Below are 57671 nucleotides of genomic sequence, written 5' to 3'. Positions count from 1 at the left end.
AGCCGTATCATCGAGCGGAATGCTGCGCGAGAGCTGTAACTCCGCAGGCCCGTTGGTGCTAATATAGCCTTCTATTACAAGATAGCCAGTCACCGGCACATTTACGGGCGCATCATATTTTTCCTTGCAACAGAACAGCAGGATCGTCAGGCAGCAGAATACAAGCTTTTTCATTTTATAATGTTTAAAACCTGATATTAAAGTTTACAAATGGAATGGCGCTGCCGAAAATGGATAGTTTGTATCCATTAATGAGGCCGTTCTCAGAAACATAATATACCGAATACGGGTTCTTTCTTCCCGTAAGATTGTATACGCCAATCGTCCAGGAGTTATGGGTTTTCTGGTGCACCTTATGGTTACCCTCAATGTTCATCGACAGGTCGGTTCGGAAATAATCAGGAATGCGATAAGCATTGCGATCGGCATACAAAGCCCGCCATGAACCGGCGTAATAAAAACGCCCAATGGGTAATGTAATGGGCCGGCCGGTACTATAGGTAACGTTCATGGAAACACTGAACCGGTGACTAAAGCGGTAGTTGCCCACCATGGTTATATCATACGGTTTGTCGTAATTGGCGGGGTAATATTTGCCGCCATTGATAATTTCCCCTTTGGTTGAATCTTCCATTTTAAGCAGGATCCTCGACCAGGTATAGCTGATCCAGCCATTTAATTTGCCATTTTGTTTTTTAACCAGCAACTCAACACCATAGCCTTTACCCCTGGTGCTCATTACATCGGTTTCAATATGATGATTTAAAACCAGCTGCGCACCGCTTTTATAATCGAGGTAGTTCTTGATATTCTTATAATATACTTCAGCCGAAGTTTCAATGGTATTTGATTTAAAGTTCTTGTAAATACCAAACGATACCTGATCGCCTGTTTGCGGTTTTATATTGGGATCGCTGAGCTTCCAGATATCTGTAGGAGAAATAGCCGTTGTGTTTGACAATACGTGAATATATTGACGCAGTGAATTATACCCTGCTTTTAACGACAGGCTTTGAGTGAGGCTGTAACGTACCGCCAGCCTGTACTCGGGCCCCTGGTAAGTTTTTATGAATTTGTTTTTAGCATAGTTTTTTGTTTGCAGTATGTTGTCTTCGGTAACTGGCAAACCTGGCGAATATTCATTTACGGCTTTTGGTCCCAGGTAGTTAAACATGGAATAACGCAGCCCCGCCTGTAATGAAAGTTCATCGGTAATGTTCCATTTTTCACTTATATAAGCTGCGCTTTCCAGGGCATGCTCCGTTTCCATATCATCTTTCACCACCAGCGATGTTTTAGAATTGGGCTCATAAGTACCGGGGTTAAGGCGATAGCGGATGGAACTAATACCAAAATCAACGGTATGGTTTGCATTGATGTACCAGTTAAAATCGGTTTTGAGATTATACTGGTTGATGTCGAATTTCATTTTGTAGGCAAACAAACTGTCCTTATCGGTACCAATGCCATAATCGTAATGATCGAAGCCGCCGGTAATTACCATGGTAAGCTTGTTTGAGAAGGTATGCTTCCATTTCACTGATATGTTGCGATTGCTGTAACCGTATGTTGTATCGCTGTTGAGGTTAAACTTGTCTTTGCTCAAATATCCTGTAATGTACAGGTTGTTCTTTTTATTGAACTGGTGGCTGATGTTAAGGTTAACATCATAAAATGATGCCTTGCTATGTTCATATTCATCGGGTAAAAACTGGAGCAGCCAATTGGCATAGGTTGTTCTGGCGCCTAAGATAAACGAGGTCTTATCTTTTTTGATGGGGCCTTCGAGGGTAATGCGACTTGTTAATAATCCAACGCCCGCTACACCGGCGAAGTTTTTCTTATTGCCTTCGCGGCTGCTGATATCGAGTACCGATGAAAGCCGGCCGCCATATTTTGATGGGATACTGCTTTTGTATAATTCTACATCTTTTACTACTTCGGGACTGAATGCTGAAAAGAACCCAAAGAAATGCGAAGGGTTGTAAATGGTGGCATCGTTAAAAAGAATGAGGTTTTGATCGCTTGATCCGCCGCGTACATTAAACCCGGTACTGGCTTCGCCTACCGTTTTTACACCGGGCAGCATTAGTACTGCTTTTAAAATATCGGCTTCGCCAAAAGCAGTGGGTACCTGTTTAATAGCTTTTATAGTTAACCGATCGGTGCCCAGTTGCACGCTGCGCACATTGGCCAGCTTTTGTGCCGATACAATCACTTCTTTAAGCGAGGTAACGCGCTCATCCATATCAATATCAAAATTGCCGGTTGCATATACCATTACCTGCCGCTTAGTATCTTTCATGCCAATACCCTGTATGGTAAGCACATGACGCCCTTTGGGCAGGGTGATGGAATAATAACCATATTGATCGGTGGCTGCAGTTACAGCCGGGCTGGCCAATGTAATGATGGCGCCGGCAACCGGTTCACCTGTTTTTACATTTCGCACATAACCGGCCATGGCCACTGAACCGGTACCGGGATTGTTATTACGCACACCTACCTCAAATAATTTATTTTCTATAGAGGCATCTGTTCTTACTTTTTTTCTATCACCATAAAAAGGTGTTGTGCTTGATAGACTATCTAATGTAGTATTGGAAAAAAAGCCCGCGGGTAAATTGGTCTTTATAATAGCGCCCCTGGTAAGAAGCACATAAGTTTGTTTTTCGGGAATGGCGAAATGATATTCAGTATTGGCGAATACCAGCTCAAGTACTTTTTGCAGCGATACATTCGAAACCGAGATACTAACCTGCAGGCTGTCGAATTGAGCGGGGTCGTAATAAAAATGGTAGCCGGTTTGTGTTTCCAGTTCGGTAACCAGGCTATCGATGCGGACATCTTTTAATTCAAGGCTTACCACTTTGGTGCCGGATTGTGCGCTGGCCGTTATACCGGTAATTAAGAAAAAGAGGTTAAGGAATATAAGCAGTAGCAGGTTTCTCATATTACTTGTTTAACAAATCATAATAAACAACAGCTTTTACAATGGCATTTTCGTGGCCCTTGCGAAATTTGATCCTGTTCTTGCGCAGGTATTGTTTAACTTCCTTCGATCTGTCTTTTAATAAAGCCATTAATCCTTTGTAACTTCTAACGGAATAGTAAACGCCACCTTTTTGAATAAAGAACAGATCGAGTGAAATGAATTCGCGTTCAAGTTCATCCTTAACCGTTTCCTCGATCCATTTTGTTCTTTTTATCAAAACGTTCAGATTGCCTTTGTATACTTCATCATAAAACCCGGTGATAAGAGGCGTATTGGAAGTACTGTCTACTGTGATCCTTATGTAGTGATGATTAAGCAGGGTAAACTCCTTCACTTTTTGCGAAACCAGGCCCAGTTTTGAAAAACTGTTGCTGTGCTGAATAACCACCTGGTCTTTCAACAGGTCGTAGATCATGGGTACATTGGCAAACTCCAGTCCGTCGTAAACGATTGTACCTGTTGAAAGTTCTTTTTGTATAAAGTAAGCGTGCCCTTTTATTTTAAATGAATAGCCCTGGTGTTCTATACCATTATATAGCCTGGATTGTTTTTCAATAAAAGGATTGTAAACATCACCGGCATTTACAATTACCGGTAAAGTAGTGGAGATGTTTGCCGGGTTTTGTGCTTCTCCTGGGGTGAAAAAAGCAGCAAAACATAAAACAAGAACGGCATGTTTTAACATGACAGTTGTTTAGTTTTTGGTGATGCTTATACTTAATATATCAGACCGGCCACCAAATGGTTGGTAGTTTTGGTAAACTGTAATCATGACAAGAAAACAGTTACCTGTGTTGCTTTTGGGCCTGGTTAAATTGCCTGGCTCAACGTCTTTTTCCCCAATGAAATATGCGCTGGTTTTACAAGCTTACAAGATAGCCAATGTAGAATATGTATGCCCCGGTTTTAGTAAAAATTAATTTATTATTCATCATTTACCGCCTCATATTATTCTTTTTTAGAATTAGCGAACATAAACAAGGGATGTATTTCGGTTGTTAAACAAGGTTACAGCAATCGGCAATCGGCAATCGGCAATCGGCAATCGGCAATCGGCAATCGGCAATCGGCAATCGGCAATCGGCAATCGGCAATCGGCAATCGGCAATCGGCTGGAATTTTGGCGGCGCAAGGTGGTAAATAAAGTTCAAAATTTGCGAGCCATTCACCATTGACCATTCACCTTTCACGATTTTTTCGACCGGCTGAGTGGTGGATTTTTATTAACCAATTGATTATTAGTGAGATAGTTTTTGAAAATTATCTAATATTTTAACCGGGTGCACGAAACCACCCGTAAAGCAAGTAAATTTGCACGCCGCCATTGGTGCGGTCCCAATCAAAGGAGAAGATTCATGAATAATTTCTTACAGCAGTTGGCTAAGGACCTGGAAGGAGATTTGTATTTCGATAAAACCATGCGGGTTTTGTATGCCACTGATGCTTCGGCTTATCGCGAAATGCCCCTGGCTGTAGCCATTCCACGTAATGTGGATGACATCAAAAAACTGATAAGTTTCGCCCACAAACATAAAACCTCCCTAATACCCCGTACAGCAGGAACTTCGCTTGCCGGTCAGGTAGTAGGGAATGGCATTGTAGTTGATGTTTCCAAAACCTTCACCCAAATACTGGAACTGAATGCAGCCGAAAAATGGGTGCGTGTTCAACCCGGCGTAATTCGCGATGAGTTAAATATGTTCCTGAAGCCGCATGGTTTGTATTTTGGTCCCGAAACCTCCACCGCCAACAGGGCAATGATCGGTGGTATGGTTGGAAACAATTCCTGTGGCTCCAATTCTGTAGTATACCGCAGCACCCGCGAACATTTGCTTGAAGTAAAAGCGTTGTTGAGCGATGGTTCCGAAGCGGTATTTTCATCTATGAACATCGATGACTTTCACCGTAAGTGCGAAGGCACTACGCTGGAAGCCAATATTTATAAAACCGTTCGCAGACTGTTGAGCGATTACAATAACCAGGTTGAGATCAGGAAAGAATTTCCCAAGGCAAGCATCGAGCGCCGCAACACGGGTTATGCTGTAGATGTGATGTTGGAAATGGCGCCTTTCACTGCCGGCGGCCCTGAGTTTAATTTCTGTAGCCTCATTGCCGGTTCTGAAGGAACCCTGGCTTTTCTTACCGAAATAAAATTGAACGTAGTTCCGCTGCCACCCAAAGAAACAGGGTTGCTGTGTGTGCACTTCAATTCTATTGATGAATCGCTGCGCGCCAACCTTATTGCATTGGAATATGGTCCCAGCGCCAGCGAGCTTATAGACCATTATATTCTCGAGTGCACAAAAGATAATATTGAACAAAGTAAGAACCGCTTCTTTGTTCAGGGCGATCCCGGTGCTATACTTGTTGTAGAATTCAGTCGTAGTACCCGCGAAGAAATTATTGAGATAGCTAAAAAAGTAGAAGCTCAAATGCGGGCCGCCGGTTTAGGTTATCACTTCCCGTTACTGTTTGGCGCCGATACTAAAAAAATATGGACGTTACGCAAAGCCGGTCTTGGTTTGTTAAGTAACCTGCCCGGTGATGAAAAAGCCGTACCTGTAATTGAAGATACAGCAGTTGATGTGAATGATCTGCCGGCTTACATTCGCGATTTTAATGAGATCCTGAAAAAGCACGACCTGTACTCTGTGCATTATGCGCATGCCGGTTCTGGCGAAATACATTTGCGGCCCATTATAAATTTAAAGACCGAAGAAGGTAACAAACTTTTCCGCGTTATAGCAGAAGAGATTGCCACCCTGGTTAAAAAATACTCAGGCTCATTAAGTGGTGAGCATGGTGATGGCCGCTTACGTGGTGAGTTCATTCCGCAAATGGTAGGGGAAAAGAACTACCAGTTGCTGAAGCAAATTAAATATACCTGGGACCCTGAAAATATTTTCAACCCCAACAAGATAGTGGATACACCATCCATGAACAGTTTTTTGCGGTACACACCAGGACAAAAAACACCAACATTTAAAACGGTGTTCCGTTATCATAACCAGGATGTGTTGCAGCATGCTGAGCAATGTAACGGTTCGGGCGATTGCCGGAAAACGCATATGTCGGGCGGAACCATGTGTCCTTCATTTATGGCTACCCGTAATGAAAAAGATACAACGCGTGCCCGCGCAAATATCTTACGTGAGTTTTTGACCCGGTCAGATAAAGTGAACCGGTTCGATCATAAAGAGATCTATGAGGTGATGGACCTGTGTTTAAGCTGTAAAGGCTGTAAATCAGAATGTCCGTCGAATGTGGATGTGGCCAAACTGAAAGCAGAATTTCTGCAACAGTATTATGATGCCAACGGTGTTCCTTTCCGCTCAAAGCTTATTGCGAATTTTACCAGCTCAGCCAAACTGGGCGCCATTGCACCAGCACTATACAATTTTGCAGTTAAGAATGCGGTGATTGGAAAACTGATAAAGAAATTCTCTGGTTTTGCGCCCGACCGCTCAATGCCAACGATGTACAAAACCACGTTGCAAAGCTGGTACAAGAAGAATGTAAAACCGGCGCAGGGCAACCGCCGCGTTTACCTGTTCAATGATGAGTTCACTAATTATAACGATACCGAAATAGGCATTAAGGCCATTCTGTTATTGCAGAAGCTTGGGTACGAAGTGGTTATTCCTGAACACATTGAAAGTGGAAGAACCTGGTTATCGAAAGGTTTGTTGCGCAAGGCAAAAGAGATCGTCAATAAGAATATTGCGCTTTTACATCCGCTTATTTCAGATGAAACGCCACTTATAGGTATTGAGCCATCGGCTATTCTTACGTTCCGCGACGAGTATATTGATCTGGCAACTGATGAACAGCTGGAGGCAGCCCGAAAACTGAGCAGGAACGTGTTTACATTTGAGGAGTTCATTGCCCGTGAAATTGAAAAAGGCGCTATTCGTAAAGAACAGTTTACTACTGAAAAGCGAGTAATACAATTGCATGGCCATTGTCAGCAGAAAGCCCTGTCATCAACCACCCATTCGGTAAAAATGATGACGTTGCCGGCTAACTATTCAGTTGAAACCATTCCTTCGGGTTGTTGCGGTATGGCAGGTTCGTTTGGGTTTGAAAAAGAACACTACGATCTGTCGATGAAGATAGGGGAGCTGGTATTGTTCCCAACAGTGCGTAAACAACCTGCGGATGTGATCATTGCGGCTGCCGGTACCAGTTGCCGCCACCAGGTTAAGGATGGAACGGGGGTACATGCCCTGCATCCGGTGGAGATCATGTACAATGCATTGGCTTAGATAATATTAAATGATAAATACGGAACCCCGTCCCGGCTCAGCCGGAAGCGGGGTTTTTTATTTATTAAGGCAGGCTGCTTTTTATACAAAAACCGGCTTTTACACGTTCTGTATATACAACCAATATTTTTATGAAGACCATGTTACGCCGTGCCTCACAATCCCGAGCTTTTGTTTCCCTCTATTATTTTTTTTTAGCCAAAGGAAGACTTGCCAAATTAACAGAATCTCCGGCTGAGAGCCATTAATTGAGTTTTAGGGGTCGTTTAATGTTTCAAATTGATGATTTGATCTTTTAAGCCATCGTTCAATCTTTTAAATCTCCGATTTGAACTATTGAATTGGCGATTCAATCTTTTGAATGATCGTTCATTTTATTAAAACAATGATTTATTGTTTTGAATTGGTCGATTTAATCTTTTAGATCATCGTTCAATCTTTTAAACCGGCGATTTGAACTATTGAATTGGCGATTCAATCTTTTAAGCCATCGTTCAATTGAGTTAAACAACGATTTAATGTTTTGAATTGATCGATTTGATCTTTTAAGTCATCGTTTAATCCATTGGATCGACGGTTTAATGTTTCAAATTGACGATTTGATCTTTTAAGTCATCGTTTAATCCGTTGGATCGACGGTTTAATGTTTTAAATTGGTCGATTTGAACTTCCGAGCCAACGTTCAATCTTTTAAATCGGCGATTTGAACTATTGACTTTGCGACTCAATCTTTTGAATGATCGTTAATTTTACTAAAATGATGATTTGATGTTTTGAATTGATCAGTTTGATCTTTTAGATCATCGTTCAATCCATTTAATCGACGATTTAATGTTTTGGATTGGTCGATTCATCTTTTAAGCCATCGTTCAACCTGTTCTCACCAGCGTCTGCCCCCTCGTCAACTCGATAACCGCGTCAACTTATCAACCGTTCGTGGTGCCAATTGGTCGTTTGTCTAAGAACCCCCTTCATTTTGTTGATTATTAGGTAATTTAGGAATAGAATTCCTGTGGGTATGAATTTCAATAAAAGTAATGTAAGGTTTAGTGTTCTATTCTGGCTGTTTTACTTCCTGTACGAATTTATAGGGCAGGCATCTGTTGCCGATGAATACCATCGTTATTTCATTAATGCCCTGGTAATTGTGCCTATAGCCGGTTTGGCCACCTGGTACACTACACAGGTGCTTATAAAACAATACCTGCTTAAAAAAAGAATTACCGCTTTTCGTATTGGTTTTATTGTAAGCGCCATCGTGTTCACACTTATCCGCCGCTCGTTCAATTATTACTACACTTACCCAACTTATTACCCTAATGGTACTTATATGCCATTTATATTTCCGCCAAAAGTTATTATAGAAGCGGTTAATATATACCTAATAGTGGCCCTGTATACCATGTTCTATTTTTTACGGGCCTGGTACGAACAACAACGGCTGGCTCAGGAGCTGTTGCGCGATAAAGCGTTTGCCCAGCTGGAACTTTTAAAAAGCCAGGTACAGCCGCATTTTATTTTCAATACGCTCAATAATATTTATTCGCTGTCGCTGAAAAACAGTCCGCGTACGTCGGACCTTATTTACCGGCTGTCATCACTGCTGAGTTATATGTTGTACGACAGCCGCCAGGAATTTATTCCGGTGAGCAAGGAAATGGAATACATTCATAATTATATAGAATTGGAAAAGATCAGGTATGGCGAACGGTTAGATGTGTCGGTGAACTGTTTCGATGCGGTTGATAAATTCACCATTCCGCCATTGCTGATATTGCCGTTGGTGGAAAACAGTTTTAAACATGGTGTTAGCAATGATGTAGGCAATAGTTGGATCAGGGTTGATCTTTCGGTAAAAGACGACTGGCTTACCGTTAAAATTGAAAACAGCCGCGTGGCCGACCAGGTGAACGGGCATGCCGTATACAAAGGCATTGGAATGGAAAATGTAAAAAAGCGGCTTGAGATCATTTATCCCGACCGGCACGAATTCAAATGTATGAGTGAAGGCCAGTCGTTTCTAACTATATTGAAACTTAAAAAATGCTGATGTGAAAATACAATGCCTTATTGTTGATGACGAACCACCGGCAAGGGAACTGCTGGCATCCTATATTGAAAAAATGGATGACCTTGAAATAACAGGGCAGTGCGGAAATGCGCTTGAGGCCTTCGCCTTTATTCAAAAAAAGCCGGTGAACATCCTGTTCCTCGATATTCAAATGCCCCGTATGAATGGGCTTGAATTAATAAAATCGCTGCAGGAACGGCCGCGGGTTATTCTTACCACGGCATACCGCGAGTTTGCGGTAGAAGGTTTTGAGCTCGATGTGCTCGATTACCTGGTAAAGCCGGTAACGTTTGAACGGTTCCTGAAATCGATTTCAAAATACCATCAGTATAATGTATTGAAACAACCGGCCGCTGTTGATAATAAAGAAGAAGCCTTTGAGAAAGCCTATATGTATTTTAAGGTGAACAAGGAGCTGGTGAAAATATATCTGAAAGAGATCATTTACATTGAAAGCATAAAGGATTATGTAAAGATCATTACGCCCGGTAAAAGTGTTATCACCTATCAACGTATTGGGTATATGGAAGAGAAACTACCGGAGAACAAATTTGTGCGTATTCATAAATCGTATATCGTATCGGTTGATAAGATCGTAAGCTATAATAATGAAGAAGTGAATGTACAGTCGTTCTCTTTACCAATAGGAAGAAATTACAAACAACAGTTCCTTAGAGTGCTTAGTGTTTGAAGAAGAAGTAGGATGTAAGAAGTAGGCGGTAGGAAATGCAAAAACCGAAGAAAAGGCGCGAGGTACTTCATACCTCTTACATCTTACTTCGGTTTCTTATAAATCAATTGTAAAGTAGCTACGGTATTATTCACATAGTTTAATCAAATCAGTACCATACGTACTGAACTGTATTATTCGTACTTTATTCGCTTTATTATAGTACAGGATCAACGTACCGTAATTTGTTTGATAAGCATCCCAGGTAGCATCTTTTATTTTAGGGTTACCCAGTGTTTTAAATAAACTTCCACGGGCGGCACCAAGTAAAGGCACGCTGAGTTTTCCCTTAAAGCCTTCCGTAATTTCCACATAATCTCTGCTGGTAAAAAATGTAATGCCTTTGTCTTTATAATAAACGGCTTCGCCGCATTTGGCGCTATCGTTAGTAACGCTGGTGAAACAGGGCCATTTCCTTTTGATCTGTCCCGCTATTACATCGGCTTTAAATCCATTTACTTTTCCATCGAGAATGTCTACTTCAAATGCCGGGCAGGCGGCTGTTGTTGTTTTTAACTGGGCCATGGAAACGGTTGCGAGGCTGAGGAACGCAATGAACAAACTGATCTTTTTCATATTATTGATTTTTAAGGGGCGCTACCTGCATTTTCAGGGGCGGTTCGCATACATAAGCAAAATCAATGCTAGAAAATTGGTCCATCCAAAATAACATGCATAATCAATTTATTTTCCTTAAATTAGGCTACTGTTAATTCCCTCTGTTGCGGTAAACGGATCGTGTGTTAGGTAATATCCGGCAACTACCTTCTGTAAAATTGCTTAGCCTATTTAATCTGTATCAGTTCAAAGTCCTTCCCCTCCCTTCCATTTGTTAAGCGTTAGCAATACAGTACTGGTATTAATAAACCTAATATAAGAACTGCTATGAGAAAGTACGTGCAAAAAAGCCATGCGTTTACGCTATTTTTTTTATTATGCTGCTCCCCGTTTTTATTTTCGCAGGTAACTACGGCCACGCTTAGTGGAATTGTAAAAGATCCCAAGGGGGTGCCTTTACCGGCTGCCACCGTGGTCATTGAATGGGCCGATGCCGGTTTTAAACAAACATTACCAACCCGGGGCGATGGCCGGTTCACCGTTCCCAACCTAAGGGTGGGCGGTCCGTACACTATAACGGTATCTTTCGTGAACTTTCAAACATCGGTTACTGATAATGTTTTCCTCGAGCTGGGTCAAAATAACTCGGTCGACATTCAAATGAAAGAGAAGGCCGGTGAGTTAAAGGAGGTGACTATTACCAGCAGGTCGGCAGTCTTTGACAATAAGAAAACCGGCGCCTCTACCAACATCAACAGCCGGGTGATACGTTCGCTGCCAACCATTAGCCGGTCGGCAGATGATTATATACGCTTAACGCCTTCGGCCTCATTTACCTATAACGGGTTATCGTTTGCCGGCCGAAATGGGCAGTACAATAACTTCTCGCTCGACGGGGCGGTGTTCAATAATCCATTTGGGCTCGATGCGCCTACGCCGGGTGGACAAACCGGCGCACAACCCATATCGCTCGATGCTATTGATCAAATACAGGTGAACATTGCGCCATACGATGTAACACAGGCCGGCTTTACCGGTGCTGGTGTTAACACCGTAACCAAATCGGGCAATAACAATTTTTCCGGAACTGTATATGCCTTTTACCGCAATCAATCGCTTACCGGTAAGAAGGTTGAAAAGAATAAGCTGGTATTACCCGATCTGAGTCAGTTACAAACCGGATTTTCGTTGGGCGGTCCCGTTATAAAGAACAAGTTATTTTATTTTGTAAGTTTTGAAACAGAACGGCGGGAAGATCAGGCTTCTTCCTACGTTGCGCAGAACAGTGGCAATGTTGGAAAATCAAATACCAGCCGGGTGTTGGAGTCGGACCTGCAACAGGTAAGCGCTATTTTAAAATCGAAATTCAATTATGAAACAGGGCCTTATCAGCAGTATACATTAGACCAAACAAATTACAAATGGCTGGTAAAGCTCGACTGGAATATTACCGACAATCACCGGCTTTCTTTTACTTACAATGGTTTGGATGCGCATAAAGACAAACCGGCGCATCCCAGCGCCATTGGCCGGCGCGGGCCCGATTTTACAACTTTGCAATTCAGGAACAGCGGTTATGAGATCGTGAATAAACTGCAGTCATTTGGTGCTGAATTAAAATCAACCTTTGGCGCCGATTATGCCAATAAATTAAGAGTAGTATATACCCGGTTCCGCGATAATCGAAATCCATTCTCTTCACCGTTCCCGGTAGTTAACATTACCAAAAATGGTGTGCGTTATATAATTGCAGGGCATGAACCGTTTTCCATCAACAACATACTCAATCAGGATGCTTTTCAGGTAACCAATAACTTCAACATGTTCTTCAACAAACATACGGTTACTGCGGGTGCTTCCTTTGAATCGTTCAAGTTTGCCAACAGCTTTAATTTAACAGGTTACGGCCCCGCTATTTTTTCGGATGCACCATTTGCCGATATAAAGAATTTTATCGACAGCGTACCGGTAGACGGTAAATTCGTTTTTGGCGCTTATCCTTTAAGTGCCGATGTGGCTTATGCCCGCAATCGTGCAATGGCCAATCAGTGGACATGGTATTATTTAACGGTGGGGCAATTGAGTGCTTACATACAGGATGAATGGCAGGTGAATGATAAATTCAGGTTAACATATGGGCTGCGGGCTGATATTCCTTTTTACTTCAACGCCAGCTATCGAAATCCCGGTATTGCTCCCGATGGAACCTTCCTTAATAAATATGATGAAGGCGAGCCAACATTTCCTAATACAGATAACCTGACCTTGTTTGATGAAAATGGCAAATCACTTACCAATGGGCCGGGTAAAGATGTTGATAACACGCGGTTGCCCGAAAAGAAATTATTGCTTTCGCCACGGCTTGGTTTCAACTGGGATGTTATGGGCAATAAAACAGTACAAATTCGTGGTGGTTCGGGATTATTTACCGGCCGGTTTCCTTTTGTTTGGCTGGGAAACCATATAGGTAATCCCTATAGTAGTTTTTACAACGTAACCGCCCGCGATTTTAAATGGCCCCAGGTATGGCGCTCTAATTTGGGTGTTGATTACAAAATACCGTTTGGGACCATTTTTACTGTTGATGTTGCGTATACTAAAGATGTGAATGGTATGATGGTACGAAATTATAAACTGGGCACTCCTACAGGTACATTAAATTCAGGTACTGCCGATAACCGCAAAGTGTACTTGCCTGCCAACCAGGGTGCAGCAAATACATACGCATTTACCAACACCAGTGTGGGTTATCAGTTCAACACTACATTCCAGGCGCAGCAATATTTTGCCGGCGGGTTTTATGCTATGGCAGGGTACAACTTTTTGATTGCAAAAGATGCCAGCTCTATTTCGGCTGAAATATCGAGCGATGCTTTTGATCGCAATCCTATATTGAACAACGCCAATGCGGCGGTTTTGTCGCGGTCGTTGTATGGGAATACGCATCGTGTAGTAGCGGCTTTTTCAAAGAAGTTTTCATATGCTGAACAATGGGCTACTACTATTTCGCTGTTTGGCTCATGGAATTCGGGCAACCGGTTTGCTTATGTATATGGTGGCGATATTAATAACGATGGAACCAATTCAAACGATCTGTTGTATGTGCCAACCGATGCCGAGATCAATACCATGCAGTTTGATCCGTTATTGACAGATGTAAATGGAACGCTTATAAGCGTAGCTGCACAGCGTCAGGGATTGCGGAGTTTTATCGCCAACGATAAATACCTGAGCAAACGGCGTGGGCAGTATACTGAGAAATATGCAGGTCAGAACCCCTGGTTAAGCCAGGTTGATCTTCGTATTTTGCAGGACTTCATTATTAATCCCAAAACCAAGCCTTCAACAATACAGCTAAGCCTCGACTTTGTGAACATTGGTAATTTGTTAAGCAGTGAATGGGGTGTGGTAAAATATGCAACCACCTCGGGTTATTTTCAACCATTGAGTGTGAGTTATGGTAACAATAACCCTGTGTACAGATTCGATCCTTCATTAACGTCTACATTCACTGCCAGTCCCGACCTTCCATCGCGCTGGCAAATGCAGATTGGTTTGAGGTATATTTTTTAGTTAACAAGTTGACGAGTTGACAAGGAAAGGGCATCCACTATCGGATGCCTTTTTTCATTCTAACCCATAATAATCCAATAACGCCAGGCAATGCAAAACAGCTAACTATTAATACGGGAATATAGCCAACCATATTAGAAGCTGAGGTTAATAATTGCATGCCGAGGGCTAAGAGTGACAGCCCAAGGCCGGCCCCTATAAAATATGATGTTGTACATATACCTGCTGCCACGCCTTGCTGATTAACCGGTATATCGCGTATGGCCAGTGATGTTAGGCTGGGGTAGCAAACCGACATACCGCTACCCGTAACACAGGCAATGGATAACAAGATCAGCGGCAGGCTATGGTTAAATAACATGGCTGTCATTAGTAATAAAGAACCGGTTAGCATCAGGCACATACCTACAATACCCGTTTGTAGTACCGTCATTCTTTTAAACAATGCAGGTACCAGATATCGCGATACCAAAAATGAACCTACACTGAAAGGGAAGAGAAGCAAACCGGCCCGGGCGGCGCTGAAGTGCATGTTTTGTTGTAACACCAGCGATAACAGGAACAGGTAACTTAAAAAGAAGGCGCCCAGTAATATGGTTATTATATTACCCGAAATGGTGCCGGTGGTACGGAACATGCTGAAATCAATTAAAGGCTGTTGTTTTGTACGTTCACGGCGTATAAAAATAAACCAGGCTACAATGATCACTGCCATGCAGGAAAGCAGCAGGACGTATTTTTGGGAGAAGTCGGCCAGGTAGTGCACTACATACGAGATCAATACTATGACCAGCGTAAGCAGAATGCTTGAAATCAGATCGGGGAACTTTTGTTTTTTGTCGGGTACATCTTTGTCAATGTAACGGTAAGCCAAGGTCAAAGCTGCGGTGATCACGGGAACATTAATAAAAAAGATCCATTGCCAGCCCAGGTAAGTAGCCACAATACCACCCAGTGCCAGACCGCAACCTGAACCAATGGCCGCAAATGAGCTAAAGATGCTTATCGACCGGTTTCGTTCTGCCGGTTCTGTAAATGTGTTTGTAATAATTGATAAGGCCGAAGGCATTACCATGGCTGCTGCCAAACCTTGCAGCGCCCTGAATGCGGTTAGCATTATAAAATTGCCCGAAAGCCCGGCGCCCAGTGATGTAAACAGGAAAAGCCCCGCACCGGTCATGAATATATTTTTCCGGCCAAGCGTATCACATAGTTTTCCGCCTATTACCAAAAAGCCGCCGTAAAAAAGAACATATACGGTTTGCACCCATTGAATGGTTTCAGCATCTAACTGAAACTCCTTTTGCATTAATGGTATGGCCAAATTGAGAATGGCAATATCAAGCGCCTCAAAAAAGATAGCTGTTGAAGCTACTATTAGTATGATCTGTTTTCTTCGCATCCTGCCCTCAATTGTTCTGCACAAAACTAGAAATATATTTACTTGTACGGTTAATCATTAAAAGTTTAGAACAAATGGTTAATTTTATGCTGTTTGTAAGAACAAACATATAGTTGTGTATGCGTATAAAAACGAAAACAGAACAACTGGCTACCGCGCCGGTGACATTGGATGAAAAAGACTATGCTATACTTCGTTTGCTTGAAAAAAATGCCAAGCTTACCGTGCGGGAAATTGCAGCAGCCATACATTTAAGCGCTACTCCGGTACATGAACGTATAAAACGTATGGAAGCTAATGGTGTAATTAAACAATACGCCACCTTGCTCGATCATAGAAAAATACAAAAGGGCATTATGGTCATTTGTTATATTTCATTGAAAGAGCATAATCGTAAAATTGCAAAGGTGTTTATTGATGCGGTAACGGGTTTTACCGAGGTGCTGGAGTGCTATAATATTTCGGGCGAGTTTGATTTTATGCTAAAGATCGTTTCGGAGAATATGGAAAGCTACCACGACTTTTACTTGCATAAATTAAGTATGATAAAAGGCATCAGCCACACCCAAAGCATTTTTGTAATGGGTATTCTGAAAGACACACATCAGCTATTGTAATTATTCCCGTTACTAACTTTATTTAGTAACGGTTATGGAAAAATTAATTATTGGCGTTTTGGAAAAAATATCTTTTCAAAGCGCTAATTTGCCTTCCGTAAAACTTCACTGTTTTTTGTTTGAATTCTTCTATAAAGATCATCGGCGACTACTCATTATTTAACCAGAAAGCTACTAGGTACAAAAGGGATCATTGTTTTTGCTGTGACTATCTCATAGCCGGAAATTCTATTGTTAACTTTTAATCTTTATCTATGGCGAATGTTTACCTCGCACTTAAAAGGAGTGTATTGTTTGTTTTGCTATTACTTTGCCAGGCTGCTTTTGCCCAGCCTGTTATTAATTCGTTTAGTCCAACCTCGGCCCGGCCCGGTACGCCGGTAACTATCAGTGGTTCGGGGTTTAGTCCTATTGCGGGCTTAAATATTGTTTACTTTGGTCCGGTACGGGCAACAGTGCAATCGGTTAATGCAACTAACCTTAATGTTACTGTGCCTGTTGGCGCTACTTATGCCCCAATAACGGTTACGGTGAACGGACTAACCGCCTATTCGCAACTACCGTTCAATGTTGGGTTTCAGAATTTCAACACAACTTTAGATACCAATGATTTTGGGTCCAGAAAAGATGTGTATGGTGGTTTTAATAATCCACGTTCTATAACATTGGCAGATCTTAATAGAGATGGCCGAACTGATCTTTTTGTTACCAACCAGGTTGGCAATGCAGTTACTGTGATAAGAAATACCAGTGTACCAGGCACAGTGAGTTTTGCGGCCAATAAACATTTTCCCGGCGGCCCCGGTGCTTTTGGCAGTGCAACCGGCGATCTTGATGGTGATGGAAAGCTGGATATAGCTTTTGCAAATTTCGTAAGTACTGGTACCGGTTCTGTTCAGGTTTTAAGAAACAACTCAGTTGGCGATACCATCAGGTTCGATACAACAAGGTATGCTACCGGCGCCGGTTCCACACGTGTTGCCATTGCAGATGTTGACGGCGATGGAAAACCAGATATGGTAGTAGCATCTTCCAATTCAGGCATCGTTTCCATTTTCAGAAATACAACTACAAGTATTGGGGCAGTCAGTTTTGCGCCAAAAGTAGATCTGACCGCATTTAATTCCAACGATATTGCAGTTGCCGATCTGGATGGTGATGGAAAGCCTGAGCTTTTAACTCTTTATAATGGCATATCTAATGGTGGTGTATCTGTTTGGAGGAACTTCAGTGCGCCCGGTATAATTTCATTTGCTGGGAAAACAGATTACCCTACTGGCAGTTATCCCAACTTAATAAAGGTTGGTGATTTGAATGTAGATGGAAAGCAGGACATTGTAGTTGTTAACTACATTAGTTCAAGCATGTCAATTTTCAGGAACAGAAGTACTTTGGGTAATATTATGTTGGAGACCAAACAGGATATTGCAACGGGTAGCAGCCCGAAAAGCGCAGCCATTGGTGATCTTAATGGCGATGGTAGACCTGATATTGCTATTGGTTGCGATACACCAAGGGCAATTTGTTTATACCCCGGTATTTGGAGTGATTCAATTAGGCTGGGCGCCCGGGTTGAATATAAAACAGGAACGCTGCATACTGATGTTGCCATTGGCGATATTGATGGCGATGGGGAAGTAGACCTGGTATTTAATCATAATGTTGGTATATATGCGGTGTCTATATTGAGGAACAAGCAAAATGGCGAATCGCCAATCATTACCAGCTTTACGCCAACAAGCGCAGCAAAGGGCGCCTTTGTAAATATTTTCGGCAAAAATTTAAGCACTACAGGTTCTGTAAAATTTGGTTCGCAATGGAGCGATAGTGTTCATGTAGTGTCTGACAGTGTGGTACAGGCCAGGGTTAATAATGGCGCTACCGGCGATGTTACTCTATACACGCAGTTTGGCTCGGCATCAAAACCCGGCTTTACATTTATTGGCGATACTACGCAAACGCCCGATACTTTGTGCCCGGTAATTACCAGCTTCAGTCCAACAAGCGGTCAACAGGGTACAGCAGTGTATATTTTAGGTTCAAACTTTACTGGCTCTACAGGCGTTCGTTTTGGTGGTGTACCTGCTGATAGTATTGTGATCATGTCAGATACTATGATCAAGGCTATTGTTGATACCGGTGCTACCGGAAGCGTACAGGTGATCTCGCCTTATTGCTCGGCATCAAAACCTGGCTTTACGTATATCGCTGATACTACCAGCATACCCGATACCACTGCGCCGATCATATCAAGCTTCTGGCCAACAAGTGGTACACGTGGCACAACCATTTTCATCTGGGGCTCAAGGTTAACGGGTGCTGTATCAGTTCGTTTTGGCGGTGTGTCGGCAGATAGTATAAGGGTAATGTCAGATACCTTAATAAAAGCAAATGTTAGAACCGGCGCCTCAGGGTATGTTTCGGTATTAACGCCATATGGTTTGGCAACTAAACCAGGCTTTACCTATATCAGCGATACTACCATTAATGATACGTTGTTTGTAAACGCACGTACCGCCAATGCTGATGGGGTAATACAAAAGTTGTTTAAATTGTATCCTAACCCGGCATCAAAGTATGTAACCTGGCAACAACCATTAACCAACCACAAAACGCGGTTGCAGCTGGTTGATATGTTTGGTAGAATAGTGCGACAAGTGGAAGTGGGTAGCAACACACCTCAAACAACCATACAATTGCATGGCTTACTTGGTGGCGTTTATAAGCTGGTTTACATTGATGGAAAGAATAAAGTTACGAGTACATTAATGATAAAATAAACCATACACTTAAAAAATACAAAAGCCTCCCGAATGCATTTGGGAGGCTTTTGCTTTATACAGCCATGTAAAACTATTGTTCATGATCGGTTGATGTAGCCAGCTCTTTTACTGCTGCCATATCTTCCTGTATCAATTTGATCTTTTGCTCAGCAAGTTGATATGAATCTCTGCCGAGAAACACATGTAATGGCGGTGTAGTTTGTTCTGCAATCTCTATCATTACTGCAGCTGCTTTAACCGGGTCGCCAGCTTGTTTATAGTTGATCTCATTCTGGTGAAGTGTTTGAACATCGCGTACCAGTTTGTAATCTGCTATTTCATTTTTAGGAACACCCAGTGAAGCATCGAGGAACTCGGTTCTGAAATACCCTGGTGATACTATTGTTACATGAACACCGAAGGGTTTTGCTTCTGCAGCCAGTGATTCTGAAAATCCATGCATTGCAAATTTAGTAGCAGTATAGCTGCCAAAGCCGGGGAAATTACCGGTGAAACCACCAATAGAAGCGATGTTAAAGATATGACCCGATTTTTGTTTGCGCAGAAAAGGCATTGCTTTTCTGATCACATTTAATACCCCAAAAACATTCACATCAAAATTCTCACGCACCTCTGCGTCTGTTAATTCTTCCAGACTGCCTACCAAACCATAACCTGCATTGTTTACTATTACATCAATGGAACCAAAATGCGATACGGTTTCTTTGATAGCATTTTCAACACTGCTTTCATTTTTCAGATCAACCGCCAGGGGCAGAAATGATTCGCTGCCTGCGTCCACCGCTTTTTTAAGATCGTTTACGTTACGTGAGGTAGCGGCAACGCGATAACCGGATGATAACAATTTTTTTACAAGAGCCAGCCCCAAACCTTTAGAGGCGCCGGTTACAAACCATATTTTATTTTTCATAAAAGTTTTTATTTGATTGTTGTAAGTTTTGTTTCGTTCATGAACTGATGACACAAAGATAGAATGAGTGTGAGTGTTGGTTATTATCGGTTTCAAACAAGTAATTGTATAATTCAAACACTTTGGGGTGAAGGTTAGTTTGTTTGATTAATGTAAGTAGGGAGTTGACAAGTTAACAAGTTGGCAGGTTGACCGGGAAGTTGAAAAGTTGATATAGTTGATGGAGTTGATAGAGGAGTTGTTCAGTTAGCGAGTTGTTCAGTTATTCAGTTGTGAAGAGCAGCGTACTAAAACAAAAAGGCCCCGCCAAAGGCGGGACCGACTATTGTATTTATACTTTTTAACTTATTGTATTTCCTTTATCAACTTTTCAACTTCACACACATCATTAGTTCCGATAAGCCGAAGGCGTCATACTGGTTTGTTTTTTGAAAAAATGATTAAAATGCGCCGGCTCCTCGAAACCTAAACTATACCCAATCTCTGAAATATTCCAGTTGGTATGTTTAAGTAATGTTTTCGCTTCGCTGGTAAGCCTTTCAAAGATATGTTCAGTAGTGGTTTTGCCAGTTGTTAATCGTATGGCGCGGTTGAGGTGGTTTACATGCACTGCTAACTGATCGGCAAAATCGCGGGCCGAACGTAAAGTGAATCGTTGATTGGGCGATTCAATAGGGAACTGCCGTTCAAGCAACTCCGTAAACACTGCTGTAATACGTGCATTCGCATCAATGTGTTGATACAGGGTTTCTGTAGGTTGCATTTTCAAAGCATAATGGATCATTTCCATTATGTAGTTGCGAATAAGATCATATTTGAAAACATAATCACCCTTTATTTCGTCGATCATCTTCTCAAATATCTGCGCCACAAATTTATCCTGCGTTTTATTTAATACGTAGCTGGGTTTGTTGCCTGCAATGAACATGGGCAGGTCTTTAATACCACCACGAATTTTTTCTGTAAAAAACGCTTCCTTAAAAATGCAAAAAAGCCCCTTGGGATCTTCGGTGAGCGGTTCGAATGTATACGGTACATTCGGATTGAAAAAGATGAGGGTTGAACCTGTCACCTCCAGACTTTTATCGGCATAGTGGTATGCATAGGGGCCCTGCATAAGGGCTATCTTATAATAATCACGGCGGGCATAAGCTACGGGCGTTTTGCCCTGTCCCACACAGTCTTCTACCCTGAATACATTAAAATGACCTATATCCTGTTTCAGGTTATCGGGTAACCAGTTCATTTTCTGGCGGTAAAAATCTTCCAGCGTCTCTGTTTTGCCCATATATTAAATTTAAGCAAATTGTATGTATTCACAAGCTCACTTTTACTGCTTCACCTTATAAAATTACAACAACCGCAAAGCCAATACTTTACACGAATCAAACAAAAACTTGCAAAATTCAAACAATTGCAAACGGGTTATTCTGCCATATCGCAATAATAGGCGTGGGTGCTGTCTTTTGAAAACAAAAGGATGAGGTCATGATTGGGGTCATCAGGGTTCCATTTACGTGCCCTTTTATAACCTGCACCCAGGTTTTTGGGTTCAAACCATGTTGGCCTTGGACTATAATTAGGAATTTCATCAATTACTGTTGCGCTATCTTTATCACCCTCATACCAGTTGCCCGTTTCTTCGGCTTTAAGTTTGTTGTAAGCAATAATACGTGCCAGCTCCTTGGGGCAGGTGATAAATTCAAGCCAAATACAACAGTCAATTCTGGGTATATACGCATCCTGGCTATTGATGACCGTTACGCAGTTTGTTTCGGGTTTGCCAAGCACGGCCGTATACATTTCCATTCCGGTGCGTTTGAACGGATTGTCAATTTTGGTAGTCTTTATTTTTTTGTAAGCTTTTTGGGCAAACAAAAAGCTGGTATAAAGACCGGCAGGTATGGCCAGCAGGAAAAAGACCAGGGATATATATATAGGCCTTCTACGCTTTTTTACAATGCCAACAAAGAGTAAAACAATAAATAGAAAAAACAACCCTGTGGTTAAAAGAAAGAAGAGTATCATACATTAGTTTTTGATCGACCTGATCACTTCCCCAAGATATTTATTTTCATCAATTGTTTTAACGCCCAGGCGTACAACGATCAGTTTTTTAGAAGGAATTATGAAAACGTTCTGACCGCCAAAACCGTCGGCAAAGTACATATCAGCCGGGGCATCGGGAAACCAGCGTTTTGATGGGTCTTTGTCATCGGCACCATTCAGCCAGATCTGGTATCCGTAGCGTTTTTGTTGGTTGGCGGTTGCGGGTTGAATGCTTTGCTGCACCCAGTTTTCGGGTAACAACTGCTCACCATTCCAAACGCCGTTGTTATAATAGAGTAATCCAAAGCGTGCAAAATCGCGGGCGGTAGCATAACTATAAGAAGACCCAACATAGGTACCGGAGGCATCGGGCTCAAGCAACAGCGAATACATATTTATTTTATGAAATAATGCCTTATAGGGAAAGGCCGAATAAACGGAGTCGCCCACCGTTTGGCGAATAATACGGCTTAGAATATTGGCGTTGCCGCTTGAATAGTAGAACAGACTGCCCGGTTGATACTTTAAAGGTAATTTAGCGGTAAATGCGCCCATGTCGCTTTGCTTAAACAACATATTGGTAGCTTCGCTGGGTGCGCCGTAATCTTCGGTCCAGTCGAGCCCCGTTGTTTGCTGTAACAATTCTTTCAGGGTGATCTTTTCTTTATCGGTGCCCTTCCATTCAGGCACGGGGGCCGGCGCATCGGGATTTAATTTGCCGGCTTTTACCAGTACGCCTATAACGGCGGCGGTCAAACTTTTACTCATCGACCAGCCAATTAATCGCGAATTCTTATCAAAACCGGGTGCATAGCGCTCGCCAGCAATTTTTCCATCATACACCACCAGGAAGGCACGCGTATAAGCCGGCTGTCCTTTTTTGCTGGTTGCCTGCATGGCATTATCAATAGCGCGATTCAATTGAAGGGTATCAATTGCTGCCGGTGGGGCATCTGTGATCATTTCACCATATGGCCAGGCAATAGTATCCCTGTTTTGTAATGGCGGCTGGGGTATAGCAAAATGTTGTTTCCTGATCTCCGCTTCAGAAAGATCATTTACCAGCGTACATCCAATACCTGTTCTGTAAATAGCTTTGCTTTTGGCCAGTCCCAATACCGAAGCGGTAACAGAACTGTCGGTTGTATTAATATCATAGCTGGCGTATGACACCGGGAAGAACGATAACTCCTGTTTAATTACACTATCGGGATTGCGATGTTGCAGAAAGACAGCGGAGGCCAGATTCTTTGCGCCAAAACCGCTGATTATCGGAAACGCCCGCCAGCAATACCAAACGCCATAAGCCAGGGTTACAGCCAGCATCAACAGAACAATACGAAGCACCTTTTTATACACCCGCATGTAGGAAGGTTTTAATGTGTAAATAAAATTCGCACATTAAAGGCTATTAATTGTAAGAATTTCCGATTAAGTTTATCCGTCTTCCCAAGTTTTCCCCGCATATTGCCGGTATTGGTAAAGTCTTTATTTTTATTGCCCAAATGATCTGCTGCTGATGATGAAAAAAGTATGTCTGCTTATTACCCTGTTGATATTGAGACAGATCGTATGCGCTCAAAATACCATTGGTATTCCTAATATTACCAACTACTTTAAACAGGAATACAATGCCGGTCGCCAAAACTGGGGCATTGCGCAGGATAGCTACGGTATCATGTATTTTGCCAATAACAATGGGCTGCTGAGTTTTGATGGTACCTTCTGGCGCACCTATCCAATTCCCAACGCTACCATTGTACGTTCGGTGGCTATTGATAAAAGCAATAGGATTTATATTGGCGGCCAACAGGAATTTGGTTATTTCTCACCCAATAATCGCGGCGAACTGGAGTATACTTCCCTGCGGAAACAGCTACAAAAGACCGATAACGACTTTGCCGATGTATGGGCTATTAAGATCGTTCAGCAACACGTTTTCTTCCACTCAAACAAAAGAATATTCGAATATACGAATGGCGTATTGAGGTCGTATGCTAGTGTTTACTGGGGCTTTTTAGGTTATGCCAATGAACAATTGCTGGCATATGAATACCAAAAGGGATTGTTATACTATAAGGATGGAACATGGGTGCCGCGAATAAAGGTTGGCGCCTTGCCCCAGGGCATACAATTAAAAGCGGTAGTAGATCTTGGTAACGATAGCCTGATGCTAACATCCGTTGCGCATGGATTATTTATTTTGAAAAAGGATACCGTAACAGCTTTTACAAGCCCCGATATTAAAGACATTGCCGCTAAAAACATTTTCGGCGCCTGTCTGCTGTCGCCCGATAAAATTGCACTGAACACCAATATAGGTGGTTGTATTGTTATTGACAGAAAGGGGAATTTTATACAACGCCTTACAAAAAGCGAAGGCATTCAGAATAACAATGTATTGAGCCTGTTTGTAGACAGGGATAAAAACCTTTGGCTTGGCCTCGATAATGGTATTGACCTCGTTTCTTACAGCAATGCTATCAAGAATATTTTTCCCGAACCCATCGACCGCAATACCGGCTACACATCTATTATTCATAATAATCGGCTGTACCTGGGCGTAGCTACCGGTTTGTACAAAGCCGATCTGGCCGGCGGTGATAATGACATCAGCTATACCAAAAGTTCATTTTCACTGGTTGAAAATTCAAAGGGCCAGGTATGGAATGTGTCGGAGGTGAACGGGCAGTTACTGATGGGGCATAGCCAATCGGCATTTATAGTCAATGATAACAAAGCCAGCTTACTTGATAAACGCACCGGCTTCTGGATCTTTGTTCCTTTATACGACAGCGTTCCCTCTTCGGTGATCATTGCCGGCACCTATAATGGGATTAATTTTTATAACTATAGCAACGGGCGCATCACCTCTTCAAACGACCAGGTAACTTTTGAATCGGCCCGTTATGTGGTAAAGAATAAAAATATCATATGGGCAATACATCCATACAAAGGCTTGTACATGGTTTCTTTCAATGAAAAGAAACAACCGGTTGTTACCAATTATCCCGATAAGAAAAAGATCCTTTCGCAAAACCACAACCACCTGTATAGAGTTGCCGGCAGAATGGTACTCACTACCGATAATGGCATTTTTGAGTTTGATGATGCCAGCAATGATTTTGTTCCTTCGGTTTATTTTAAAAAAATCTTTGGTGATACACCTATCGATTATTTAAAAGACGATAAGTTTGGCAACATTTGGTTTTGCAGCCGTAAAAGGGTAGGGGTTGCCGAACCCCGCAACGGGAATTACAATATCACGTACCTGCCTGAGCTCGATGATAAGATCATGAGCAATGGATTTGAGAATATCAACATCATTGATAGTAACAACGTATTAATAGCTGCCGAAAAAGGTTTCTTCCATATAAATTATGCACGGTATAAAAAAAGCAGGTATAAGCTTACCACGCTTATAAGAAAGGTACAGGTTGATGCCAAAATGGAAGACGTGATCTATGGCGGTTACGATCAGCCGGTTATTCCCGATATTGCGTACGCCGCCAACTCATTACATTTTGAATGCAGTGCCATTGCCTACGGCCAGCAAACAACCACGTATAGTTATTTTTTAAAAGGGTTCGATAAAGACTGGAGCGCCTGGGGCCGCAAAACCGATAAGGAGTATACCAATTTACCACCCGGCAAATATGTTTTTCAGGCAAAGAGCCGCAACTATCTTGATAACGAATCGCCGGTTGCCAGTTTTACTTTTACCATTTTACCGCCCTGGTATCGTACCTGGTGGGCATACCTGCTGTATGCTGTGTTACTGTTCGCTATTTTGTACTGGTTCTATAAAAATCAACAACACAAGTACCGCAAACGTGAGGCGCTTAAATTACTACAGCAACAACAACGTTATGCCGAAGAGCAAAAGCAGTTGCAAATAATGCACGAATTGCAAATGGGCAAAAGGGAAAAAGAGATCATTGAATTAAAGAATGAAAAGCTTCAGGCCGATATAGAACATAAAAATTCTCAGCTGGCCTCCACAGCCATGAACCTGGTGCGTAAAATGGAGATCTTTTCAAAAGTGAAGGACGACCTGAATACCTTTAAAAACAATGAAGAGCTGAAGCCGGCATCAAAAGAACTGCAAAAGATCATTCGCCTTATCGACAGCGAGTTGGATGTTACCCAGGAATGGGAGCAATTCACCGATCACTTCGACCAGGTACACTCCAATTTTTTGAAAAAGCTAAAGGAACAATATCCCGACCTTTCCCCCACCGAATTAAAAATGGCCGCCTACCTGCGGCTGAATTTAACCAGTAAGGAAATTGCCCACCTGATGAGCATTTCAATAAGGGGTGTAGAAACCGGCCGGTACCGCCTGCGCAAAAAACTGGGGCTAACAAGTAATGAAACCAGCCTGTACGACTTTCTGATATCTATTTCGGGATAAAAGGTCACCCAAACGGTTAAAGTGTCAAAGTGCGAACGCTGATGGCGTTCGCACTTTTTTTGCGTAGAACAATATCACGGGTTAAGCTTCAATTCGTTGATAATCATTGATAATGTTTTTCCATGTAGAGGTTTTGACGTAGTGCTAAACTTGGCTTGAGGGCTAGTTTGTTTGCATATTTGCGCTGTATACGTCAATAACGATTGTCTTGGGTTACACCGTCATGCCTGTTTATTACCCCCCTTTGCATACGCCCAAACAGATAGTGCACCACAAGCCACAAGTAGACGTAGAAATAAAAGAAGTTTTTAATACGGGACATCATCAATAAAATATATCAGCAACAGCATGGACAATTGTTTTCGCAGAGGTATTTGGTTGGCAGTATTTGTAATAGTAACGGCGCACACCAATGGACAGGGATTTTTAAAAGCTAGTGGAAAAACCATCGTAAATGAAAAAGGACAAACCGTGTTATTACGATGTATGGGTTTGGGTGGATGGTTATTACAGGAAGGTTATATGTTTCATTTAGGCAATATCGGAACACAGCATCGCATTCGCGAAAGCATAGCCGATGTAGTAGGTGAAGAAAGAACAAAACAGTTTTATAAGGACTGGATAGCAAACCATACAACAAAGGCCGACATAGATTCAATGGCCGCATGGGGATTTAATTCAATCAGGTTGCCCCTGCATTATAACCTGTTCACCCTGCCGGTTGAAGAAGAGCCGGTAGCAGGTAAACAAACCTGGCTTGATAAAGGATTTGCTATTACCGACAGCGTGTTAAGCTGGTGCCGTAGCAAAGGCATTTACCTGATACTCGACATGCATGCAGCGCCGGGTGGGCAGGGAAATGATTGTAACATCAGCGATCGAAATCCCGGTAAACCATCTTTGTGGGACAGCGAAGCAAACGAGCAAAAGCTAATTGCCTTATGGAGCCAGTTGGCAAGGCGTTATGCAAATGAACCTTACATTGGTGGATATGATATAATTAACGAACCCAATTGGGGATTTACCGATAGTGCCGATAAACGCGGAACGGCAGAAAAGATGAATGTGCCATTAAAACAATTGTTGGTTGATTTAACGAATGCTATCAGGGCTGTTGATACAAAACACATGATCATCATTGAAGGCAATGGCTTTGGTAATAATTACAATGGCATTTTACCACCCTGGGATAATAACCTGGTGTTGAGTTTTCACAAGTATGGCAACTTTAACTATAAAGCCAATATTCAAAACTATTTGAACTTCCGCGATACCTATAACATACCGGTATGGTTAGGTGAATCGGGTGAAAATTCAAATACCTGGTTTACTGAATGTATTAGTCTTGTAGAAGAAAATGGTATTGGCTGGGCCTGGTGGCCATTGAAAAAGATGGGTATAAACAATCCGTTGGAGATAAATGTGCCCGAAGGATATGATCAATTGTTGAATTATTGGCGCGGCAAAGGCGCAAAACCCGATAGCACAACTGCCGGGCGCGTGTTACAGCAGATGATCAGTAATGTTAAGATCCAGAATAATAAACTGCACCGCGATGTGCTCGATGCTATGTTTCGCCAGGTGCAGGCAGGAACAACGCTGCCGTATGCACAACATATAATAGGAAAGGGCACAACGCTGTTGCCGGCGGTTGAGTTCGATTTGGGTAAACAGGGCGCGGCTTATTATGATAAAGATTCGGCAAGTTATCATTTTACACCAGGTGTGCATACCCAGGGAAATAAAGGTTACGCATACCGCAACGATGGGGTTGATATTATGCGCAATGATTCAGGTGTATGTGTGTTCAGTATTGAAGATGGTGAGTGGTTGCAATATACAATACACGCGAAGTCGGCTGGTAAATATAAAATAGGATTTAAAACAGCAGCAGAAAAAGCGATAAGCCAGTTGTCGTTACAGGTAAATGAAAACTGGCAGGTAAGTAAACTAACGTTACCGGTTACAGGTGGTGATGCAAATTTTACTACCACATGGGTACAGCATATTGCATTACCAGCAGGGATAACCCGGTTAAAGGTATTGGCCGATAAAGGCGGGTTTAACCTGCAAAGCATTTCATTTATCAAAGAATAAAATAAATATACTATGGATTACTATTAACGATTTTTTATCAAACCATTAAATGAAAAAAATGCAAAGTAACCTGGTTACACTCAAAGCAGGTCTTTTGACCTTAACTGTTGGTTTGCTGTTGACTGGTTGTAAGAAAGCAACCATCGATACCAACGAACAGCAACAACAGGAAGCATCCGGCGCAACGGCGCATACGGAAGCGATAAACAGTACCTTTTCGGTTAACTGGAACGGCTATGCCGATGGCGTGTATACGAGCTCGCAGGCGGCGGCTGATTTTGGAAATATCAGTGGCTGGAACGACAGCCGCACCTGGATCTCAGGTGGTACCTGCCGCATTAAGTTGTTGGCAAATGCATTATCAGGCGCTGGTGGGGTAATTGGTAACGTCGACATTTCTGATGGCAGCGCTTATGAACTGGATTATGATGTACGTTTTCACAGTCAGTTCGATTTCAGCCGCGGTGGTAAAATTGGCTTTGGCTTTTTGGTGGGTGATGGCAACACCGGTGGCGATCCAGGTTGGGATGGTAATGGTGGCAGCTTACGTTTGATGTGGTATCAAACAGATGCGGGCCGTGTATTCTTTCAACCCTATGTTTATTATAGAGACCAGCCCGGTGAGTATGGCAACTCCTTTGGTAAATCATATCCATCGAGTGGTAGCCTCAATAAAGGGCAAACATACCATGTGCACATGTACATAAAGAGCAATACGGGAAGCAACACAGATGGCCGTGCAGAAATTGTGATCGATGGAACAACTGTATTGGATCAGGCAATCCGTTGGACGACCAACGATTCAAAACGCCTTATCAAACAATTAAGCTTCCATACATTCCGTGGTGGCAGCCAAACATACTGGCAGTCATCAACCGACGGGTATATTTATTACGATAACTTATCGGTACATAAAATTAGTAGTTAGTCGTTTCTCGTTTCTCATACAGCAATTGCTATCCTCTGTAAAAACACCACAAATGAAAAAGGACCGGTTGCCGCCGGTCCCTTTTTCGTATAATAGTGTCCCTGTTAATAAGGAAGTTTCTTGGAGAACAATTCTATTACGCCTTTGGCGCCGGCCTGGCCAAACTTTTTAACAGCTGATTCGCCTTTCCACACGTTTATAGATTTTATATCGTTGGGGTTGAGTTTGGTAACTTCTTCATAGGATATAAAACGACCATCGTAAATATAGAGCGCTTCTATAGGAATGTTTTTTGCAGCCGAGCTGTCAATTGGCCGTTCTATTTTTACCTCGTCAGCCATCCGTATAGACAGGTCGGGTTGCAAAGCGGTACCAGTTGGATTTTTAATTGTTATTTTATCTGCAATAAACTTTACGGTATCAGCACCGATCGACATCTCTGGTTTCGGTTCTTCCTTGTCAACTTTCTTAATTGCTACAGGCGACGCCTTTTTCTTCGCCGGGGTTGGTGTAGTGTCATTCTGCAAAACCTGGGCAGGCGCATCAATAATTGCGGTTGGCTTTTCAACCGGCATGGCTTTGCTCTCGGTGGTTGAAACCGACAATGCAGCAATGGCCATTGCAGAAATTGGCAATACCAATGCCCTCCGCAGGTAACTGAACTTTGTTCGGTGGGTTGTTGATAACATAATTAATCGACGTTTAATAGATGAATAATAGAATGAGTGAGTTGGGTTCAGGAAATGATTTCCGTAATGCGCCTGTAACAGAAGCCGCGCAAATTCTTCTACATCATTATTACCAATCGCTTCTTTGTCGGCAATGAATTCATGAATGGCCTTAAGCTCTTTCTGAATGATCCAGTTGAAAGGGTTCATCCAGAAAATGGCGTTTACAACCTGGGTAAAAAGAATATCCAATGTATGTTTTTGATGAATATGCGTGATCTCGTGTTTAAAGATCTTTTGTCCATAGGTTGAGTCCATGGAAATGCTTTCCTTCCAGAAAAGGTTATTAAGAAAAGAGAAAGGCGCATGTTCCAGATCGGTATAAATAAAGTTGATTCCGTCCATGTCTAAAACTGCAGCGTTTCGCTTCAGTTTATAAACCTTAAAAATATTGAGCATGAACATAGCTAACAAGGCTATGCTTACGCCAATAACAGCATAGTTAATAATGCTAAGCCAGGGAGTGGCAGTTGAATGGGAATTGTTGAGCTGTATTGAGAAAGACGAGATATTTTCATATGTAACCGGTGTAGTTTCTTTTTCGATGGTAAACCAGGTAAAATTGAACAGCGGAATTATAAGACTGCTAATAATGCTAAGCAAAAGATAGAACCGGTTGTAGTAATTAAAACTTTTGTTTCGTAAGGCCAGCCAGTAGTAGCCTGTAAACACCCCTGAAATAAAAATTGATTTCAGAATATACAGGAGAATGGTATTACTATTCATTGCCCTTCTTTTTAAGTTGTTTCAAAAGGAATTCCAGGTCTTCGATAGACATTTCTTTTTTATCAACCAGGAAAGATACCACCTTGGTGTACGAACCCTGGAAATAGCTTTCCGTTAGTGCTTTGATGCCGCTGGCACTGTATTCTTCTTTTGTAATTAAGGGATGGTAGAAGTTATTGCGGTTAGGGTTTTTTATGCCAACGAATTTCTTCTCAACAAGTATCTTCAGCAAAGTGCCAACCGTATTGTAATGAGGTTTGGTATCGGCCAGGTGTTCCAGAATATCTTTCATAAAACCACCTTCACCCAAACTCCAAAGTGTTTGCATGATCTGCTCTTCGGCAGCAGTAAGTTTTTTCATGATTATTGTTTTGCCTAAATCTTTAGGCAATATTATGCCTAAAGATTTAGGCAGACAAATATTTCTTGTAAAATCTTTTCATGTTGAAGATCAATGCACTTAAGGAACGTGCAAGCCTGAGCGAGTTTGCTCTGAGTGGGTGGAAGCGTTGAAGGGCTTATTCCGGCCCTTCAGTGGCATTAATTTTTGTTACGATATGTGGAGGTAAAGGATAGTAATTTTCAACAGGCAGCAGTTCCCGTGCCTGTTCTGTTTTCGTTTCAGAAAGAAGTTGGTAGATGTGTTTACAATTGGCAGTAATATCTTCAATATCGGTTATCCATTCACTTACGTATTTCTCAACGGCAATGCCCGATATGCCAATCTGAATAGAGCGATAAGGTAATTCCTGCAGGTTGATATCTTTCTCGGGGTCCCACTGAATACGCACCGGCGATCTTTTTAATTCCTGTTGCCAGTCGGCATTGGTAGCGTGCAGGTGGAGGTAATGTTTGGCAAGACAGGAATTTTCAAGCGCCCATGTAAGCCCATCGCGTTTTATTTTTATTGCCAGAATGCATTCCTGGTCTGCTTTGGTTGCCCAACCAGAGCGGTACATCATCCATAGGAATGATGGCTTTATCCAGGTCATTCGCTCCATTTTAAAAGGCGTTGCCGCAAATGTTTTTTTTCGGGCGGCAGCAAGCCCGATGCTATTGTTGTAAGCCTGGTATACAGTAATTGTATTATCGTCGTATTGTGCGCGGATGATTCTCTTGCTCATTCTAATTGTCAAATTTACTGTTCTTGATTAACTTTATTACATCAAATACCTAACTACATCCCCGGTGCTAAAGATCTGTACGATCTTTGCTCATGGCTTCATCTTTTGCGGAGGCATGCATGGATTTTTCCCGCTCCTTTTTTTAATCACCTTCAATTAAAATAAAGTTTCATATTGTCGGGTTGATATTCCTGTGGGCCGCTATATTGTACTTTGGTTTGTATGCATGGCACCACCCAGATTTTATATTACCTGTTGCTAGCTTACTACCTTTTGTTATTTGTACAATTATTACCATCGCCACCAAACCGGTAAAGGGGCTTTATACCCGGCTTTTGGCAAAGTAAAAGCATGTTTACTTTGCATTTTGAACATTTATTATACGTTTTTGAACGATAAGTATACCTCTTTTACATGTGTTTCAATCGCAGGAAAGCCTTACTTTGCTATGGCCATTAAGGCTTCTTGCATATGAAAAAAAGAATTTCCCTCATGTGTTATTTAGCATTGGTATGCTTATTCCTTTGCTTACGATCAAATGCACAAAACAGTAAATTTCCTTTTCAAAACCATACACTATCGTTCGAAGAGCGGGTGAATGACCTGGTGAGCAGAATGACGCTGGAAGAAAAAGTGTCGCAGATGCTCAATTCTTCCCCGGCAATTCCCCGGCTCGATGTGCCTGCATACGACTGGTGGAACGAAACCCTGCATGGCGTGGCAAGAACGCCTTACCCCGTTACCGTTTTTCCACAGGCAATAGGTATGGCGGCCACTTTCGATACAGGCGCCCTTTTTAAAATGGCCGATTTTTCAGCCCTCGAAGGCCGGGTAATATTTAATAAATCGCTTGCAGCCAGTAAAGGAACTGCACGTTACTTAGGACTTACTTACTGGACGCCTAACATAAATATCTTTCGCGATCCGCGTTGGGGCAGGGGGCAGGAAACCTATGGAGAAGATCCTTATCTCACCGCCATGCTGGGTGATGCGTTTGTACGCGGCCTGCAAGGTAATGATCCTAAATACCTGAAAGCCGCAGCCTGTGCAAAACATTATGCTGTGCATAGCGGGCCCGAACCATTGCGCCATGTGTTCAATGCCGATGTAAGCGCTTATGATCTGTGGGATACATATCTTCCCGCTTTTAAAAAGCTGGTGGTAGATTCAAAAGTAATAGGCGTCATGTGCGCATATAACGCCTTTAGAACACAACCTTGTTGTGCAAGCGACCTGTTAATGACAGATATCTTACGTAACCAATGGAGCTTTAGCGGTTATGTAACATCCGATTGCTGGGCCATAGACGACTTCTTTAAAAATCATAAAACCCATCCCGATGCGGCATCTGCATCAGCCGATGCTGTGTTTCATGGCACCGACCTCGATTGTGGAACAGATGCCTACAAGGCATTGGTACAAGCTGTAAAAGATAATAAGATCACCGAACAACAGATAGATGTATCGGTAAAGCGATTGTTCCTTGTAAGGTTCAAACTCGGTATGTTCGATCCGCCATCGCTGGTGAAATATGCACAAACACCCGATTCGGAACTGGATGCGCCGGCGCATGGTAAACATGCCTTGCAAATGGCCCGGGAGTCGATCGTACTTTTAAAGAATAAGAACAATGTGCTGCCGCTTTCAAAAAATCTGAAGAAGATCGTAGTATTGGGTCCCAATGCCGATAATGTACTTGCCCAGCTGGGTAATTATAACGGTATACCTTCAAAGCTAACTACTATATTGCAGGGAATAAAAAATAAGGTAAGCGCATCAACGCAGGTGGTATATGAAAAGGCGGTGAATTTTACCAATAACAATGTGCTTTCATTTACCGATATCAGCAATGAATGTTCTTTTGAAGGGAAGAAGGGCATTAAGGCAAGCTACTATAATAACAAGGACCTTACCGGTGAACCCGCGGCAACTGTTTATGAACAACAGATAGATCATGAGTGGCAGGAAGGCGAGAATGTGGTTGCAAATCTTCGCGCCAATAATTTTTCAGCTCGCTATATTACCGATTATAAACCTACCGGCAATGGCAGTATTACGTTTGAACTGAATGCCGACGATGGCGCCAGGTTTATCGTAAATGGTAAAACGGTATTCGATTCCTGGACAAGAAGACAAAGGAGTATTGCCACCTATACGCTTACAACACAAAAGGATTCTGTATACCATCTTGTACTTGAGTTTTGGCAGGGCGAAGGCAAAGCAACGCTTAAAATGAACACTGGTAATTTTGTAACTACCGATTTCAATGCACTGGCAAAGAAGCATAGTGATGCAGATGCATTCATATTTGCCGGGGGCATATCGCCGCAGTTAGAAGGTGAAGAAATGAAAGTGAGCGACCCCGGTTTTAAAGGAGGCGACCGTACAACCATTATGCTGCCGGCTATACAAACAGAGTTAATGAAAACATTGCAAGGCACAGGTAAACCTGTAATTTTTGTTATGATGACCGGAAGTGCTATTGCAACGCCGTGGGAATCGGAAAATATTGCTGCTATTATGAATGCCTGGTATGGCGGACAAGCCGGTGGCATTGCCATTGCAGATGTGTTGTTTGGCGATTATAATCCATCGGGCCGTTTACCTGTTACGTTCTATAAAAGTGATAGCGATCTAACTTCATTTGAAGATTATTCAATGAAGAATCGTACCTATCGTTATTTCACCGGAAAGCCATTGTATGGTTTTGGTTACGGGCTTAGTTATACAACCTTCCGTTATGATCAATTACAGGCTCCGGTTACAGCAGCCAGTGGAAAAAGTATTGCTGTTTCTGTACGGGTTACCAACACCGGCAAAAAGGAAGGCGACGAAGTAGTGCAGTTGTATTTAGTAAATAAGAATACAGCTATTTCAACGCCGTTAAGAGCGTTGAAAGGATTTAATAGAATTGCATTAAAGCCGGGAGAAAGTAAGCTGGTGAAGTTTACGTTATCGCCGGAAGATCTGACTTATGTAGATGCCAACGGAAAACGGTTGGCGCTGAATGGAAAATTGCAAATATGTGTAGGCGGAAATCAGCCAGATGAGCCAAATCCTATGAGTGGTAATGTGGTAAAGAAAGAAGTAACAATTAAATAGCTTGCAAATAAAACCCCGCCTGATGATGCGGGGTTTTTCTTTTTTGGCAAAAAAATCGAAGTATTAATATTTATAATGTGTTAATTGCCATTTTTGCTGCTTTTTCTTGAGTAAATTATGTATTCTTACCAATGTTTATAGGGAAAAACGGCTTTGAAATGCGTTTTTTATGGTGTTAGAAATTAAAGTTACCTCCGGAATTTTGCCATTTCAATTAACTATGTATTTTAGCGACCTGTTTCCTAAAAAGGCAAAAATTTTAGCATTCTTCGAAATAATCACATAAAAAAACATAGCAATTCTTATGGCCAAAGAAACCATTGTAAAAGAAAATCCAGTGACAGACGCATTAAAGAAACTTAAAGAAGAAGAACTAGAGTTGATGGCAAAATTGAAACCACTTCAGGAAGCTATCGGCGCCCTTGAAAAAATTCTTGACAAATCATCAAAGAAAGCCAAACCAGCTAAAGAAGCTGCTAGCGAAACTGCTGTTGCTGAAGAAGCAACTGAAGAAGCTGCTGAGCTTGAAAAAGCTGAGTAAACATTGTTTACGATGTTACAATAAAACAGGGTTGCCGTTAAGCAACCCTGATTTATTTATATGAGGCTTTTGAATAATTATTTTGTAATAGTAGTATTAGGCTTGTAGTTCGCATACCATTTGCCTAATTCGGTAAGGTTACCATTTACATCTATCAGTGCAGATGACCACATTTGCGGGCTTGTAGGGTCACCAGAGAACCAGGAGTATCTTTTTACATAATCCAGTTCTTCTAATTTAGGTAACAGTCGCTGCATAAAGGCAAGTACCTGGTCGGGTTTGTATGGGTTGGCATCCATTGTGGTTGCATTCCAGTCGGCCGGGGCAAACTCGGTGATCCAGATGGGAAGTTTGTATTTATTATATATATCCTTTAATGTATTGAGATAAACATTCTCATCGAGGTTTGCATACATGTGAACGCAAATGAAGTCAACCCGTTTATTTTGTACTTTGCAACTATCCATAAAGTCGTAGAACCATTGGCGGGTAGGCCAGTCGGCAGCGGGACTGCCTAAAGGCAAACCGATGCTTTCGAGTTGCGGCCATAACTTCAGCGCCTGCGAAACGGTTGTGTTCGATTGATCTGCGCGGTTAGGTTCATTAAAGCCAAGCACATATTTTATTTTGCCCTGCTCTTTAAGCTGTTTAGCTGTATTGATATTGGCTTGTGTTACATTCGCCTGCCCCCAGAACATGGGAACAAACTCGCAGTTTTTAGGAGAAGCATCATGCAAAGTATTTCCCCAGGTATAGTACCAGTGTGCTTTCAACGCAACGATATCATCGTTCCAGGCGCCATATTGCATATTGGTTGAGAAATCTGCACCTTTTTTACCAGAGGTTGGCGTGTCGTTTTTGTCGGTAGAATCGGAGTCTTTCGAACAGGCGCCCAGGGAAAGTATAAGTGCCAGGGCGTACATTAAATAATAACGGATCATAATGGATTTTTACAGGCTAGCGGATTATTAAAAATATTGATGATCGTTAGCTGCAAGATTGGTGCCATAAGCAAAAAAAAACAACCCCGGCGAATACCGCCGGGGCTTACCAATCAATCGAGTTGTATTTCAATTGTTTTGCTATCGACATCGATGAAGAACCAATTATCAAGGTCTGTTGATGGAATACTTAATAGTATGTCTAAATTCCGGGCATATCTGCTTAATGCTTTGGGGCCAAATTTTAAAATCAGTATGTAAGAGGTTTGTCCATCATAACCAACATAAGCTTTCAGTTTAGTCTGCCTGTTGTCATTGATAAATTTTTGAGAATAGTGGCTGTCTGGTTCAGATAACAATATACCATCGCACCAAAGTCCATTAAGTTTTTTATCGGCAAGATGGGCAAGTGCTTCAGAAACTTTGTGTTCAAGTGCTTCGCAAAAGTTTTGGTCTAACATGTTTGTAAAGATGGTCTTTTGTTTTATTTTAGAGACTATAATAATTGAATTTATGAAAATCTCCCAGCCATTCAATAAGCTAACACTAAAAGAATATTTCTTTTATATTGATAACCACAAAAAATATACTGATTTCAATACGCTTGGACTTTATCGATCTATTACTGAGAATAAAAAGCTCTCCCTTGCTGAAAGGATTGAAGTTAGAGAATATGCTTATACGAAATTTAAAAAGTTCTTTGAGTTTCTACAACTGAAAGACCCCGTTACTTATTACGATATTATTACTTTGGGCCAGGAACTTACAAAAGCAGATGAAAGCCAGATGTGGAAAGATATCAAACATAATCAGCAAAAGATCCTCGCCGAAAAAAGCATCAAACACCGGAACTTCGGCATTTATTCAAAGCATGACTGTGGACGTAATGATTGTAATCTTAATGGCTTAATGCTTAAAAAAAGATCCTACTTTGCCTATTCACATATGTGTTTTAAGTCAGACAAGAACGAACATGCCAGTAAGCATAAATCAATTCAAAGGAAGGCAGATAGAAAAAAGGCTAAGCAGATCATTAAGAAGGAATTGGATGAATGAATAATTCTTAACTTTAATTATCATCTACTTGTCATACAACCCTGTTTATCTCCCGAAAACTTTAAGGCGACTATAAATGGATCAATAAGAGCTGTTCGATTAACACTCCATCGGTAAACCAAATGATACTCATCCCGATTGTTGTACATTCCTTTTCTATAACCAGTTACTGTTAGTCCATCGCCATCTAAACCGCTATAACCATTGTATTTTTTCAGTCCCCAAAAATCTGCTCTTGTTAAGGCATTCTGTATCTCATTCCAGTTTTGAATTGTTAACTTCTTGTCATATTCATTAATGATCTTGCAGGTAGTTGCCCAATCCTGTTGATATAATATAAAATGAAAATTTATGCTGTCTCCTTTAATACTTATCGTAACATCTGTAGTATAAGGACAAAACGATTTATGATAGTTAAACCTGTATGCCTCATCAACTCCCAACGATGGTAATGTCGGTTGCCTGATGCAGCTATCCCTGACTTTACTCATTTCGTCTATTTTTATATAAGATTCGAGTTCGGAATCAAGGTTTGTAAAGAACGAAGTGTCGTTTTTTATGTAGCCTTTCAGGGTTTTATAGTTGGTGTCTGTTGTGTCGATCGTTGATGAAGATTCTGCAAACCTGAGATATTTGGCCAGAACTGAATCTTTATATGAAGCGCCAGATTTAGGGTGTGTATGATTATTGCAGGAGAATAAGAGCGGTAGCAGGAATAGAATAATAAAAGTTTTCAATTTCATAATCTTGATTGATGGGTTAAGGCTGATTGTATATCGCTGTGGGGTAGTTTTTATTGTATAAGAAATGTGAAGAAAGGAAATGGTAGTGTAGTAATACACACTTATAGCCCCAAACGTCACGGTTATGCCCGGGAACTGCACAGTTATCAATTATGCCATTCAGTTAGGTTTTTGAGATTAGTTTCTGTTTATATTTGGTGCAAGCTCAACGATAAAAAGAAATATTCAAATGAGTAATTTTTTGTTAACAGTTTTCCTGATAGTATTATTCACAAATTGCAGTGCACAGGCTGATCTTCCCTCCTGTATAAAAACATTTAAAGCCTCCCTAAAAGATATAGAAGAAGGAAAAAAAATTGAGTTTGCAAAAATCGACTGTGTGCAATGGGACACGGTATTGTTTGTAGGGCTTGCATTTGACCGAGAAATTGTTGAAACGAAAACTGGAGTAAGCCTGCCGCCTGAAGTTAATTATGACTGGATGGCTGATGGGGAAGGTTCAAAATGGTGGATCCTGTTTTTAAAAGACAAGAAAGTAATGGCCCGGTTCTTCATAAACAGAAACGATCTTGATTTTCTTAAATTATCTTATGCTCTTGAACCTACAAACTGGAGCTATTTTATGTTAGACCGCAAAAAAGCGATCCTGATGACCTACCATACCGGTGAATATTTTAGCGTCAACCATGAAAAAGTAATAGATGTTAAATTAGTTGAAAACTGATTAAACATATAACAATTCTGCTTCAAATATACTTATGCCCCCTGTACGCCAGATTCAATTGTTGGAATTCCAATAACGCATATTCGATTAATAATGCGAGAGAGTAAGTGTTGTTTGTACTCAATTGATGCTGGCAGACCGGGACAAATACGATTCTTTATAAAGAACAGCCGTGCTGATGGCTTAAATGACTGAAAATCAATTTTTTCTATTAAAGGGGTGCTTATTCACAATTGAAAAGAATGTAATTATTTTTTAATTGAAAGAACTTCTAATTGAAAAAATTCCTCATTCTTTTTAATTGGAAGCGCATTTGATTGAAAAAACTGCACATTCTTTTTAATTGAATGAGCACGCAATTGAAAAAACTGTACAATCTTTTTAATTGAAAGCTTATCCAATTGAAGCTACTGTTCTTCTTTTTCAATTGAAAGAACTTCTAATTGAAAAAACAATTCCTCTTTTTTAATTAAGAGAACCTCCAATTGAACAAACAGTTTCTTCTTTTCAATGCAAAAGACGTGTAATTGAATTATTCCCGCTTTTTTTTCAATTAAACCTCGCCCTAAATTCCAACGGACGGGCAATAAAAAAGACCAGGGCCAGCTTACGGAAAAGAAGAATATTAAATCTTTCAGGATCGTAAGACCGTAAGGGACATCAACTTCTTCTTATTCAGATTCGCTTAAATCAATGAGTAAACAAACAATCCCCTAATTTTGTGACTTGATCCAAGAATTGGATGAGTAGTAGTTGAAACAAAAAACCCATACAAAACCAAGTCTTATACGGGTCTAATGCTTTTCGTTACTTTCAAAATAAACGTGAGAGTGGTCTCGTCCAGAATCGAACTGGAATATCAAGTTCCGGAGACTTGCGTACTATCCATTGTACTACGAGACCAGTTTTGAAGAACTTTACGCTCGGCTTCCCGGCGGGCGGCAAATTTACAGGAAAATTGCCAAATCTCATCAGTATTGATAATTAATGCGATATTAACTAAAAAAGCCGGCTTAAAAGGTCTGAAGAGGTTACTTTTTGAATTTACTGGGCTTATGCTGCTCTTTTTCTGTTACAACACTATGCAACGCTTTATGTGTAAATCCGGCCGGGGTAGCGTTTAACTCTATTACACAGCCATAACTGATCTTAAAAGCCCCAAAGCTGTCAACCAGCGGCGTATTGGTAATATGCGCCAGAATGCTTCTTATAACACCGCCATGCGTTACAATGGCCACCGGTTTAGGCCCTTCAGCAATCCTGGTAAAACATTCGGTTACCCGTTTGTGCATTTGTATATAACTCTCACCGCCGGGTGTGCTCACATTTACAAAATCTTTCATCCATGGATCAATAACCTCGGCGGGAATAGCATCCCAGTGTATGCCTTCCCATTCGCCACAAGCCAGTTCCATAAGGCTGGGCTCAAGGGAGATCTCCTGCGTTGGAAATAAATGACTGGCCAACTTGTGACAGCGTATGAGCGGACTGCTATGCACTTGTTCAATTGCAGGCAACACATTTTTTATGAGTGCCGCTTCTTCATGAAAAGAATCAGTAACATCAATATCCAGCTGCCCGTAACACAGGCCCTTTTCAATGAGTGGTGTAGTATGTCGAATAAGATAAATGGACATGTGTGCAAATTTCAATCATAATCAAATAACATACCGCCAAATAATGATCATTCCCAAATAAAAGCACAATTCACTTACCTGCTGAATGGCGCCCAGGCAATCGCCGGTATAGCCACCGATCCATTTTTTAAAATACTTGGCCAGGCTGAAGGCTGCATAGACCACCGGTATCACTGCCAGTATAAACTGCCAGCTCATAAAAGCAAATGGCAGAAGGGCGGTAAGTGTGGGTACTACTAAAAACAATATCGATGGTTTACGGCTGGCAACAGGTTTCGATTTGCTGCCATCAGGATCGGTTACATAATCAAAATAACGCATCACCAACACCGGCATCAACCGGCTAACCCCATGGGCTGCAAACAATGTTAGTATGAAGTAGCGATAGTTATAGAAAATATTAATTGACGGACTATGCAGATCGGGCATGAATTTCGGCAGCTCTTTTAATAAGAGGAATTTGCACAATAGTATCGACATCATGCCTATTACACCATACGAACCAAGCCTGCTGTCTTTCATGATCATCAGGATCTTTTCTTTTGTCCAACCACCGCCAAAAGCGTCGCACACATCGGCAAAGCCGTCTTCATGAAACGCGCCGGTAGTTAATATGCCTGCAATAATGGAAGCTGCTATGGCAATGTCTTCACTAATGTATTTGTTGAAGATCAGAAAGGTTAATGCGCTTATGCCGGCGACCATCCAGCCGATCAATGGAAAGTATTTTACCGATCGCTCCAGGTAATCTGGTGAGTGGTCGGTAAAACGCGGTACGGGTAACCGCGTTAAGAACATCATGGCGGTGAAAAATATGCGGAGTTCTTTTTTCATTGTCTATTCTTTGTTACTTACACCGGCGCTTTCAAAACTGGCCATTTCATTGAGGACGTTTACGGCAGATTGTATCATGGGCATAGCCAAGGCAGCGCCTGTTCCTTCACCCAACCGCATCGATAATTGCAGCAATGGCGATACGCCGAGGTGTTTTAATATTTTTTCATGTCCCGCCTCATGACTGGTATGCGCAAAAATGCAATGATCTATGAGGGTTGTCCAGCCAGATACCAATGATTTATGTTTCTCGGCAGTATAAATGGCATTGGCCACTAACAAAGCGGCTGTGGTAATAAAGCCATCCACCACAACGATCATTTTTTGTTTTACTGCCTCCAGGTAAGCGCCAGCCATCATGGCAATTTCAAATCCACCAACCCGCGATAACAGATCAATAGGTTGCTGTCCCAGTTTACCAAGCGTATGTTTTTCATAAACCTGTTGCAGGGTGTTAACCTTTGTTTCCAGCTGTTCATTGTTCAGCCCGGCGCCCCGGCCTGTAAATTCTACAACGGGTAGCCCGGTTACAGCACTCATGATGAGTGTGGCTGAAGAGGTATTGCCAATACCCATTTCGCCAAAGCCTATACAGTTGCAACCAGAGGCAGCGATCTGGTTAACGATCGCTCTTCCTTTCTCTATGGCCTGAATGGCTTCATACACGCTCATGGCCGGTTCGGTAACATAGTTTTTTGTACCATGCCCTATCTTGGCATTTATAAGATCGATGGAATTGGGATCAAAATCAAAATTTACACCTGCGTCTACCACGCGTAAGGTTAGCTGATGTTGCCTGCAAAATACATTGATGGCCGCGCCGCCATGCAAAAAGTTCAGCACCATTTGCGCGGTTACTTCCTGCGGATATGCATTTACCAAACCGGTTTTGGCAATACCGTGGTCGCCGGCAAACACAACTATGTGTGGGTTTTGAATAACAGGTTTTGTTGTTTGTTGTATCAACCCTATCTGCAACGCAATTTCTTCTAACCGGCCTAAGGCGCCTAGCGGTTTGGTTTTATGGTCGATGATATGCTGTAACTGTTGTTGTAAGTTTGAGGACATGTATGCAATATGATGAATTTTTACAGAAGATCACAAAAGTAAAACCCATATTCCGAAGGCTGATCCATAGGGTTGCAGGTATCCTGTGTATTTTGCGGTGCCTGATACGTTCGATAAACTATTTCGCCCCTGGTAAAAGGAATGGGGTGTTTAAAAATAGGGCCGTCAAAAACAAAGGAATGGTATTCGCCGTTCTCGCCACAAACATCAACATTAGCGGGCAGGTCGCGTACAAATGATTCATCTATGAGCCGGCCACAAAAACTTTTATCAAGAAATTTCGTATTCACACAAACGATGATGGCCTTAAAACCCAGTTGTAGAAATTCCTGCATTAGTTGTGGGGTAGGAATTTTCCATAAGGGAAATGCACATTGTATATCAACTGTGGCCAGTTTTTCTTCGCGATAACGCTTCAGGTCTTCCAGAAAGATGTCACCAAAAACGGCTGTGTTGTAACCGTTGTTCTTTAGTGCGGTCACCTTGTTCATCATAGCCTGCTCATATTCCCGCATGCCTGGTTGTTCGGGCAGCTCTATGGTTTGCAAGGGCAAACCAATTGATGCGGCCTGTGCTTCGAGCAATGAACGTCGTACCCCATGCATCGATATGCGGTCATGCGCAGCATTTACACTGGTAAGCAAACAATCAACCTGGTAGCGTTTATCCTTTTGTATATAATGCAGGCATAGCGATGAATCCTTTCCGCCGCTCCAGTTCATGTAAGCCACACCCCCCGACCCTCTGAAGGGGGCCATTTGAGACTCGCTATTAATTTCTGATGTCATAATTGTTGATCCTTTTTCTCATTAAAGAGCTTTCATGTTCGCCAATTAGCGAGGCCTGAGTTTTATGAGTATTGCCGATTCACGATTGCCGATTGCCGGGCCCTTTCACGTTTCACGTTTGCCGTTTCACGATACGCGAGGCCATGAGTTTCGGACTTCATTGCCGATTGCCGATTCACGATTGCCGTTTCACAGCTCCTCTTTAGGGGTTATGGGCTCTTTATTATCATAGGAATTCCGCTTACCATAAAAATTACCTTATCGGCTTTCTGCGCAATATATTGGTTCATCCAGCCTTGCAGATCGGTGAACTTTCTTCCTATTTCTGTTTCGGCATGCATACCCATACCCAGTTCGTTACTGATGATGATATAGGTATTTTCTGTTGTATTCAGGTTGTCGATCTCCTGTTTGCCTTGCAGCAAACTGGCGTCAATGTCGTATTTGTTATCGGTAAAGAAATTGGTAAGCCACAAGGTAACGCAATCCACTACCACTACTTTGCCCGTTAAAGGCAGGCCGCTGATCTTCTTTTCTTCTTCAATGCTGGTCCACCGTTCATCGCGCTCAGCCTGGTGGCGTTGTATGCGTTTTTCAAAATCATCGTCCCAATGGCGGGCGGTGGCCAGGTATACGGGGTTATTGCTTAACTGCAGCGCCAGTTGTTGCGCATACCGGCTTTTGCCGCTTCGCGCTCCTCCTGTAATGAAAATAAGTCTATTGTTTAAAGCTCGCCCTCCACCGGAGGGGGCTGGGGGGAGGCCTTCATCTGGTACCATTAACATTAAATTTTTCCTTAAATAAAATATACCGTTGTTTTAGTTCGAGCAGGCAGTTACGGCAAAGGCAATCGGTATAACGCTCTTCAATAAATGATTTTTCTTCAGGCGTGAAGGTAATACCATAACACTGGCAATGCATTATATCGCCCACTTTACATTCAAATGGCGCCTGGCAGCGCGGACAGGTTTTTTGCTCATGCTTACACATAGGCAAGTGATGATTGATGAAGCGGTTTGTATTTATGTTGCAAATGTTCGGGAACGGTAAATATGTTCGGGTTAAATAACGCAGCTAACAATTCAATACCATCTGTTAAAGTGCTGGCGCTGGGTTGGGTGAACAGATCGTAGTCTGCCATAAACACGGCATTGTTACGTACTGCGGTCAACTGCGCCCATTCTTTTTTATCGGTAAGTAAATGAACTTCTTCAGCAGTTCGTGAAATGGTAAAGCCGCAGGGCGCTATCACCAATACTTCGGGATCGTATTTTACGATCTTTTCCCAGGGCGTTACAATACTGTCGCCGGCGGGGTTCGAAAGCATATCTATACCACCGGCATATGCCACCTGGTAAGGTATCCAATGCCCGCAATTGTAAACCGGCGCCAGCCATTCCATGATCATTACCCGTTTGGGTGGCGCTTTATGCAGTCGTAAACCATCTATAATGGCATCAATTCTTTTTTGTAAACCCGCCAGGTAGGTATAGGCCGCTTCTTCATTGCCCATAGCAGAGGCTATGGTTATGGCGGTGTTGAAAACATCGTGCAGGGTGTTAGGCGTAAGTGCTATAAGCTCAGGTTGTTTTTCCAGTTTGGCTACAGCTGCCGATGTGCAGGCCGTATCTATTTGGCAAACTTCGCACACATCCTGTGTGAAAATAATATCGGGCGAAATGTTTTGAAGCAGGTCCTCATCAACATAATACAAACTTTTTCCCTGTGCCTTGGAGGCGGAAAATATTTTATCTATTTCCATGCTGCTGTACGTATTGCCTTCCAGTACACAACGCACTACTTTTTGTTTTTCGGCCAACGCCTGTGGCGGGCATTCAAACGTAATGCCCTGCAATAAATGTTGCAGGTTCATATCGTAGATCATTTGTGTGGCGGCGGGTAGAAAAGAGCATGTCATGGGAAATAAGGATGTAATAACTTGATAAAAAGATAAATTATTTAACAACAGTTACAGGTTACATGTTTCAGGTTTCAGGGTTCTATTGTACACCCTTGTAACCTGTAACATGTAACCTGTAACTTAATACTATTATACCGCAGGCTTTAATACAGTATATTTTTTCTGTAAAATCTCAAACGCACTAAACAGCAAAACACTAAAGAATGCAGTGCCGCCCAGGAAACGTAATTCGTATGGAATGGCAGTGATCAACCGTTGCTGATAAACAGTGAACGACAAAGTGTTTTCTGCCAGGCAGCCACCAATATCGCTTACCAGCCAGTGAATGAGTGTAGATACAACCACGGCAATGGCAATATTTTTAACATTGATATCGCGTATGATCAGTTTTCCGGCAATGGTCATCAGTGCAAAGGCTAAATAGGTCCATACCCAGCCACTGTATAATAGACCGCTGCGGTATTCTGATCCTGAAAAGAACAGGTTCATCACTATTATGTCACTAATGAACAACGTCAGTAATGGAAAAGCGAATGGTTTTAAATTGCCATTGAAATAAGCGCCGCCAAATAATGCCATAGCACCAATGGGCGTAAATACGGTAAGGGGGCCCCAGCCGGTGAACGAGGCTATACGCAAAATGGCCATTGCCACAATGATGAGCAGCAGTACCGCATTGCGTGGGTTCATCTTCAGAACTGACATAGTGTGTTGTTTTTGTAATTATAAATTTACAGGTTTATACGGAAGCCGGCATTAACATTAAATCCCGGCGTTTTATATCCATATACCTCGGTATAATCGGTGTCTGTTAAATTTTTTCCATCTGCAAATATCCGCAGCCTATCGCCAAACAATTTATATTCAGCATAAGCGCTTACTAACGTATAAGCTTTTAAATTAACCTGGCTTTGCGCATAGGTAAAAGGATCAAAGTAAAGATCTGTTCTTTTACCCAGGCTTTGTGCCGATAATGAAAGATACAGATGTTTGGTTGCCTGGTAGCCAATAGTTCCTGTAATGGTATGTTTGGGCCGTCGCACCAGGTTGTAAAAGCTGGTGTCTTTACCGTTACGCGATTGGTGCAGGTCGCCTGTAACAAACATATAGGATGCCTTGATCGTTAAACCATCAACAGGCTTTACACTTGCTTCCAGTTCAACACCTTTATCTTTTTGTTGGTCAATATTAACACTGCGGGTACCAACATAAGCGATCAGGTTTTTAATATCACGGTAAAACCCGGTAGCTGTTACCTGCAGTTTATTATCAATGGCAGCAAACTGTGCGCCCACTTCAAAGTTGTTCGATGTTTCAGGCTTCAGATCGGGATTGCTGCCAAAATTAACAGGACCAAAAAGATCGTTTACAGTTGGCGCTCTAAACCCGCTCGACACGTTTGCAAATATTTTATAATTATCGTCAATCAAATAGGAGGCGCTTACATTATATGTAAAACGCTCACCAAACTCTGAATGGTGATTATACCGGCCACCTACTTCAAGGCTAACACCTTGCAGGTCCTGTATAAACAACGACAGGTACGGACTTACAATAGTTGTTTGCGGGTTCTTTTTTTCGAGCGTGGTATCGAGCAGGCGATAGGTTTGGTAGTTTACGCCGGTGAGAAATTTTACTTTACTTATAAGATCATGCACCAGGTAAATTTCTCCGCTGTTAAACTGTCCCCTGTAAAAGGTAGTGCCCCATTGGTCAACAACTTTTCTTTTGCTGTAAGAATAACCATAGTTGGCTGTGATGGTGCCATTGGGCAAAGAATAAGTGGCAATGGCACCACTATTGTTTAACATGGAAGTGAACACATTTTTCCCATCAGTAAAAGCATCGGCATCGAACTGACCATCATAAAAACTATAACGATAGTAGGGTGATATTTTAAGGTGCTTTCCGGCATTTAAAGTAAGGTTACCCTGAAAGTTATGGCGGGTAAAGCCGTCTTTATCGAACCCTGCTTTCTTTGTTGTATCCAGCGCATCTGAAATACCGTCGGTATGCTCGTAGTTATAATTAACGTTGTAGTCTACAATTTTTGTATGACCGTTAACACCTGCATTGCCGTTAAATGTATTGAATGAGCCATAAGTAGCACCGCCGTTGAAACCTATTTTTTTATTGCCTGGCTTACGGCTGATGATATTGATAACGCCGGCAATGGCATCGGAACCGTATAAAGTGCTTTGGCTACCTTTTAAGATCTCAATATGATCAATTTGATCAACCGGAAACAACCGCAGATCAACAGCACCGCCAAAACCAGCGGGGTCGTTTACGGGGATGCCATCTAATAAGATCAATGTATATTTATTGGCAGCACCACGTAAAAAAACTGATTTGTCTTTAGCCGGATTGCTATTGGCGCCATTTATAAGAAGACCCGTTTGTTCGGTAAGTATTTGTGATAAACTCTTTCCGTAGCTCTTTTCAATTTGCTCGTGATTTACAACAGTAACTACTTTACCGGTTTGGCTTAATTTAACGGGGTACTTGGTAGCCGTAACAACCACTTCATCAAGATGTTTTGTTTTGGTAGAATCCTGCGCCTGGGTTTGCATGGCTGCAAATAATACCGGAATAGGGAGTAATTTTCTGATCATGCTCATAGTTTGTTATTGATTAACTATGAACCTTCGGAACAATGAAATATAAACAGAAATGAAATTTGTCCAGGATAAGAAAGACTTATTTCATCCCGGCTTTTCACCCGAAAGCTCGTTGATGTAAAAATTGCAACTGGCAGGTCTTCTGGCTCGTTCTCTGTTGAATGCCTTCCCATTCGCCCTGGCGAACAGTGGTATGGAGTTTCAACAGTCGTGAGGTTTGCCTTTAGTTAGGCTGATGAAATGGCGGGTACTCGTTTCATCCGCCAACTGGCGGACCATTTCACGTTTCACGTCGTAGAACTTACAGCTACGGGGATAGCACCGGACTTTCACCGGTTTCCCTTTTAACTCCGATTATAAAGTCGAAGACCAATTACGTGGCAAAAATAGGGGCTAAGGGTGGTTTATAAAAATGAGTAAGTATTTGATTGTAAATCAACTTATTGATTGCTTCCAAACCGGTACCTGAATGAAATGCCCCCATAATAATTAACACCCGGTGCCGTATTGAAATACCGGCTTCCGGTGGCGTTGATATCATTGCCCAGGCTATAGGTTACGTCGAACACATTATCAACGCCGGCAAACACATCCATTATAAGGGTTTTACCAAGCGAAGTACGCCAGCCCGTTCTTCCACCCGCCAGGTTGTAAGAGGTGGCCATATCGGTATTGGCATCGTTCAATGCAGTAGGGTCGCTATAAAACCACGTAAGGTTTATATACCAGCCGGGGCGGGTAGTTACATCAACTCCGGCAGCCATGGTATGTTCGGCAATGCCGGGCAGGGTGTTGCCTGAGTAATCGGTAGTTACCACTTTAAAATCATGATAACGGAATTTGTTATAGGTATGGCTGGCCCACAAACGTGCATTACTTACAAAGCGGTGGCTGTTAGGTAGCAGCTGATAGCTGGCCTGCGATTCAATACCCCGTTGACGGGTGCTGCCGGCATTGTCAAAATAATCGGCCCCGCTGGCATCACGCCGTTGTACAATGGCATTTTTAAGCTGATAATAAAATGCATTCACTTCTACGTACAGGCGTTGTTGTAACCAGTTGCTTTTAAAACCGGCTTCATAGTTAACGCCATGCTCAGCCTGTAAGCTGGTATTGATAATACTTGTTGATGGTAATATTTCTGCCGTACCGGGTGGCGAAAAACCACGCGATACACTGCCATACAACAATAAACCTGGTAATATTTTTTTTGAAATGGCTACCCGCGGCGCCCATTCACTGTTAAAAGTGGCAGTAAGCTTTCCGGTTTCTGCACCGGTGAGGCGGGTAATGGTGATAGATGATTTATTAATGCTCACACCTGCGCTTACCGACCAGTTGCCAGGCAAATGAAGATCGGATTGTACAAAGCCCGAATAAATATAGTTATCAATATCATCATCGGTTTGCACAACATTGGGCTGGCCACCTGCATTACCAAAGGTTTTGGTGTTAAAGAACCCACGTTGCCCTTCGCCACCGAATGAAACCTGTAAACTGCTTTGCTGCCATTGTTTATTATAATTGAATACGGTGCGGCCGCCAAAATGGGGCTCCGTTCTTCTTTCATAATTGCGAATGGTTGGGTTTTTTATGTTGCTAAAAGCGCCATATACTACCGATGTATTCTGCAGGTTTTCTGAAAAACGGTATTGGTGGTTGATGCCGGCTAAAAATGTTTTCTGGTAAATAGCTGCCTGGGCATCTTCGGCGCTGGGAAATGCGCCTGCTGCGGGGCGCGACGCGCGTGCATTGGCATTGTATTGGGCAGGGGTTAATCCACCCGGTGTTTGATAATACAGGTCGCCATATAGCACCGAGGCCGACAGTTGTTGTTTGTCATTTGCTTTTATACGGGTTTCCCAGGTGGCCACATCGCGCCGCATATTGGTATGATAGCGGTAGCCATCGCTTGTTTGATGGGTGTACCCGAAAGTATTGCTATGCTCGTTATTACCTAGTATAACCTGTGCATTGATGTTTTGTGAATTAAAGCTGCCAGTACTGTATTGCAGGTTTATGCCTGGCTGTAATTCATCGGGCTGGCTGTTTATAAGTACGGCCCCGCCGGTGCCCGCGCCATACAAACTGCTGGCCGGCCCCTTCAGTACTTCAATAGAATTAATATTAAAATAGCTGAGTTGGTTGAGGTAGGTATTGCCGCCCGGGTCAGTAAAGGGTATGCCGTTCCAGTACACTTTTACATTACGAACACCAAATGGCGAGCGCAGGGTGCTGCCGCGTATATTTAACCGGTAGCTGCCGGGCGAACGTTCTTCCATATGCACGCCGGGCGTAGCATTTAAGGCAGGAAGTATATTGGTATTGTTATACCGCTCCAATTGGGCGGTGTTTATTACATTGATGGCGGCCGATACTTCTTTTAGCTGCCTGTTTTGATCGTAAGCTTTCACAATTACCGTTTGTAATACCGGGGTGGTATCGCGCGGCAGATTGGTTTGTGCACAAACAGGAGCCATTGCTAAAACTGCTAATGAAATAAGAAGCCAGGTTTTCATCATTATTGCGTCAATTATCCCTAAAGGTAAATGCAAATATTATTTTAACTTTCATTAATGAAGTCTTCTTCGCGGTTAAATTTATTCGATCTAACCATGATCGTGGTAAGCCTGGTAATAGGCATGGGTATTTTCCGTACGCCGGTAAATGTTGCAAAACAGGCCGGCTCGGCAGATATGTTTTTCCTGGCCTGGATCGCCGGCGGCCTTATAGCATTATGTGGGGCATTAACCTATGCCGAAATTGGGTCGCGTTACCCGGTTACGGGCGGGTATTATAAAATATTCTCCTATTGTTATCACCCTTCCATTGCATTTGCCATCAATTGCATTATTCTGGTTTCCAATGCGGCCTCCCTGGCCGGGGTGGCATTAATAGGGTCAGAATATTTGGCCAACGTATTATTTAAGGACAGCGAGAACATCAATTCTATAAAACTTACTATTTCAACCATTGCCGTCATCAGTTTTTACGGTGTTAACCTGCTGGGGTTGAAGATGAGCGCCCGTACCCAGAATGTACTTACAATAATAAAAATAAGCGTGGTGGTGTTTTTGATTGGCGCTTTGTTCACCGGCGACTATGCTACCCCGTTGACCACCGAGGCCGCGCCTAAGGCCGATTTCATGACTACCATCAAGGCCTTTGGCGCCTGTTTGGTGGCCGTTAGTTTCACGTATGGCGGCTACCAACAAACGATAAATTTTGGAGGTGAGGTGCAGAATCCGTCAAAAATTTTACCAAAAGGGATATTTTTTGGCATAGCTATCATAATGTTGCTGTATCTTACGATTAATTACACCTATTACAAAGTGATAGGTTTTAGTAACCTGAAAGGAGCACAATCCATTGCTGCCATCTTAGCCGGTAAATTGTTTGGGGAAAAGGGATTTACTATTTTATCGGTATTTCTATTCCTTTCTGTGCTGGCCTATGTAAATGTTTTGTTGATGAGTAACCCGCGTGTTATGTATGCAATGAGTGATGAAGGCGTATTACCTGCAGTATTTAAAAAAGTGACCATAAAAAGAAACGTAATTGTGGTATCGCTCAGTGCATTTGCGGCGCTATGCCTTATTACCCTGTTTTATGGCAAAACCTTTGATGAAATTCTCGATCACACTATATTTTTAGATTCTATTGGCATGGCCACTTCAACAGCTACTATTTTTATTTTACGAAAAAGAGGCGTTGGGGAGGATGTAAAAGATAGTTATCGCATGAAGCTGTATCCCCTGCTGCCGTTGGTGTTTATTGCCGCATACATTTTTTTAGCAACCAGTATAGCAATAAATACACCTAAAGCGGCGTGGGTAAGCGCTTTGGTATTTGCTGTATTTTTTATACTGTATTTTGTTTTACGCCTTTTCAGGAAATCTCCTCAACCAAACTAACGTCACATGAACGAACTGTCGTATATTTTAAATGAATTAGGTGAAGATCGTGACCAGTATTTTCGTGCAATTGCTCCCCCTATTATGCAAACCAGCAATTTTGCTTTTAAGAAGGTGGATGAGCTGCGTAAGGTGTTTGAGGATGAATTCAGTAATTATTTATACAGTCGTGGTTTAAACCCAACCGTTGATATTCTTCGCCAAAAGCTGGCAGCCCTCGATGAAGCGGAAGATTGCCTGGTTTTCAACAGCGGTGCATCTGCTATTTTTGCTTCGGTTTTTTCGAATGTGCAATCAGGTGATCATATTGTATCGGTTCGAAGCCCCTATGCCTGGGCGCAAAAAATGTTCGATAATGTGCTGCCCCGGTTTGGTATAAGTACTACTTATGTTGACGGTACCAAAATAGAGAATTTCGAGCGCGCCATTCTTCCCAATACAAAGGTCATTTACCTGGAGTCGCCCAATAGCTGGGAGTTTGTTTTGCAGGACCTGCAGGCGGTGGCAGAACTGGCCAAAGCTGAAAATATTACAACTATTTGCGATAACAGCTACTGCACCCCGTTGTATCAAAAACCCATTTCACTGGGTATAGATATGGTGTTGCAATCGGCTACCAAGTTTATTGGCGGCCATAGCGATGTGGTGGCCGGGGTTCTATCGGGAACCCGCCAAATGATGAAAAAGATCTTCGACAGTGAGCTGCTTAATATGGGTAATGGCATTACGCCTTTTAATGCCTGGCTGCTCATCCGCGGCCTGCGTACCCTGCCCATTCGGTTAGAACGTATTACCGCTACCACTACTAAAGTGGTTAACTACCTTAAAAACCACCCACAGGTAGAGGAAGTGATCTTTCCCTTTGACTCCTCCTTTCCGCAGTACGACCTTGCCCGTAAACAAATGACCGGCGCCTGCGGACTGGTAACCATCGTAATGAAGGCAGAAAAAATGCAACAGATTGTAACCTTCTGCGAATCTTTGCGACACATACTTATGGCTGTAAGCTGGGGTGGTCATGAAAGCCTGGCCATTCCCCGTTGCGCTTCCATTTTACCGGAGAATTTCGATGCAGGCAACAGGGAGCATAAAATGATCCGTTTTTATGTAGGCCTCGAAGAGCCGGATTACCTGATCGCCGATTTTGAACAGGCTTTTGCCTCGTCTGCCGAAGCCTGAGGATCGAAGGGTGCCGCCAAACCGTATGTTAAGGAGCAATTTCCTGATATACGGCATTTTCGTGTACCTACCTTTCGGCCTTTGTTGTTATTCACTATTTTAACTGACCGCTTATCAAAAACCGGTTCTTTCGCTTTTCATTACAATTACTTTTGGCATATGAAAATAAGTAAGCCTCTATTCATAATTTCACTTCTTAGCGGCTGCATTGTATTTAATGCATCGGCCCAGGACAAATGGGACCTGCGCCGCTGTGTTGAATATGCTTTGGCCCATAACATTTCTGTACTACAAACCGATGTACAGGCACGGGTGGCCGAAGTGAACGAAAAGCAAACAAGATGGTCGCAGTACCCAAATGCCGATTTTAGCACTAATACTGGTTTACAATGGGGCCGGTCAATTGACCCTACCACCAACCAGTTTACCAGTAACCAGCTGTTATACCAGGGATATAGCCTCAATGCGGGTATAACGGTGTTTAACTGGCATCGCATTCGCAATAATATCATTGCCGCCGATCTTAATTCCGATGCTGCCAAAATGGATGTAGATAAGATCAAAAATGATATTTCCCTTACAGTAGCCACTTATTATTTGCAGGTGCTGTTAGCTTACCAACAGATCATTATAGCCGAACAACAGATGAAACTAACGCTGAGCCAGTTAGATGTTGTGCGGAAAAAGGTGAACGCAGGCGCTGTGCCCGAACTGGATGCTCTTACAATTGAAGGACAATACGCTACGGACAGCGCAAATTACATTACAGCCAGGGCAACTGCCGATCAAAATTTGTTGCAATTAAAACAGGTGTTGAATATCGATGCCGGTCAGTTCTTTGATATAGCACTGCCACCTGTTGAACAAATACCAGTTGAGCCCATACTGCAATTACAACCCGAAACGGTATTTCAAATAGCCATTCAAAACCAGCCGGCGCAAAAAGCGAATTTGTTAAGAATAAAGTCGCTGGAAGCTTCTCTACGATCGAGCCGGGCTGCTATGTACCCAACTATATCAGTAGGCGGTTCGCTGGGTACCAACTTTTCAAGCGCCGATAAAAAAGTGACCGGCGTTACTGTTACGGGTCTCAAGGCTAATGGCGACCTGGTTACAGTAGGGGGTACTCAATACCCGGTGTTTACACCTGATGGGTATGTTACCCAGTCCAAAAAAACATTCAGCGAACGTTGGGATGGCTGGGGCCTGCAAATGAACAACAACTTCAGGCAAAGCCTGGGCTTTAGCATTTCGGTGCCTATCAATAGCAGCGGCCAGGCTAAATTTAACTATCAGCGGTCGAAGCTCGATCTTAAAAATGCAGAACTTACCAGATCGCTGGCCGACCAAACGTTGAAGAACGATATTTATAAAGCTTATTATAATGCATCGGCTGCCCTTGAAAAATTTCATGCAGCCCAGAAAACATATGAGATAAACAAAAAGGCATTTGAATTTGCTAAAAAAAGAGATGAACTTGGATTGTTAAATTCATTTGATTATCTGACCATCCAAAACAATATGAATCGCTCCCAATACGATATGACCTCTGCACAATTCGATTATGTGTTTAAGATGAAAGTGCTGGAATTTTACAAAGGGCAGGGTATTAAATTATAAATGTAAAATAGTTCATGAGATTCTAAACCGCGACAACCATTCATTATGAAGAAGAAAAAATTATTGTGGATCACCCTGGCCCTTGTGATTGTGGTAATAGCATTAGTTGGCCTTAAAAGCGCCGGCGTTATAGGAAAAGACGAAGGCTTAAAGGTGGCCACTGAAAAGGTGGAGCTGCGTACTATTACCGAAACTGTAAATGCAAGCGGTAAAGTGTACCCGGAAATAGAAGTTAAAGTAAGTCCCGATATCTCTGGTGAAATAGTAGATCTGCAGGTAAAGGAAGGCGATAGTGTTCGCCGGGGGCAGGTGCTGGCAAAAATTTATGCCGATATTTATTCAAGCCAGCGCACTCAGGCTGCTGCTGAAGTTGACCGCCAACAGGCGATGGTTGATAACAGCAGGGCGCAACTGGCAAGTTTGGAAAGCGCCCTTAAATTGGCAGAAGCAACTTACAACAGGCAGAAGAAACTGGTAGCTGAAAAAGTTATTTCTACTGCCGAATTTGAACAGGCGCAAAACTCCTATCAAACAGCACAGGCAAATTTAAATGCCGCCAAACAAAATATTCGTAGTGGCGAGGCCGGTATTGCCGGTTCTCGCGCCAGCCTCGAAAGAGCCAATAAAGATCTGAGCCGTACAGCTGTTCTGGCGCCTATGAGTGGTGTGGTTTCGTTGCTGAATGTAAAGGCAGGTGAAAGAGTGGTTGGTAACTCTATGATGGCAGGTACCGAAATGATGCGTATTGCCGATATGAGTATTATTGAAGTTCAGGTTGAAGTGGGTGAGAATGATATTCCCAAAGTAAAACTGGGCGATTCGGCACTGGTAACAATAGATGCATACAATAACCGCAAGTTTAAAGGCCTGGTTACACAAATTGCCAGCAGCAATACCACCGCAAGTTCTGTAGCAGCTTCATCAAATGATGTAACGAACTATAAAGTACATATCAGGTTACTGCGCGAGTCGTACAACGACCTGTTCGACCCCGCCCGTCCCAGAAGTTTTCCTTTTCGCCCGGGTATGAATGCCAGCGCCGACATTCAAACCAGAACAAAAGCCAATGTGCTGGCTGCTAACATCAATGCAGTTGTTACCCGTGAAAAAGGTACCGATAAAGTTGTTGGCACTGATAAGGATAAAGAAGAAAAAGATAAGGAAAGCGGTAAACAGGAAGATAAAACATCCTCTTCAACCGATCTCGATGAAGTGGTGTTTGTGTTACAAAAAGATGGCTCGGTAAAAAAGGTAGTGGTTAAAACAGGTATTCAGGATATAACTAATATTGAGGTTACCGAGGGCTTGAAAGCAGGCGATGAAATTGTGGTAGCGCCTTATAATGTCATTAGCAAAACACTGAAGGATGGTACTAAGGTGAAGGTAGTACCGAAGGATAAGTTGTACGAGGTTAAGAAGTAAGTTGACGAGTTAACAAGTTAACGAGTTGACGAGGAAATACAAAAGGCTTCCGGTAATCGGGAGCCTTTTAAATTAAAGCCCTTGTTAACCTGTTAACTTGTCAACATGTTAACTTAACCTTACATTTGGGCAAACAAACAACTACATGCAACTGGGAATTATTGGTAGTGGAAGCTGGGCTACGGCATTGGCGAAAATTTGTACAGATAATAAGCAATCGTTGAACTGGTGCGTTCGGTCGGAGGAAATTGTTACCCACCTGCAACAACGGCATCACAATCCCGGTTATTTAAGCTCGGTATATTTCGATACAAACCTGCTTACCTTACGAACTGATATTGCCGGCACCATAGCTGCCAGCGATTGTGTATTGATAGCAACCCCTTCAGCATATGTAACGGCTTCGCTGGAAGGCCTTGCTGCTAATGCTTTTGAAGGCAAAAAAGTGATCTCAGCGGTAAAAGGTATTCTCCCCGATAATAACTTATTGCTGAACGATTACCTGAAAGAGAAATTCAATCTGCCACTGTCAGATTACTTTACGGTAATGGGCCCCTGCCATGCTGAGGAAGTGGCTTCTGAAAAACTCTCTTACCTTACCTTTTCAGGTGTTGATGTGGCAATGGCTGAAAAAATTGCCGCTGCTTTTACTACCCCATACCTCAATACCATAGTGAACAGTGATGTATATGGTGTGCAATATGCGGCCGTACTTAAAAATATTTATGCGCTCGGCGCAGGTATTGCGCATGGCCTTGAATATGGCGATAATTTCCTGAGTGTGCTTATTGCCAACTGCGCCGATGAAATGGCAGGCTTTTTAAAGAAAGTAGGTATTAAACATATTGAAGTGGGGGTGCATGATGGCGAAGACCCAATTACCCACCGTCAAACGCAAAACTATGCCGCCTCGGTTTACCTGGGCGATCTGCTGGTAACCTGTTATTCGTTGTATAGCCGAAACCGTACATTCGGAAATATGATAGGTAAGGGATATTCGGTAAAAGCTACCCAGCTCGAAATGAACATGGTGGCCGAAGGGTATAATGCCAGCAAGTGTATTTACCTCGTTAATAAGCAAATAGGCGCCGAAATGCCCATAGCCGAAACCGTTTACCGCATTTTGTGGGAGAATGTTAAACCCCGCAAGGGCTTTAATCTTGTTGAAAAAGCATTGGTCTAATAAACAATTGCAAGAGGCTGTTGTAATAATAACAGGCTCTTTGCGACGAATAAGAAATGTGTTAGGGAATGCTGTTTTAAATTAGCACATTAGCACATTATCACATTAGCTAATTAGTCTTATATGCCTTTTTCATTAGGAACATATGGTTTTACTGCAATGCTGGTGCTGGCCGGTATTGTGATAATTAACGAAGTGATCAAATTCGTAAAAAAAGACCACCATTCGGTGTAATTTCTTTATAAAGTATTGATTATCATTAATGCGTTCCGCCGGAACGCTTTTTTTATGCCATGTATGTAGTTGACAATATGCCTCGTCCTAAAAAAACTATACACTTTAAAATTAAAATGTATGGTAGAAAAGGATCACGAACAAACATTCAAAGGCCGTTACAGTGCTAAAGG

Annotated in this window: 44 protein-coding genes, 1 tRNA gene and 1 riboswitch (1 of these 46 running past the window's edge); of the genes, 19 read left to right on the top strand and 26 right to left on the bottom strand. The window is 42.3% G+C overall.

Annotated features, from left to right (window positions below; translation table 11 throughout):
* The 3 genes in view from GGD38_RS34170 to GGD38_RS34160 are tightly spaced (at most 10 nt apart) and all read right to left on the bottom strand, a layout consistent with a single transcriptional unit that may run on beyond the window.
* Positions 1-174: the start of a DUF4249 domain-containing protein gene (locus tag GGD38_RS34170; RefSeq protein WP_375297950.1), read on the bottom strand. It extends 963 nt beyond the left edge of the window; only the first 174 of its 1137 coding nucleotides appear in the window; the start codon lies at positions 172-174; its stop codon lies off the left edge, out of view.
* A 10-nt stretch (positions 175-184) separates the two neighbouring features.
* Positions 185-2953, bottom strand: a complete 2769-nt coding sequence (locus GGD38_RS34165; RefSeq protein ID WP_375297951.1) for a carboxypeptidase-like regulatory domain-containing protein — start codon at positions 2951-2953, stop codon at positions 185-187.
* Between the two features lies 1 nt (position 2954).
* Positions 2955-3680 (bottom strand): hypothetical protein, encoded by a 726-nt coding sequence (locus GGD38_RS34160; RefSeq protein WP_375297952.1) that lies wholly within the window; start codon positions 3678-3680, stop codon positions 2955-2957.
* A gap of 85 nt (positions 3681-3765) precedes the next feature.
* On the opposite strand from GGD38_RS34160, the gene GGD38_RS34155 reads away from it, so the two are divergent.
* The 4 genes from GGD38_RS34155 (at position 3766) to GGD38_RS34140 (ending at position 10022) form a co-directional block, all read left to right on the top strand.
* A complete protein-coding gene (locus GGD38_RS34155; RefSeq protein ID WP_375297953.1) occupies positions 3766-3915 on the top strand; it encodes a hypothetical protein in 150 nt (49 codons plus the stop codon).
* A 435-nt stretch (positions 3916-4350) separates the two neighbouring features.
* Positions 4351-7260, top strand: coding sequence for an FAD-binding and (Fe-S)-binding domain-containing protein (locus GGD38_RS34150; RefSeq protein WP_375297955.1), 2910 nt, complete (start codon positions 4351-4353; stop codon positions 7258-7260).
* A gap of 1018 nt (positions 7261-8278) precedes the next feature.
* A complete protein-coding gene (locus GGD38_RS34145; RefSeq protein ID WP_375297956.1) occupies positions 8279-9310 on the top strand; it encodes a sensor histidine kinase in 1032 nt (343 codons plus the stop codon).
* Between the two features lies 1 nt (position 9311).
* Positions 9312-10022, top strand: a complete 711-nt coding sequence (locus GGD38_RS34140) for a LytR/AlgR family response regulator transcription factor (protein WP_375297957.1) — start codon at positions 9312-9314, stop codon at positions 10020-10022.
* A gap of 126 nt (positions 10023-10148) precedes the next feature.
* Here GGD38_RS34140 and GGD38_RS34135 read toward each other — a convergent pair whose 3' ends face one another.
* Positions 10149-10637, bottom strand: a complete 489-nt coding sequence (locus tag GGD38_RS34135; RefSeq protein WP_375297958.1) for a hypothetical protein — start codon at positions 10635-10637, stop codon at positions 10149-10151.
* Positions 10638-10946: 309 nt separating this feature from the next.
* Here GGD38_RS34135 and GGD38_RS34130 point away from each other — a divergent pair, with 309 nt between their 5' ends.
* On the top strand, positions 10947-14192 hold the full coding sequence (locus GGD38_RS34130) for a carboxypeptidase regulatory-like domain-containing protein (RefSeq protein WP_375297959.1): 3246 nt from the start codon (positions 10947-10949) through the stop codon (positions 14190-14192).
* Positions 14193-14229: 37 nt separating this feature from the next.
* Here the strand turns inward: GGD38_RS34130 and GGD38_RS34125 are convergent, their stop codons facing one another.
* On the bottom strand, positions 14230-15594 hold the full coding sequence (locus tag GGD38_RS34125; RefSeq protein WP_375297960.1) for an MFS transporter: 1365 nt from the start codon (positions 15592-15594) through the stop codon (positions 14230-14232).
* Positions 15595-15713: 119 nt separating this feature from the next.
* Between GGD38_RS34125 and GGD38_RS34120 the strand changes: the two genes are divergently transcribed.
* The gene (locus GGD38_RS34120; RefSeq protein ID WP_375297961.1) at positions 15714-16211 is read left to right on the top strand and encodes an Lrp/AsnC family transcriptional regulator; all 498 of its coding nucleotides are present in this window, start codon (positions 15714-15716) and stop codon (positions 16209-16211) included.
* 254 nt (positions 16212-16465) lie between these two features.
* Complete coding sequence (locus tag GGD38_RS34115; RefSeq protein ID WP_375297962.1) at positions 16466-18991, top strand: FG-GAP-like repeat-containing protein; 2526 nt, start codon at positions 16466-16468, stop codon at positions 18989-18991.
* A 73-nt stretch (positions 18992-19064) separates the two neighbouring features.
* Here GGD38_RS34115 and GGD38_RS34110 read toward each other — a convergent pair whose 3' ends face one another.
* From GGD38_RS34110 to GGD38_RS34095, 4 genes are all read right to left on the bottom strand, one after another.
* Entirely contained in the window at positions 19065-19904 is an 840-nt protein-coding gene (locus GGD38_RS34110; protein ID WP_375297963.1) for an oxidoreductase, read from the bottom strand.
* 388 nt (positions 19905-20292) lie between these two features.
* On the bottom strand, positions 20293-21192 hold the full coding sequence (locus tag GGD38_RS34105; RefSeq protein WP_375297964.1) for an AraC family transcriptional regulator: 900 nt from the start codon (positions 21190-21192) through the stop codon (positions 20293-20295).
* A 137-nt stretch (positions 21193-21329) separates the two neighbouring features.
* A complete protein-coding gene (locus GGD38_RS34100; RefSeq protein ID WP_375297965.1) occupies positions 21330-21932 on the bottom strand; it encodes a hypothetical protein in 603 nt (200 codons plus the stop codon).
* A gap of 3 nt (positions 21933-21935) precedes the next feature.
* Complete coding sequence (locus tag GGD38_RS34095; RefSeq protein ID WP_375297966.1) at positions 21936-23318, bottom strand: serine hydrolase domain-containing protein; 1383 nt, start codon at positions 23316-23318, stop codon at positions 21936-21938.
* A gap of 154 nt (positions 23319-23472) precedes the next feature.
* Here GGD38_RS34095 and GGD38_RS34090 point away from each other — a divergent pair, with 154 nt between their 5' ends.
* From GGD38_RS34090 to GGD38_RS34080, 3 genes are all read left to right on the top strand, one after another.
* Positions 23473-26367 (top strand): triple tyrosine motif-containing protein, encoded by a 2895-nt coding sequence (locus GGD38_RS34090; protein ID WP_375297967.1) that lies wholly within the window; start codon positions 23473-23475, stop codon positions 26365-26367.
* Between the two features lie 348 nt (positions 26368-26715).
* Positions 26716-28464: a cellulase family glycosylhydrolase gene (locus tag GGD38_RS34085; protein WP_375297968.1), complete on the top strand. Its 1749-nt coding sequence runs from the start codon at positions 26716-26718 to the stop codon at positions 28462-28464.
* Positions 28465-28513: 49 nt separating this feature from the next.
* The gene (locus tag GGD38_RS34080) at positions 28514-29392 is read left to right on the top strand and encodes a polysaccharide lyase (protein WP_375297969.1); all 879 of its coding nucleotides are present in this window, start codon (positions 28514-28516) and stop codon (positions 29390-29392) included.
* Positions 29393-29496: 104 nt separating this feature from the next.
* Here GGD38_RS34080 and GGD38_RS34075 read toward each other — a convergent pair whose 3' ends face one another.
* The 3 genes from GGD38_RS34075 to GGD38_RS34065 all read right to left on the bottom strand — a co-directional run bounded on the left by GGD38_RS34075 (position 29497) and on the right by GGD38_RS34065 (position 31970).
* Positions 29497-30846, bottom strand: a complete 1350-nt coding sequence (locus tag GGD38_RS34075) for a M56 family metallopeptidase (RefSeq protein WP_375297970.1) — start codon at positions 30844-30846, stop codon at positions 29497-29499.
* A complete protein-coding gene (locus GGD38_RS34070; RefSeq protein WP_375297971.1) occupies positions 30839-31207 on the bottom strand; it encodes a BlaI/MecI/CopY family transcriptional regulator in 369 nt (122 codons plus the stop codon). Before GGD38_RS34070 ends, GGD38_RS34075 begins: the two co-directional genes overlap by 8 nt.
* A 157-nt stretch (positions 31208-31364) precedes the next feature.
* The gene (locus tag GGD38_RS34065; protein WP_375297972.1) at positions 31365-31970 is read right to left on the bottom strand and encodes a DUF4291 domain-containing protein; all 606 of its coding nucleotides are present in this window, start codon (positions 31968-31970) and stop codon (positions 31365-31367) included.
* A gap of 471 nt (positions 31971-32441) precedes the next feature.
* Between GGD38_RS34065 and GGD38_RS34060 the strand changes: the two genes are divergently transcribed.
* Both GGD38_RS34060 and GGD38_RS34055 read left to right on the top strand, forming a co-directional pair.
* On the top strand, positions 32442-35072 hold the full coding sequence (locus GGD38_RS34060; RefSeq protein WP_375297973.1) for a glycoside hydrolase family 3 C-terminal domain-containing protein: 2631 nt from the start codon (positions 32442-32444) through the stop codon (positions 35070-35072).
* Positions 35073-35376: 304 nt separating this feature from the next.
* The gene (locus tag GGD38_RS34055; protein WP_375297974.1) at positions 35377-35613 is read left to right on the top strand and encodes a hypothetical protein; all 237 of its coding nucleotides are present in this window, start codon (positions 35377-35379) and stop codon (positions 35611-35613) included.
* Positions 35614-35690: 77 nt separating this feature from the next.
* On the opposite strand, the gene GGD38_RS34050 is transcribed toward GGD38_RS34055, so the two are convergent.
* The gene (locus GGD38_RS34050) at positions 35691-36554 is read right to left on the bottom strand and encodes a glycosyl hydrolase (protein WP_375297975.1); all 864 of its coding nucleotides are present in this window, start codon (positions 36552-36554) and stop codon (positions 35691-35693) included.
* 113 nt (positions 36555-36667) lie between these two features.
* Complete coding sequence (locus GGD38_RS34045) at positions 36668-37015, bottom strand: hypothetical protein (protein ID WP_375297976.1); 348 nt, start codon at positions 37013-37015, stop codon at positions 36668-36670.
* Positions 37016-37067: 52 nt separating this feature from the next.
* On the opposite strand from GGD38_RS34045, the gene GGD38_RS34040 reads away from it, so the two are divergent.
* A complete protein-coding gene (locus GGD38_RS34040; RefSeq protein ID WP_375297977.1) occupies positions 37068-37610 on the top strand; it encodes a hypothetical protein in 543 nt (180 codons plus the stop codon).
* A 20-nt stretch (positions 37611-37630) separates the two neighbouring features.
* Here GGD38_RS34040 and GGD38_RS34035 read toward each other — a convergent pair whose 3' ends face one another.
* Positions 37631-38353 carry a hypothetical protein gene (locus GGD38_RS34035; protein ID WP_375297978.1) on the bottom strand — a complete coding sequence of 241 codons (723 nt, stop codon included), beginning with the start codon at positions 38351-38353 and terminating at the stop codon, positions 37631-37633.
* 229 nt (positions 38354-38582) lie between these two features.
* On the opposite strand from GGD38_RS34035, the gene GGD38_RS34030 reads away from it, so the two are divergent.
* Entirely contained in the window at positions 38583-39077 is a 495-nt protein-coding gene (locus tag GGD38_RS34030; RefSeq protein WP_375297979.1) for a hypothetical protein, read from the top strand.
* 831 nt (positions 39078-39908) lie between these two features.
* Here the strand turns inward: GGD38_RS34030 and GGD38_RS34025 are convergent.
* From GGD38_RS34025 to GGD38_RS33975, 11 genes are all read right to left on the bottom strand, one after another.
* Positions 39909-39980 (bottom strand) — tRNA-Arg (locus GGD38_RS34025).
* Between the two features lie 128 nt (positions 39981-40108).
* Positions 40109-40714 (bottom strand): alpha-ribazole phosphatase family protein, encoded by a 606-nt coding sequence (gene cobC, locus GGD38_RS34020; RefSeq protein WP_375297980.1) that lies wholly within the window; start codon positions 40712-40714, stop codon positions 40109-40111.
* Positions 40715-40735: 21 nt separating this feature from the next.
* The gene (locus GGD38_RS34015; protein WP_375297981.1) at positions 40736-41548 is read right to left on the bottom strand and encodes an adenosylcobinamide-GDP ribazoletransferase; all 813 of its coding nucleotides are present in this window, start codon (positions 41546-41548) and stop codon (positions 40736-40738) included.
* Between the two features lie 3 nt (positions 41549-41551).
* The gene (gene cobT / locus GGD38_RS34010) at positions 41552-42634 is read right to left on the bottom strand and encodes a nicotinate-nucleotide--dimethylbenzimidazole phosphoribosyltransferase (protein ID WP_375303708.1); all 1083 of its coding nucleotides are present in this window, start codon (positions 42632-42634) and stop codon (positions 41552-41554) included.
* A 2-nt stretch (positions 42635-42636) separates the two neighbouring features.
* Entirely contained in the window at positions 42637-43404 is a 768-nt protein-coding gene (locus GGD38_RS34005) for an ATP-binding protein (protein ID WP_375297982.1), read from the bottom strand.
* A gap of 209 nt (positions 43405-43613) precedes the next feature.
* Positions 43614-44183 carry a bifunctional adenosylcobinamide kinase/adenosylcobinamide-phosphate guanylyltransferase gene (locus tag GGD38_RS34000; RefSeq protein ID WP_375297983.1) on the bottom strand — a complete coding sequence of 190 codons (570 nt, stop codon included), beginning with the start codon at positions 44181-44183 and terminating at the stop codon, positions 43614-43616.
* Entirely contained in the window at positions 44170-44394 is a 225-nt protein-coding gene (locus tag GGD38_RS33995) for a cysteine-rich CWC family protein (RefSeq protein WP_375297984.1), read from the bottom strand. The genes GGD38_RS34000 and GGD38_RS33995 overlap by 14 nt, the downstream gene beginning before the upstream one ends.
* Entirely contained in the window at positions 44387-45322 is a 936-nt protein-coding gene (locus GGD38_RS33990) for an ABC transporter substrate-binding protein (protein WP_375297985.1), read from the bottom strand. Before GGD38_RS33990 ends, GGD38_RS33995 begins: the two co-directional genes overlap by 8 nt.
* Positions 45323-45454: 132 nt before the next feature.
* Positions 45455-46030 carry a DUF6580 family putative transport protein gene (locus GGD38_RS33985; protein ID WP_375297986.1) on the bottom strand — a complete coding sequence of 192 codons (576 nt, stop codon included), beginning with the start codon at positions 46028-46030 and terminating at the stop codon, positions 45455-45457.
* Positions 46031-46056: 26 nt separating this feature from the next.
* The gene (locus GGD38_RS33980) at positions 46057-47940 is read right to left on the bottom strand and encodes a TonB-dependent receptor plug domain-containing protein (protein ID WP_375297987.1); all 1884 of its coding nucleotides are present in this window, start codon (positions 47938-47940) and stop codon (positions 46057-46059) included.
* 120 nt (positions 47941-48060) lie between these two features.
* Positions 48061-48335: riboswitch (cobalamin riboswitch) on the bottom strand.
* 51 nt (positions 48336-48386) lie between these two features.
* Complete coding sequence (locus GGD38_RS33975) at positions 48387-50468, bottom strand: TonB-dependent receptor (RefSeq protein WP_375297988.1); 2082 nt, start codon at positions 50466-50468, stop codon at positions 48387-48389.
* A gap of 54 nt (positions 50469-50522) precedes the next feature.
* Here GGD38_RS33975 and GGD38_RS33970 point away from each other — a divergent pair, with 54 nt between their 5' ends.
* The 5 genes from GGD38_RS33970 (at position 50523) to GGD38_RS33950 (ending at position 57264) form a co-directional block, all read left to right on the top strand.
* Complete coding sequence (locus tag GGD38_RS33970) at positions 50523-51860, top strand: APC family permease (RefSeq protein WP_375297989.1); 1338 nt, start codon at positions 50523-50525, stop codon at positions 51858-51860.
* 6 nt (positions 51861-51866) lie between these two features.
* The gene (locus GGD38_RS33965; RefSeq protein WP_375297990.1) at positions 51867-53039 is read left to right on the top strand and encodes a trans-sulfuration enzyme family protein; all 1173 of its coding nucleotides are present in this window, start codon (positions 51867-51869) and stop codon (positions 53037-53039) included.
* Positions 53040-53198: 159 nt separating this feature from the next.
* Positions 53199-54659, top strand: a complete 1461-nt coding sequence (locus GGD38_RS33960) for a TolC family protein (protein WP_375297991.1) — start codon at positions 53199-53201, stop codon at positions 54657-54659.
* 45 nt (positions 54660-54704) lie between these two features.
* A complete protein-coding gene (locus GGD38_RS33955) occupies positions 54705-56081 on the top strand; it encodes an efflux RND transporter periplasmic adaptor subunit (RefSeq protein WP_375297992.1) in 1377 nt (458 codons plus the stop codon).
* Positions 56082-56226: 145 nt separating this feature from the next.
* Complete coding sequence (locus GGD38_RS33950; protein WP_375297993.1) at positions 56227-57264, top strand: NAD(P)H-dependent glycerol-3-phosphate dehydrogenase; 1038 nt, start codon at positions 56227-56229, stop codon at positions 57262-57264.
* Positions 57265-57671: the final 407 nt, after the last annotated feature.

Origin of the sequence: Niastella sp. OAS944 (genome assembly GCA_024809215.1) — a bacterium.
Taxonomy (GTDB): Bacteria; Bacteroidota; Bacteroidia; order Chitinophagales; family Chitinophagaceae; genus Niastella.
This window is presented reverse-complemented; position numbering and strand designations above follow the sequence as displayed.

Bases quoted from the DNA above. Each gene is read 5' to 3' on its own strand.
- GGD38_RS33970 (WP_375297989.1), top strand. From the start codon at position 50,523: ATGAAGTCTTCTTCGCGGTTAAATTTATTCGATCTAACCATGATCGTG.
- GGD38_RS34040 (WP_375297977.1), top strand. From the start codon at position 37,068: ATGAAAATCTCCCAGCCATTCAATAAGCTAACACTAAAAGAATATTTC.
- GGD38_RS34035 (WP_375297978.1), bottom strand. From the start codon at position 38,353: ATGAAATTGAAAACTTTTATTATTCTATTCCTGCTACCGCTCTTATTC.
- GGD38_RS34070 (WP_375297971.1), bottom strand. From the start codon at position 31,207: ATGAAAAAACTTACTGCTGCCGAAGAGCAGATCATGCAAACACTTTGG.
- GGD38_RS34055 (WP_375297974.1), top strand. From the start codon at position 35,377: ATGGCCAAAGAAACCATTGTAAAAGAAAATCCAGTGACAGACGCATTA.
- GGD38_RS34160 (WP_375297952.1), bottom strand. From the start codon at position 3,680: ATGTTAAAACATGCCGTTCTTGTTTTATGTTTTGCTGCTTTTTTCACC.
- GGD38_RS33990 (WP_375297985.1), bottom strand. From the start codon at position 45,322: ATGACATGCTCTTTTCTACCCGCCGCCACACAAATGATCTACGATATG.
- GGD38_RS34060 (WP_375297973.1), top strand. From the start codon at position 32,442: ATGAAAAAAAGAATTTCCCTCATGTGTTATTTAGCATTGGTATGCTTA.
- GGD38_RS34000 (WP_375297983.1), bottom strand. From the start codon at position 44,183: ATGGTACCAGATGAAGGCCTCCCCCCAGCCCCCTCCGGTGGAGGGCGA.
- GGD38_RS34015 (WP_375297981.1), bottom strand. From the start codon at position 41,548: ATGAAAAAAGAACTCCGCATATTTTTCACCGCCATGATGTTCTTAACG.
- GGD38_RS34105 (WP_375297964.1), bottom strand. From the start codon at position 21,192: ATGGGCAAAACAGAGACGCTGGAAGATTTTTACCGCCAGAAAATGAAC.
- GGD38_RS34005 (WP_375297982.1), bottom strand. From the start codon at position 43,404: ATGACATCAGAAATTAATAGCGAGTCTCAAATGGCCCCCTTCAGAGGG.
- GGD38_RS34155 (WP_375297953.1), top strand. From the start codon at position 3,766: ATGACAAGAAAACAGTTACCTGTGTTGCTTTTGGGCCTGGTTAAATTG.
- GGD38_RS34075 (WP_375297970.1), bottom strand. From the start codon at position 30,846: ATGAATAGTAATACCATTCTCCTGTATATTCTGAAATCAATTTTTATT.
- GGD38_RS33950 (WP_375297993.1), top strand. From the start codon at position 56,227: ATGCAACTGGGAATTATTGGTAGTGGAAGCTGGGCTACGGCATTGGCG.
- GGD38_RS33985 (WP_375297986.1), bottom strand. From the start codon at position 46,030: ATGTCAGTTCTGAAGATGAACCCACGCAATGCGGTACTGCTGCTCATC.
- GGD38_RS34030 (WP_375297979.1), top strand. From the start codon at position 38,583: ATGAGTAATTTTTTGTTAACAGTTTTCCTGATAGTATTATTCACAAAT.
- GGD38_RS34120 (WP_375297961.1), top strand. From the start codon at position 15,714: ATGCGTATAAAAACGAAAACAGAACAACTGGCTACCGCGCCGGTGACA.
- GGD38_RS34135 (WP_375297958.1), bottom strand. From the start codon at position 10,637: ATGAAAAAGATCAGTTTGTTCATTGCGTTCCTCAGCCTCGCAACCGTT.
- GGD38_RS34115 (WP_375297962.1), top strand. From the start codon at position 16,466: ATGGCGAATGTTTACCTCGCACTTAAAAGGAGTGTATTGTTTGTTTTG.
- GGD38_RS34150 (WP_375297955.1), top strand. From the start codon at position 4,351: ATGAATAATTTCTTACAGCAGTTGGCTAAGGACCTGGAAGGAGATTTG.
- GGD38_RS34085 (WP_375297968.1), top strand. From the start codon at position 26,716: ATGGACAATTGTTTTCGCAGAGGTATTTGGTTGGCAGTATTTGTAATA.
- GGD38_RS33960 (WP_375297991.1), top strand. From the start codon at position 53,199: ATGAAAATAAGTAAGCCTCTATTCATAATTTCACTTCTTAGCGGCTGC.
- GGD38_RS34110 (WP_375297963.1), bottom strand. From the start codon at position 19,904: ATGAAAAATAAAATATGGTTTGTAACCGGCGCCTCTAAAGGTTTGGGG.
- GGD38_RS34095 (WP_375297966.1), bottom strand. From the start codon at position 23,318: ATGCGGGTGTATAAAAAGGTGCTTCGTATTGTTCTGTTGATGCTGGCT.
- GGD38_RS34065 (WP_375297972.1), bottom strand. From the start codon at position 31,970: ATGAGCAAGAGAATCATCCGCGCACAATACGACGATAATACAATTACT.
- GGD38_RS33995 (WP_375297984.1), bottom strand. From the start codon at position 44,394: ATGTGTAAGCATGAGCAAAAAACCTGTCCGCGCTGCCAGGCGCCATTT.
- GGD38_RS34100 (WP_375297965.1), bottom strand. From the start codon at position 21,932: ATGATACTCTTCTTTCTTTTAACCACAGGGTTGTTTTTTCTATTTATT.
- cobC (WP_375297980.1), bottom strand. From the start codon at position 40,714: ATGTCCATTTATCTTATTCGACATACTACACCACTCATTGAAAAGGGC.
- GGD38_RS33965 (WP_375297990.1), top strand. From the start codon at position 51,867: ATGAACGAACTGTCGTATATTTTAAATGAATTAGGTGAAGATCGTGAC.
- GGD38_RS34165 (WP_375297951.1), bottom strand. From the start codon at position 2,953: ATGAGAAACCTGCTACTGCTTATATTCCTTAACCTCTTTTTCTTAATT.
- GGD38_RS34080 (WP_375297969.1), top strand. From the start codon at position 28,514: ATGAAAAAAATGCAAAGTAACCTGGTTACACTCAAAGCAGGTCTTTTG.
- GGD38_RS34145 (WP_375297956.1), top strand. From the start codon at position 8,279: ATGAATTTCAATAAAAGTAATGTAAGGTTTAGTGTTCTATTCTGGCTG.
- GGD38_RS34090 (WP_375297967.1), top strand. From the start codon at position 23,473: ATGATGAAAAAAGTATGTCTGCTTATTACCCTGTTGATATTGAGACAG.
- GGD38_RS34045 (WP_375297976.1), bottom strand. From the start codon at position 37,015: ATGTTAGACCAAAACTTTTGCGAAGCACTTGAACACAAAGTTTCTGAA.
- GGD38_RS33980 (WP_375297987.1), bottom strand. From the start codon at position 47,940: ATGATCAGAAAATTACTCCCTATTCCGGTATTATTTGCAGCCATGCAA.
- GGD38_RS33955 (WP_375297992.1), top strand. From the start codon at position 54,705: ATGAAGAAGAAAAAATTATTGTGGATCACCCTGGCCCTTGTGATTGTG.
- GGD38_RS34130 (WP_375297959.1), top strand. From the start codon at position 10,947: ATGAGAAAGTACGTGCAAAAAAGCCATGCGTTTACGCTATTTTTTTTA.
- GGD38_RS34125 (WP_375297960.1), bottom strand. From the start codon at position 15,594: ATGCGAAGAAAACAGATCATACTAATAGTAGCTTCAACAGCTATCTTT.
- GGD38_RS34050 (WP_375297975.1), bottom strand. From the start codon at position 36,554: ATGATCCGTTATTATTTAATGTACGCCCTGGCACTTATACTTTCCCTG.
- GGD38_RS33975 (WP_375297988.1), bottom strand. From the start codon at position 50,468: ATGATGAAAACCTGGCTTCTTATTTCATTAGCAGTTTTAGCAATGGCT.